This window comes from uncultured Aquabacterium sp., assembly GCF_913773725.1.
Taxonomy (GTDB): Bacteria; Pseudomonadota; Gammaproteobacteria; order Burkholderiales; family Burkholderiaceae_C; genus Aquabacterium.
This window is the reverse complement of the sequence record NZ_CAJYGK010000160.1, coordinates 1-57,288: the sequence shown is the minus strand read 5'-3', so window position 1 is coordinate 57,288 and position 57,288 is coordinate 1. Positions and strand designations below refer to the sequence as shown.

The window sequence follows — 57,288 nt, the reverse complement described above, 5'->3', positions numbered from 1 at the left end:
CGCCGGGACGAAAGCTGTCGAGCATGACATCGGCCGTGGCGAGCAGATCGCGCAGGCCGTCGAGGTCTTCGGCCGAGCGGAAATCGACACGCCGGGACGCCTTGCCCTCGTTCAATGCGGTGAACAAGGGTGGCAGCGCCCGGGCCGGGTCGCCCTCGGGCGGCTCGACCTTGACGACCTCTGCACCCAGGTCCGCCAGCATGCGCGAACCGAACGGCCCGGGCAGGTTGCGGCTCAGGTCGACCACCGTCAGGCCGTCGAGCAGTGTGTCGAGGCCCGCCCCGGCCATCGCGCTCATGCGGCGCCCTCGAACAAGCGGCCCTCATCGGCCATCTGCACCACACAGGCCGCAGGCTCAAAACGTGAGCCATACCGCTGCGCCAGCTCCCGAGCCCGCTCGACAAAGCGCGCCGGACCCACCGCGTTGATGAACTGCAGCGCGCCGCCGTGGTGCGGCGCAAAGCCCCAGCCGAAGATCGAGCCGATGTTGGCATCGGCCACCGAGCGCACCACGCCCTCTTCGAAGCAGCGTGCCGCTTCGTTGGCCTGGGCGTAGAGCAGCCGGTCCACCAGCTCGGCCTGAGCGGGCTGGTCGTCACGCGGCGGGTACAGCGTGGTCAACGCAGGCCACAGGCGCTTGTCCTTGCCGCTGTAGTCGTAGAAGCCCTGGCTGGCCTTCTTGCCGACGCGGCCATGCGTGCCCCCCACATTCACCAGCACCGCATGGGCCGGGTGCACGGGCACCGGCTTGCCTTCGGCTTCCAGGTCCTTGCGGGTCTGCTCGGCAATGTGCAGCGACAGGCTCAGCGAGACCTCGTCCTGCAGCGCCAGCGGCGGCATCGGCATGCCGGCCTTGAGCCCGGCCACCTCGATCGAGCGCGGGTGCACGCCCTCGCCCAGCATCGCAATGCCCTCCATGATGTAGGTGGCGAACACGCGCGAGGTGTAGAAGCCGCGTCGGTCGTTGACCACGATGGGCGTCTTGCCGATCTGGCGCACATAGTCGAAGCCGCGGGCGAGCGTGGCGTCGCTGGTCTTCGCACCCACGATGATCTCGACCAGCGGCATCTTGTCGACCGGCGAGAAGAAGTGCAGGCCGATGAACTGGTCCGGCCGGACACTGGCCTCGGCCAGGCCGGTGATGGGCAGCGTCGAGGTGTTGGACGCATACACCGCCGTGGCCGGAATCACCGCCTCGGCCTGCTCCGTGCAGCGGGCCTTGATGCCCCGGTCTTCGAACACGGCTTCGATGACCAGATCGCAGCCGGCCAGATCTTCATACCGCGTGGTGGGCTGGATGCGGGCCAGCAGCGCGTCGCGCTTGTCGGGCGTGCTTTTGCCGCGTGCGATGGCCTTGTCCAGCAGGCCTTGCGAATAGGCCTTGCCCTTGTCGGCCTGCTCGATCGTGGTGTCCAGCAGCACCACCTCGATGCCGGCCTTGGCCGACACATACGCAATGCCCGCGCCCATCATGCCGGCGCCGAGGATGCCGACCTTCTTCACCGTGGACTCCGGCAGACCGGCCGGGCGCGACTGGCCCTTCTTGATGGCGTTGAGCTGGTGCCACAGCGTGCCGATCAGGTTGCGGCTGGTCTGCGAGACGACGCAGGCGGCGAAGTAGCGCGACTCGATCTGGCAGCCGGCGTCGAAATCGAGCAGGCCGCCTTCGAACAGGCAGCTCATGATGTGGGTGAGCGCCGGATGGTTGCCGTGCGCCTTGGCATTCGCCATCGAGGGCGCAATGGCCAGCACCTGCACCACCGCCGGGCTCTTGCTGTCGCCACCGGGGATGCGGAAGCCCTTGGTGTCCCACGGCTGCGTGGGCTTGGGGTTGGCGCGACACCAGGCCCTGGCCTGGGCGAGCAGATCGTCACGGGTGGCGGCCAGCGCCGTGACGAGGCCCATCTCCAGCGCTTTCCGGGCACCCAGTTCCTTGCCCTGGGTGATGAGGTCCATGGCCTTCTGAATGCCCACCAGCCGCAGCACACGCTGCGTGCCGCCGCCACCCGGCAGCAGGCCCAGCTTCACTTCGGGCAGGCCGAGTTTCAGCTTCAGGTCGTCCAGCGCGATGCGGGCGTGGCAGGCAAGCGCCAGCTCCAGGCCGCCGCCCAGCGCCGTGCCGTTGAGGGCGGCCACCACAGGCTTGCCACAGGTTTCCATGCGGCGCAGCAGGCGCTTGAGGTCTTCGCACAGCGCGAAGGCTTCTTCGGCCGTGCAGATCTGGGCGAGCTGGTCGATGTCGGCGCCCACCACGAAGGTCGGCTTGGCCGAGGTCAGCACCAGGCCCTTGAGCGTGGCGTCGGTTTCCAGCTGGTCCACCAGCCGGGCAAAGGGTTCGAGCAGCACCGGGTTGAGCACGTTCATCGCGCGGTCCGGCATGTCGAGGGTCACGAGGCCGATGCCGTCGGCGTCCACCTCGAGCGTGAAGGCGTTGTTCTGGATCATGTGATGAGCCTTTCCGTTCAGACGCGTTCGATGACGGTGGCGATGCCCATGCCGGCACCGATGCACAGCGTGGCCAGCGCGGTGGCCTTGCCGGTGCGCTCGAGTTCATCCAGCGCGGTGCCGAGGATGATGGCGCCGGTGGCGCCCAGCGGGTGGCCCAGCGCGATGGCGCCACCGTTGACGTTGACGCGGTCCAGCGGCACGCCCAGGTCGCGCGCCGTCTTCATCGGCACGGTGGCAAAGGCCTCGTTGATCTCCCACAGGTCGATGTCGCCCGGCGTCATGCCGAGCTTGTCGAGCGCCTTGCGACAGGCCGGCGTGGGGCCGGTCAGCATGATGGTGGGCTCGGAGCCGATGACGGCACACATGCGCACGCGGGCGCGCGGCTTGAGGCCTGCCTTGTCACCGGCCTGCTTGCTGCCGAGCAGCACCAGCGCCGCGCCATCGACGATGCCCGACGAGTTGCCGGCGTGGTGCACGTGCTGGATCTGTTCGAGGGTGGTGTACTTGTCCAGCGCGGTGGCGTCGAAGCCCATGTGGCCCATCATCTCGAACGACGGGTTGAGCTTGGCCAGCGTCTCGACCGAGGTACCGGGGCGCACGGTCTCGTCGCGGTCGAGCAGCAGCAGGCCGTTCAGATCGTGCACGGGCACGACCGACTTCGCAAAGCGCCCTTCGGCCTGCGCGGCGGCCGCACGGCGGTGGGATTCGGCGGCATAGGCGTCGAGCTCGGTGCGGCTGAAGCCTTCCAGCGTGGCGATCAGGTCGGCGCTGATGCCCTGCGGCACGAAGGCCGTGCCGGTGTTGATGCGCGGGTCCATGACCCAGGCGCCGCCGTCGCTGCCCATGGGCCAGCGGCTCATCGATTCGACGCCGCCGGCCACGACCATGTCTTCCATGCCGGACATGATCTTGGCGGCGGCCAGGTTCACCGCCTCGAGGCCCGAGGCACAGAAGCGCGACAGCGTCACGCCGGCCACCGTCTGGGCCCAGCCGGCATCGAGCACGGCGGTGCGCGCGATGTCGGCGCCCTGCTCGCCCACCGGCGTCACACAGCCCAGCACCAGGTCATCGACCAGACGGGTGTCCAGCTGGTTGCGCTGTTCCAGCGCCTGCAGCAGCGTGCGCAGCAACCACACCGGCGTGGCCTGGTGCAGGCTGCCGTCCTTCTTGCCCTTGCCGCGCGGCGTGCGCACGGCGTCGTAAACATAGGCTTCGGTCATGAGGGTTCCTCGGCTCCAGAATTTCGTGGGTGAACTCGGTCTCTCGGGCGGATGCACCGCCTCACAAGAAGCGGGAAGCCAGTTCCTTCATGATTTCGTTGGTGCCGCCATAGATGCGCTGCACGCGCGCATCGGCCCACACACGGGCGATCGGGTACTCGCGCATGTAGCCATAGCCGCCGAACAGCTGCAGGCATTCGTCGGCCAGCTTGAACTGGTGCTCGGTCACGTAGTACTTCAGCAGCGCCGCACGGTCCACGCCCAGCTTGCCCTGCAGGTGGGCCACCACGGCCGCATCGGTCATGGCCTGGCAGGCCAGCAGCATGGCCTGGCATTCGGCCAGCTTGAAGCGGCTGTTCTGGAAGCTGAACACCGGCTTGCCGAAGGCCTTGCGCTCCTTGGTGTAGGCCAGCGTCTCCTTCATCGCGAACCGCATCGCGGCCACGCCGGCCAGCGCCACGATCAGGCGCTCCTGCGGCAGTTCCTGCATCAGCTGGAAGAAGCCCTGCCCCTCGGTGCCGCCCAGCAGGTTTTCCTTCGGCACCACCATGTCGTCGAAGAACAGCTCCGAGGTGTCCTGCGCCTCCATGCCCAGCTTGTCGAGGTTGCGCCCGCGGCGGAAGCCCCGCACCTCGTCGGTCTCGACCACCATCAGCGACACGCCGTGCGCGCCCTCGTCCTTGTTGGTCTTGGTGACCACGATGACGAGGTTGGCCAGCTGCCCGTTGGTGATGAAGGTCTTGCTGCCGTTGATGCGGTAGGTGTCGCCCTCGCGCAGCGCCAGCGTGCGCACGCCCTGCAGGTCCGATCCGGTACCCGGCTCGGTCATCGCGATGGCGCCCACCAGCTCGCCCGTGGCCAGGCGAGGCAGCCAGCGGCGCTTCTGCTCCTCGGTGCCGTAATGCAGGATGTAGGGCGCGACGATACCCGAATGCAGCGAGCCGCCAAAGCCGCTCTGGCCGGCCGCGCCCTGCGCCAGGATCAGCGCGGCCTCGTGCCCGAAATCGCCACCACCACCGCCGTACTCCTCGGGGATGCCGGCGCACAGAAAGCCCTGCTCGCCCGCCTCGCGCCAGGCGGCGCGGTCCATCATGCCCTGCGCGCGCCAGGCCTCGTCACGCGGCCCCCATTGCTCGGTGAAGAAGCGGGTGGCCGAGTCGAGCAGCATCTGGTGTTCGTCGGTCATCCACGGGGCGGCAAAGCAGTCGATGGTCATGGTGTCTCCTGAAGGTCGGGCCGCGCAAGGCGGCGTTGTGCAGGCCCCCACCGCAGGGCCGTCGCGCAGGATCAGTAATCCTGATTACCGATCTTTCGGCGGCGTACGGGGGGGGGGGCGTCGGGATGCCGCTGCGACACGTGTGTCGCAGGCGATCCCTTTGTAATCGGGTTTCTGTCGGCTTTCGATCTTGGTGACTTGCCACGAGCTGGGCAAGAGGCAGAACCCCTTTTTCTTCATACAGTCGTTCATTTGGTAAGATGAATTTCCGTTGTGGAACGCCGTCTTGCCATGAAGTCCCCCGCCGCTGCTGCCCCCGACACCGGGCGCGCCTCCCCGCCGTCCGACGCGGACGACCGCCGAGCGGCCCTGGCCCGCATGCGCCCCGAAACCCTGGGCCGCATCGAGAAGGCGGTGCTGTCGCTGTTCTCGCAGCGCGACTTCCATGAGGTGAGCCTGCTCGACGTCGCCAAGGCCGCCAACGTGTCGCTGCAGACCATCTACAAGTACTTCGGCAGCAAGGAAGTGTTGGTCTACGCCATGCTCGACGTGATGCTGGGCCGGTTGGCCGAGCGCATGATCGACCACCTGCAGGGCATCGACGACGCGCGCGAGCGGCTGCGCAAGACCTGCTGGGTCACGCTCGACTACATGGACAAGCATCCGGCGGTGATGCTGTTGCTGTTCACCGCTGTGCCGGTCTCGCGCCACCGCCACATCCGCGTCTATGAAAGCCCCGAGCTGATGGGCGCCTTCCTGGGGGTGTTCAAGGACGGGCAGGCGCGCGGGGTGCTGAACAACCAGGTGTCCCACAAGGTGCTGCTCGACGTCTTCATGGGCATCGTGGGGCGCGTGGTGCTGATGCACATCGTGCGGGGCGAGCAGCAGCCGCTGGTGGCCCAGTTCGACGCGCTGTTCGGCATCCTGTGGCGGGCAATGTCCATGCCGGATGAGCGGCCGGGGCACACGGCCTCCCCCACCTGACGCGTGGTGTTCCTAGAATGAGCCGGGGCGCTGCCCCGACGGACCGGGAAACGCACAGGAAAGGACCGCATGCTCCATGACGTCTCGCTGATCTCGACGCTGGCCGCCGGCTTCGCCCTGGCCCTGGCAATGGGCTTTGTCGCCTCGCGCCTGAAAGTGCCGCCCCTGGTCGGTTACCTGCTGGCCGGCGTGGCCATCGGCCCGGCCACACCCGGCTTCGTGGCCGACGTGCACCTGGCCAGCCAGCTGGCCGAGATCGGCGTGATGCTGCTGATGTTCGGTGTCGGCCTGCACTTCTCGGTGGCCGAGCTGCTGGCCGTGCGCAAGGTGGCCGTGCCGGGGGCCATCGTGCAGATCGCCGTCGCGGTGGCGCTGGGCTTTGCGGCGGCCCACGCCTGGGACTGGTCCGTGGGCGCCGGGCTGGTCTTCGGCCTGTGCCTGTCGGTGGCCAGCACCGTGGTGTTGCTCAAGGCGCTGGAAACCCGGGGGCTCGACGAAACCGTCAACGGGCGCATCGCGATCGGCTGGCTCATCGTCGAAGACCTCGTCATGGTGCTGGTGCTCGTGCTGCTGCCAGCGTTCGCACCCATGCTGGCGGCGACGGCCGACAGCGCTTCCGCGGCCGCCCCGCCCGACCTCGGCTCGACCATTGCCCTGACGCTGGCCAAAGTGGTCGGCTTCATCGCGCTCATGCTGGTGGTAGGCCGGCGGGTGTTCCCGCGCATGCTGTGGTGGGTGGCACGCACGGGCTCGCGCGAGCTGTTCACGCTGTGCGTGGTCGCCAGCGCGGTGGGGGTCGCCTACGGTGCAGCGCGTCTGTTCGACGTGTCCTTCGCGCTGGGCGCCTTCTTCGCCGGCATGATGATGCGTGAGTCGGCCTACAGCCACCGCGCCGCCGACGAGTCCCTTCCGTTGCGCGACGCCTTCACCGCGCTCTTCTTCGTCTCGGTCGGCATGCTGTTCGATCCGGCGGTGCTGTGGACCTCACCGGGCAAGCTGGCGCTCACCGTCGGCATCATCGTCGTGGGCAAGACCTTTGCAGCCGTCGCCCTCGTGCTGCTGCTGCGCTACCCGCTCAGCACGGCCCTGACGGTCGGCATGGGGCTGGCACAGATCGGCGAGTTCTCGTTCATCCTGGCGGGCCTGGGCATGTCGCTGCAACTGCTGCCCAAGGAAGGGCAGGACCTGATCCTGGGCGCGGCCTTGCTGTCGATCGCGCTCAACACCGCGCTGTTCGCGGTGCTGGAGCCGCTGCGGGAATGGCTGGGCGAGCGCTCGGCCCTGGCCCGCCGCCTGGGTGCCCGCGACGACCCGCTGGCCGAGTTGCCCACCACCGTCGATGCAGCCCGCCTCACGGGCCACGTCGTGCTGGTCGACCACGGTGAGATCGGCCAGCGGATTGCGGCCCTGCTGCATGCCGATCAGGTCCCCTTCGTCGTCGCGGACGGCAACCGGGCCGTGGTCGATCAACTGCGGCGTGACGGGGTGCCCGCGGTGGCCGGCGACCCGACCGACCCCGCCGTGTTGATCCAGGCGCACATCGCCCGTGCATCGGTGCTGCTCGTGACAGGCGACGACACGCTGCGCGCACGCCGCATGGTCGACATCGCCCGCCAGCTGAACCCGACCATCCAGGTCCTGTTGCATGGCGCCAGCGAAGACGAGGCGGCCCTGCTGCGCGAGGCCACCCAGGGCACCGTGTGCGTCCCGTCGGCCGCGCTGGCCGACGGCATGGCCGCCCAGGTGCGCAGCTGGATGCGGCCCACATCCCCACGCGCCCATGGCGCCCCCATCGGAAGTTGAACCGCCATGAGCCTGTTCGCTCGCCTGCGCACCTGGGCCCGCCGCATGAAGCGCGATGTCGCGGTGGTGTGGTTCGCAGCCCGTGACCCGCGCACCCCCAAGAGCGTGCGGCTGCTGGCCCTGGCCGTCACCGCCTACGCCCTCAGCCCGATCGACCTGATCCCCGATTTCATTCCGGTGCTGGGTTACCTGGACGACGTGATCCTCGTGCCGCTGGGCATCTGGCTGATCGTGCGCCTGTTGCCCGAGACGGTACTGGCCGATGCCCGAGCCCGCGCGGACGCCCTCACCGATCGGCTGCCGCGCGTGGCCGCCATGGCCGCGCTGTTCATCCTGGTGTGGTTGGCAGGCGCAGCGGCGTTCGGCTGGTGGCTTTGGCGCCAGCTGGGCGCCTGAGCCACTACAAGGTCAGCGCCCGTCCCACAAACAGGATGGGGCCGGTCGGCCGCCCCACCGGCGAACCGCCTTCGGGTTCCAGCGTCAGCTCGAACAGCTGGCGCGCTCCCAGCCCGGGCAACTGCGCAGCCGGCCACTCCACCGCCTGCCCGGCGGACACCAGCCCGAGCGAGGTCGGGCGGGCCGCACCTTCCGGCTTGGTCCAGAACTGCAGCGTCTTGCCGGGCGGCAGCGCCGGGGTCCGGCCGACGGGCACCAGCCGCACCCGCCCGCCGGCGACGGCCTCCACCACCCAGCCTGCCTCGCGCTCACCCGGCGCCTGGAGCACGACCAGGTAGCGCGGCCCGGCGGCCTCTTGCTCCTGCACAAGCTGCAGCCCCAACAGGCTGCCCAGCACCAGCGACGCCGCCACGCCGCAGCCCGCGGCCCACCGCCAGAAGCGCAGCGAACGCCAGTTCGGGTCGTTGGCCGCCCGTGCGCCCGCCGCAGCCGGCACCGTCCGCTCCACCCGTTGCAGGATGCGCGGCCACACCTCGCTGCGCACCCCCATCGGCAGCACATGGGCATGCAAGCCCAGCAATCGATCCTGCCAGCCATAGACCTCCGCCTGCAGCGCCCGGTCGGCCGACAGCCGCTGCTCGAAAGCCTCTCGCTCCGGCGCACTCAGGGTGCCCAGCACGTACTCACCGGCATCGGCAATGCGTTCCACCTGCTCGTTCATCGTCCGCCCCTTCATGCCAGACAGGCCCGCAGCGCCACCAGGCTGCGCCGGATCCACGATTTGACCGTGCCGACCGGCCGCCCCACGCGCCGGGCGATCTGCTCGTGCGTGTAGCCTTCGACATAGGCATCCACCACGCACTGACGACGCGTGGCATCCAGCTGAGCCAGACAACGGTCCAGCGCCAGGTCATCCAACGGACCTTCGTCCGACTCCTCCAGCACGGTGTCGGCGAAGTCGGCCGGCTCGGATGACACGGGGGCCGTCCGCAGCCGGCGCACCTCATCGAGCGCGCGATGCCGGACCACGGTGTAGATCCAGCCCCGGCCCGAACCCAGCGTTCGCTGGAAGCTCCCCGCCCGCTGCCAGATCTGCAGGAACGCCTCCTGCAGCACGTCGTGCGCCAGATCGCGGTCCCGCACGATGCGCATGGCCACCGCCAGCAGCCAGCGGCACTCCCGCTCGTAAATGGATTGCAGGGCGAAGCGCTCACCCCGGGCGCAGGCCTCCAGCGCGGCCTCGTAATCGAAGTCATCGGCGCCTGACACGGCAGCACCGAAGGAGGATTCGGACATGAGGACAGGGCGCATGGCGGGCTTTCGGCTCGGTGGGGGCACGGTGTTGTCGCTACGCGGCCCCTGCGCCCCCGGATGCAGCCGGACACCCCCCGATCGCGGGGTGAAGAGGCGTCAGGTAGCATCCCGAACAAGCCATGCCCCTGCTGCTGTTTGCCCTCACCGCCCTGGTGCTCATCGTGCTGATCGGCCGCCCGCTGTGGGTCGCCCGGCAGCGCCGCCACCTGCGTGCTCAACCCATGCCGCCGTTCTGGCTGCGTGTGCTGCAGCGCCGCGTCCCCCTCGTCGCCCGGCTGCCTGCCGCCCTGCAGGCCGACCTGCATGCCCGCATGCGCGTCTTCCTGGCCGACAAGGCCTTCATCGGCTGCCGTGGCCTGGAGGTCACCGAAGAGATGCGCGTCACCGTGGCGGCCCTGGCCTGCCTGCCCATCCTCGGCCGCGACGAGACCGATTACGACCGGGTGCGCCAGATCCTGCTCTACCCCGACGCCTTCCTCGTCCGGGTGCGCCACCAAGACCGCGATGGCGTGGTCTTCGACGGCGAGGAAGCCCGCGCCGGCGAGTCCTGGCACGAAGGCCAGGTCGTGCTGTCCTGGGCCGACATTCTGGACAGCGCGGCCGTGCCGGACGACGGCTACAACGTGGTCATCCACGAGTTCGCCCACCAGCTCGACGACGCCCACGGCCTGAGCACCGACCTGGAACTGGACACGCCGCCACACGCCTGGGCAGCCGTGCTGGGCGCAGCCTACCGGCGCCTCGTCGAGGCGGCCGACCAGGGCGACGACACCGTCACGCTGCTCGATCCGTACGGCGCGACAGACCCGTGCGAGTTCTTCGCCGTTGCCAGCGAGGCCTTCTTCGAACAGCCCGCGCGGCTTGCCGAGGACGACCCGGCGCTGTACGCACAGTTGCAGCGCTTCTACCGCCTTGATCCGGCGCGGTGGGCGCCGGACGCCCCGGCAGGGGCCAGCCCCGCTGACCGCGTGGCTTCCACTTGAGTTCCGGCGCCGCATGGCCGATAAGCCGGACAGACACCGACTGCCTGACTGCCATGCCCACCGTTGCCCTTGACACCGCCCTGAGCCCGGCCGAAGCCGAACGCCTGGAGGCCTTGCACGACCAAGCCATCCTGGACACGCCCCCGTCACCGGACTTCGATGCCCTGGCCCGCCTGGCCGCGCAGGCCTGCGACGCCCCCGTGGCCGGCATCGGCCTGCTCGACCGCGACCGGCTGTGGTTCAAGGCCCGCGTCGGCGCCCTGCCAGCCCAGCTGCCGGCGTCGGTCTGCCTGGCCGAAGAAACCGCGCAAGCCCTGGGCGGTCTGCTGTGCGTGCCCGACCTGAGCGACGACAGCCGTTTTCAGATGCACCCGGTTCGCACGGCCTGCCCCGAGTGGCGCTTCTACGCCGGCGCCGTCATCCATGACGAGGCCGGACATGCGCTGGGCGTGGTCTCCGTGGCCAGCCCGGAGGCCCGCCAGCTGGATGCAGGCCAGCGTCAGGCCCTCGCCGACGTCGCGCGGCTCGCCTGGCACGCCATCGACGCCCACGCGCAGCGCCGCACCCTGGCGCGACAGGCCATCACCGATCCGCTCACGGGACTGGCCAACCGCGCCCACTTCGACCAGGCCCTGAACGTGGAACTGGCCCACGCGATGCGCCGCGGCGAACCCTTCACCGTGCTCGTGATGGACCTGGACGGCTTCAAGGAGATCAACGACGGCTTCGGCCATGCCGCCGGGGTCGACGTGCTGCGGGCCGTGGCCGAACGCATCCAGGCCCAGGTGCGCACCGGCGACGTGGTCGCCCGCTTCGGCATCGACGAGTTCGGCGTGGTGATGCGCCATGGCGGTCGCGACGATGCCCAGGTGCTCGCGCGGCGCATCGTGCGCGCCGTGGCCAGCCCGATCACCCTGAGCTCGGGTGACACGGTGGGCGTGGGCATCTCGGTCGGCATGGCCGCCTACGACGACGACATCGAGAGCGTGCGCACCCTGCTGGCCCAGGCCGACCAGGCCCTGTTCGAGGCCAAGCGCCAGAACGAGAAGCGCTGGAAGATGTTCATGGGCCTGAGGTGAAACCCGCCCCCGCAGGCAGGGCGGTGGCGTCGCGTGATGATCCCTGCCCCCGGGTCACCCATTTTGACAACGTGTCGTTTCAAATATAGAGTCCGGCTCGAAGTCCTCGTCCAACGGGGGCAGCTGTCGAGCCGGCCCGCACCCTCTTTTCGTTCATGCGGTGGCCGCCGTGCAGCGGCCCTCCCCTCACCGACTCCGTGTCGCAGGAGCCCCGCATGTCCGAACACTTTGACGTCCTGATCGTCGGCGCCGGCCTTTCCGGCATCGGTGCAGCCCGACACCTGCAAAACCACTGCCCCGACAAGACCTACGCCATCCTCGAAGGACGCGACACGCTCGGCGGCACCTGGGATCTGTTCCGCTACCCCGGCATCCGCTCCGACTCGGACATGTACACCCTGGGCTACAACTTCAAGCCCTGGACCGAAAAGCAGGTGATTGCCGACGGGCACCGCATCCGCAACTACATCGCCGAGACCGCCCGCGAGAACCAGATCGACCGCCACATCCGCTTCGGCAGCAAGGTGGTCAAGGCCAGCTGGTCCAGCGAAACCGCCACCTGGACGCTGGACGTTCAGAAGACCTCGGGCGAGACCGTGCAGATGCGCTGCCACTGGCTCATGATGTGCTCGGGCTACTACAACTATGAAGAGGGCTTCACGCCCGAGTTCAAGGGCCGCGAGACCTTCAAGGGCCAGATCATCCACCCGCAGTTCTGGCCTGAAAAGCTGGACTACAGCGGCAAGCGCGTCGTCGTCATCGGCTCGGGTGCCACCGCCATCACGCTGATTCCGTCGATGACGGACAAGGCCGGCCACGTGACCATGCTGCAGCGCACGCCCAGCTACGTGATCTCGGTGCCGCAGTTCGACCCGATGGTGCGCTTTCTGCTGAAGTTCCTGCCCGCCATGACGGTCTACAACATCAGCCGGGCCCGCAACAACTTCATCACCCAGAGCATCTTCAAGCTCTCGCGCCGGTACCCGAACTTCATGCGCAAGCTGCTGCTCAAGCAGGTCAAGGCCCAGGTCGGCCCGAACTTCGACATGAAGCACTTCACGCCGCCCTACAACCCGTGGGACCAGCGTCTGTGCGCCGTCCCCAATGGCGACCTGTTCAAGGCGCTGCGCAAGGGCAAGGCCTCGGTGGTGACCGACCACATCGACCGCTTCGTCGAGAACGGCATCCTGCTGAAGTCGGGCCAGGTGCTCGAGGCCGACATCATCGTCACCGCCACCGGCCTGAACCTGCGCCTGTTCGGCGGCATGAACATCAGCGTCGACGGCCGCGACATCGAAATGAACCAGCACATCTCGTACAAGGGCCTGATGTTCAGCGACATCCCCAACTTCTCGAACACGCTGGGCTACACCAACGCCTCGTGGACGCTGAAGGCCGACCTGATCGCCGAGTACGTCTGCCGCCTGCTCAAGCACATGGACAAGACGGGCACCCGCATCGCCGTGCCCGAGCGCAAGGACCCCAACGTCAGGCCGGCCCCGCTGCTGGACATGACCTCGGGCTACGTGGCGCGCGCAGAGGCCCACCTGCCCAAGGGTGCCGACCGCGCCCCATGGAAGCTCTATCAGAACTACGCGCTCGACATGGACCAGCTGCGCAATGGCCAGCTCGAGGACGGCGTGATGGCCTTCCGCAAGCCCAGCGCCGCAGGGCAGCAAGCAGGCCGCTCCAGCCGCCTGGCCGCCTGACGCCGGCGGATCGCCGGTCCCGCGCCCACCGGCGCGGGCTCAGCGGCCGTGCCCGGAAGGACCCGCCAGGTAGGCACAGACCGCCTGCACGGCGGCCTGCTCCAGCGCATCGACCGCGAACGGCAAGGGCGCCCGGCTGGCGCCGACCCAAGCCGCATGGGCCAGCCCATCGGCCATCTGCAAGGCCACCCAGACCGCCAGAGCCGGCTCCGCCACCCCGAACTGGGCCTCATGGCGCTGCAGCCGCTGCCGCCAGAACGCCCACACCGCGCCGGGCGCCATCAGCGCGCTGGCCTCGCACGGCACCCGACACACCACCCCGTCCGGGTGCGATGGCAGCGTGACCACCAGAGGCCCGTCCTGCTCGAGCCGGTCATGCAAGGTCGGCTCCAGTGCGTGTGCTGCGAACAGGCCCCGCACCAGCGCCTGGACGGCGGTGTCCAGCCGCGTCGGGGCCGCATCGGCCCAGGCTGCAAGCAGCGCCTGCCCCATGGCGCGGGCGTGGCGCTCACGCACCGCCGCCAGCAGCGCCGCCTTGTCAGGGAAATACTGGTAGAGGGCCCCGACGCTGACGCCGGCCTGCGCCGCCACGCTGTTGGTGCTCAGCCCCGCATGGCCGCGCCGCACCAGCACCTCGGCGGTCGCGTTCAACACCTGCTCCGTGAGCCGGCGCGCCCTGGACTGGCGAGGCGCGCGGCGTGCGGGCCGGGCGCGAGGCGGCGCCTCGTCACTCGGAGAGTCGGCGGCGGGCACAGTGGGATCGGGGATGTCGAACGCGTTGAAATCGGGCATGAGGCAAACAGGAAGGCCGCCTCTGGCAGCCCGCCGGGCCCGATTGTCGCAGCCACGTCGCCCTGGCGTGGCACGGATCACGCGCACGCCACCCTCCCTCGGGTGAGTCACCTCCCTGAACCGACCGCGTCGCGGCATGATCGGCCATCCCCTCACACCGACCGACATGCCTGCTCCCCGCCGTCTTCTCGTCCTGGCCTGCGCCGCCCTCCTGCTGAGCGGCTGCGCCGCGCCGCGCGGCCCGGACACCAACAGCAAGCGGGCCAAGGACGCCGACGTCACCACCCGCATGGGCCATGCCGCCATGACGCCCCTGGGTGACCTGAACCTGGTCCGCACCGAGATTCCGGCGGCGCTGCAGGAGGCCGTCGCTGGCCCCTACGCCCTGCCGACGGACGTGACCTGCGTCCACCTGAACGACATGGTGCATGCCCTCGACGATGCACTGGGCCCGGACGTCGACGCACCCCGTGACGGCAGCGATCCGGCGCTGCTGGAGCGCGGCGTCGACATGGCCGAAGACGCCTCGGTGTCGGCCGTGCGCCGGACGGTGGAGGGCTTCGTGCCGTTTCGCAGCTGGCTGCGCAAGCTGTCCGGTGCCGAGCGCCACAGCCGCAAGGTGAGCGCCGCCATCACGGCCGGCGCCATGCGGCGCGCCTACCTCAAGGGCCTGCGCCAGGGTCAGGGCTGCCCCGCCCCCGGCCCGGCAGCACCTGCGCCGTCACCGGCCCCATTGGTCGCACCCGCCGCCATCACCGCGGCCGCATCCCAGCCGGCGCCCTGAACGGGGCCGGACGCTGGGCAGGCATCAGGCGTCCATGCCCAGCGTCCAGGCCACCGAGGCCGCGGCCTCCTCGCCGCGCTGCTCGCGCACCATGTCGATGACACGGCGCGCCGCGGCACGCAAGGCCGGCCCTTCCGAGTCCCGCTCGATCTGCAACACCAGGCGATAGCCCTGGACCAGCCCGAACTGGCTCTTGATCACCCCCTGAAGGCGCTCGTACAGCGCCGCGTCATCGAGGTGGGTCGTGCCGGCCGGCGGGGCCACCGAGACCGGGGCGTCCGCCTCGGCGGCCAGGGCGGCACCGGCACGCGCGGCGGGCTCGGGGCGTTCCGGGCGCTCGGCGCGCAGCGCACGATCCGGCCGCCCTCCCGGGCGCTCCAGTGAGGCCTGATCGGGCGCCGGCTCGATCAGGCCGGCAGCCAGCAAGGCCTCGAGCGCGCCCGCCTCCACCCCATTGACGAGCTGGAGCCAGGCGGCCCCCTCGCGGCTGGGGTCGATGATGAGCAACAGGTTGCGGGTGGGGCGATCCAGCGCGAGCTTGCGCGCCGTGATCTCTGCACGGCCTAGCGCCGTCTTCGTAAAACGTGCCACCGAAGTGGTTCTCCTGAGGGATGCGTACTTCTTGAGCGGCAAAGCATCCCACAAGGCCGGGCGCGGCCGGCTCAGGAAGAACCCGCGACACGACCGCAGCGGGCCTCGCGCTGCGCACCCTGCCACGCCCTCATGAAAAAACCGGGCACAGGGCCCGGTTCCGGCGTCGGCACGGGGCACCGGCAGGCGCCCCCGTACCCAGGGTCACTCCACGGCCTTGACCATGTCCTCGACCACCTTCTTGGCGTCGCCGAACACCATCATGGTCTTGTCCATGTAGAACAGCTCGTTGTCCAGTCCGGCGTAGCCGGAGGCCATCGAACGCTTGTTGACGATGATAGTCTTGGCCTTGTAGGCCTCCAGAATGGGCATGCCGTAGATCGGGCTGCCCTTGACGTGCGCCGCCGGGTTCACCACGTCGTTGGCGCCCAGGATGATGGCCACGTCGGCCTGACCGAACTCGCCGTTGATGTCTTCCATCTCGAAGACCTGGTCGTACGGCACTTCGGCCTCGGCCAGCAGCACGTTCATGTGACCGGGCATCCGGCCCGCCACCGGGTGGATGGCGTACTTCACGCTGATGCCCTTTTCCGTCAGCTTGGCGGCCAGTTCCTTCACGGCGTGCTGCGCGCGGGCCACGGCCAGGCCGTAACCCGGCACGATCACCACGGTCTCGGCATTGCCCAGCACGAAGGCGGCGTCGTCGGCCGAGCCGCTCTTGACGCTGCGCTGCTGCTGCGCGCCCCCCGCGGCGGCCGCGCCGGCGTCGCCACCAAAGCCGCCCAGGATCACGTTGAAGAACGAGCGGTTCATGGCCTTGCACATGATGTAGCTCAGGATCGCGCCCGACGAGCCCACCAGCGAACCGGCAATGATCAGCATCGGGTTGTTCAGCGAGAAGCCGATGCCGGCGGCCGCCCAGCCCGAGTAGCTGTTGAGCATGGACACCACCACCGGCATGTCGGCGCCGCCGATCGGGATGATGATGAGCACGCCCAGGATGAAGCTCAGCACGATCAGCGCAACGAACAGGTCCATGCGCTGCGTGGCCATGAAGCCGCCGATCAGCGCCAGCGCCACCAGGCCCAGCACCAGGTTCAGCATGTGCTGGCCCTTGAAGATGACCGGCGCACCCTGGAACAGGCGGAACTTGTACTTGCCGCTCAGCTTGCCGAACGCGATCACCGAGCCCGAGAAGGTGATGGCGCCGATGGCGGCACCCAGCGCCAGCTCCAGACGGTTGCCCACCGGAATCTCGGCCAGCGCATCGCCAATGGGCTTGGCAGCGATCTGGAAGGCGTAGGGCTCGGCCACCACGGCCACGGCAATGAACACGGCGGCCAGGCCGATCATGCTGTGCATGAACGCGACCAGCTCGGGCATCTTGGTCATCTCGACGCGCTTGGCCATGATGGCGCCGGCGCCGCCGCCGATCACCAGGCCGGCCAGCACGTAGCCGATGCCTTCACCGAAGTTCAGGCTCAGTGCCTGAGCCTGACCGTGGATCAGGCCGATCGTGGTCAGCACGGCGATCGTCATGCCGGTCATGCCGAACACGTTGCCGCGGATCGAGGTGGTGGGATGGCTCAGGCCTTTGAGCGCCTGGATGAAGAACACCGAGGCGACCAGGTACAGCAGGGCGATCAGGTTCATGCCCATTTACTTGCCTCCTGCCTTCTTGTCTTTCTTCTTGAACATCTCGAGCATGCGGCGGGTGACGAGGAAGCCCCCGAACACGTTGACCGCCGCCAGCGCGACGGCCAGCACACCCATGACCTTGCCCAGCGTGGTCACCGTCAGCGCAGCGGCCAGCATGGCGCCCACGATGACGATGGCCGACACGGCGTTGGTCACGGCCATCAGCGGCGTGTGCAGGGCGGGGGTCACGTTCCAGACCACGTGATAGCCCACATAGATGGCCAACACGAAAATGGTCAGGTTGATGACGACGTGGGAAATGGCTTCCATCGCGTTGTCTCCTGGGCAGGGGGAAGTTGAAGAAATCGGGGCGCGCCGATCAGTCGAACTTGCGGATTTCCTTGATCTTGTTGCCGGCGTCCAGCAGCACGACCTTGGGCTTGTAGCTCGCCACCTCGCCCTCGTTCATCGGGGCGTAGGTGCAGATGATGAGCAGGTCGCCCACGGTGGCCTTGCGGGCCGCCGCGCCATTCAGCGAGATCGTGCCCGAGCCACGCGGCGCCTTGATGATGTAAGTGGAAAAGCGCTCGCCGTTGTTGACGTTGTAGAGCTCGATGTACTCGAACTCCTTCATGTCGGCGGCGTCCATCAGGTCTTCATCGATGCCGCACGACCCTTCGTAATCCAGGATGGCTTCGGTGACGGTGGCTCGGTGCAGCTTGGCACGCAGCATGACGCGTTGCATGGTCTTCAATCTCTCGGGAAATGCGCTTGTCGGGAACTGCTCAAGCGCGCAGCAGCTGACCGTCGCGGCACATCAGGCATGCCTTGACGATGTCGTCTTCGAGGTCGACGTGGAACTGGCCTTCCTTGTTGAAGACGAGCTTGAGGAAATCGAGCACGTTGCGCGCGTACAGCGACGACGAGTCGGCGGCCACCAGCGCGGGCAGGTTGGTCTCGCCCACCAGCGTGACGCCGTGCTTGACCACCGTCTTGCCCGCTTCGGTCAGCGGGCAGTTGCCGCCGGCCGGTGCGGCCAGGTCGACGATGACCGAACCCGGCTTCATGGACTTGACCATCTCTTCGGTCACCAGCACGGGGGCGGCGCGGCCGGGGATCAGGGCGGTGGTGATGACGACGTCGGCCTGGGCCACGCGCTTGGCCACTTCGGCCTTCTGGCGGTCCAGCCACGATTGCGGCATCGGGCGGGCGTAACCGCCGACACCTTCGGCGGCTTCCTTCTCTTCGGCCGTTTCGTACGGCACGTCGATGAACTTGGCACCCAGCGACTCGACCTGCTCCTTCACCGAGGGGCGCACGTCCGAGGCTTCGATGACCGCGCCCAGGCGCTTGGCCGTGGCGATGGCCTGCAGACCAGCCACGCCCACGCCCAGGATGACGACGCGGGCGGCCTTGATGGTGCCGGCGGCGGTCATCAGCATCGGGAACAGGCGCTGGTACTTGTCGGCGGCGATCATCACGGCCTTGTAGCCGGCGATGTTGGCCTGCGAGGACAGCACGTCCATGCTCTGCGCACGGGTGGTGCGCGGCGCGGCTTCCAGCGCAAAGGCGGTCAGCTTCGCGTCGGTCAGGGCCTGCAGGCCGTCCTTGTCGAACGGGTTGAGCATGCCGACCAGCACGGCGCCCGGCTTCATCAGCGCGCGCTCTTCGGCCGAGGGGCTGCGCACCTTGAGCACCATGTCGGCACCCAGCGCGCCGGCGGCGTCGGTGATCTCGGCTCCGGCGGCCACATAGGCCTCGTCGGTCACGCTGGCGGCCACGCCGGCGCCCGATTGCACCTTCAGGGTGTGACCCTGGGCCTTCAGTTTCTTGACGGTCTCGGGGGTCACCGCCACGCGGGTCTCACCCGCGAGCGTTTCCAGGGGCACGCCAATCAGCATTCGAGTCTCCTACTGGTCAGACCGCCCGCGGGCACGGACGGCTTCACTGGTCTTTACCAAACGTGTCAGCATACACAAGGTTTGTGGCGCCCAGACGTCCCTGGGCGCCCCGGCGCCGCACGGTCGTTCGATTTTGGGCCGGGAACACCCTCATTCTGGGGACGACTGTTGTCAGTTACAGGGTGTGATGCGCGTCAAACCTCCCGCTCATTCGGTGGGACATCAGGCGGTTTGCCACACGTTTGACACGGGCTTGACGGATAATTCTGCCTCCATGAACACCGCAGACATCCTGGCGGCGGCGCCGCTGTCCGAGCCGGTCCACGCGCCGAAGGTGCGGTGGAAGCCCAACGTCACCGTGGCGGCCGTGATCGAGCACGAGGGTCGCTTCCTGCTGGTCGAGGAAGACACCTCCGACGGGCTGCTGCTGAACAACCCGGCAGGTCACCTCGACCCGGGCGAATCCCCGATTGATGCCTGCGTGCGCGAGGCCCTGGAAGAAACCGGCCGCCGCTTCACGCCAGAGGGCTTCCTGGGCATGTACATGTCCCGCTTCCGGCGCACCCGCACCGGCGAGGACATCACCTACCTGCGCCTGGCCTTCTTCGGTTCGGTCTCGGAAGCCGATCCGCTGCTGGAACTGGACGACGGCATCGTGCGCACCGTGTGGATGACGGCCGACGAGATCCGGGCCTGCCCCGAACGCCACCGCAGCCCGCTGGTGCTCGAGTGCATCGAAGCGTACCTGGCCGGTCAGCGGTATCCTCTCGAGATCCTGACGGTGCACGACAGCGTGTTCCGCGCGCCGGCCCACCACCGCGAGGTCTGACGCCGGGCCCGGCTGGCCTCGCCGTTCTTTTCCTGAATCAGCCGCCCGCGAGGCGGCTGTTGCCATTGGTCATTGCATGAGTTCCAAGCAACGCGTGGTCGTCGGCCTCAGCGGCGGGGTCGATTCCGCTGTCACCGCCTGGCTGTTGAAGCAGCAGGGCCACGAGGTCATCGGCATCTTCATGAAGAACTGGGAAGACGACGACGACAGCGAATACTGCTCGTCGCGCCAGGACTTCCTGGATGCCGCCTCGGTGGCCGACGTGATCGGCATCGAGATCGAGCACGTGAACTTCGCGGCCGACTACAAGGACCGCGTGTTCGCCGAGTTCCTGCGCGAGTACCAGGCCGGGCGCACGCCCAACCCGGATGTGCTGTGCAACGCCGAGATCAAGTTCAAGGCCTTTCTGGACCACGCGATGCGGCTGGGCGCCGAGAAGATCGCCACCGGCCACTACGCGCGGGTGCGGGCCGTGCCGGATGCCGCGTTCGCGCACCAGCAGGGCCTGCGCTATGAACTGCTCAAGGGGCTGGACCCGCTGAAGGACCAGAGTTACTTCCTGCACCGGCTGAACCAGGCGCAGCTGAGCAAGACGATGTTCCCCGTGGGCGAGCTGCCCAAGACCGAGGTGCGCCGCATCGCGGCCGAGATCGGGCTGCCCAACGCCAAGAAGAAGGACTCGACCGGCATCTGCTTCATCGGTGAGCGGCCGTTCCGCGAGTTCCTCAACCGCTATCTGAGCAACACGCCCGGGCCCATCCAGGACGACCGCGGCCGCAAGCTGGGCGAGCACGTGGGCCTGAGCTTCTACACGCTGGGGCAGCGCAAGGGCATCGGCATCGGGGGCGTGAAGGACAAGGGCGCCCCGCGGGGCGGCGGCGAGCACGAGCCCTGGTTCGTGGCGCGCAAGGACCTTGAAAAGAACACGCTGTACGTGGTGCAAGGCCATGACCACCCGTGGCTGCAGCAGCACACGCTGGTGGCCGACGACCTGAGCTGGGTCGACGGCCGCGGGCCGCAAGTCGGCGAGGCCGGCGTGGGCGCCAAGACGCGCTACCGCCAGGCCGACGCACCGTGCGAGGTCACGGACGCCAGCACCAGCCGGATCGCGCTGCGTTTCCCCGAGGCGCAATGGGCGGTCACGCCGGGGCAATCGGCCGTGCTGTACCAGGGCGATGTGTGCCTGGGCGGCGGCGTCATCGCGAGCGCGGCATGAACCGCAGCGCAAGCGCCCGCCCGGGCCTCAGCCGGATCACACGATGAACGGCGCCCCGATCGCCATCCTCGACACCAACGCCCTGCTCGACTGGCGGGTGTTCAAGGACCCGGCCGCCCTGCCCGTGGCCGCGGCGCTGGCCGCCGGCACGCTGCGCTGGCTCGCCACCCCCGCGATGGAAACCGAGTGGCATCACGTGTGGCCGCGCAGCGCCTTTGCCCGCTGGCAGCCCGACCCGGCCTGGACCACCACGGTGTTCGCACACGCCGAGATGGTGGCCGAGCCGCCGCGCGGCCCGCTGCGCTGCAAGGACCCGGATGACCAGGTCTTCATCGACCTGGCCCTGCATGTGGGCGCCACCTGGCTGTTCACCAAGGACGCAGCGCTGCTGAAGCTGGCCTCGCGCGCGCGCAAGCGCACCGGCCTGGAGGTGCTGAGCCTGCAGGACTGGGTCGGCCGGCACGGCGCCTGCCTGCGCCCCGGCATGGCCCCTGTCGTCACCTCGTCCACCGTCTGACCGCCCATGCACCACGCCCCCACCCCGCCCCGTCGTCACCTGCTGCGCCTGGCCACCGTGCTGCCCGCCACCCTGGCGCTGGGGGCCTGCGCCCGCCTGTTCGGGCCGCGTACGGTCGTCATCACACGAGAAGAGCTGCTGAGCAAGCTGGGCAAGCGCTTCCCGACCACACGGCGCCTGCTCAACCTGCTGGACGTGCAGGCCGGCCTGCCCGAGCTGACACTGCAACCCCAGGACAACCGCGTGCTGGCCGCGGTGCCGCTGCAGGCGCGTGACCTGCTGATGGGCCAGGCCTACACGGGCAAGGTGGCCATGAGCTTCGGGCTGCGCTACGAGCCGCAGGACCTGAGCGTGCGGCTGAGCCAGGTGCGCGTGGAAGACATCCAGCTGTCCGGCCTGCCCGCCGCGGCCCGCCACCAGCTGACCCGGCTGGGCGCCTGGTTGGCGGAGGACCGCCTGGAGGATCAGGTGATCCACCAGTTCAAGCCCGAGGACCTGCGCACCGCCGACCGCATGGGCTACGAGGTGAGCGGGCTGCGCGTGACGGACACGGGGCTGGCGATCGACCTGCAGCCGCGGCGCTGACCGGATACGCCAGCCGGGCACACACGGCGCTTACCGGGTCGGAAAGCCGGATTACCTTTTACAAGCCGGCGCGAGAAGTGGGCATGCAGGCTGTGGACAATCTCGGCCCATGGACATCTTTTCGAACAATGGTCGCCTGCAATGGGTGGAGGCGTTCATCAAGGGCATCCCCTATGCCCGGGCCTCCGGCATGTACGTCACCGAAGTCGGCGAAGGCCGGGCCGGCCTCGGTCTGCCGGCACGCGACACCTGGACCGGCGACACCGAACGCGGCCTGATTCACCCGGGTGTGCTCAGCGTGCTGGCAGACACCGCGTGCGGCGTGGCCGTCGGCACCGCGCTGACCGAGATCGAGCCCTTTGCCACGCTGGACCTGCGCATGGACTACCTGCGCCCCGCGCTGGCCAACCAGGAGATCGTCTGCCGCGCCGAGTGCCACCGTGTGTCGCGCAGCGTGGCCTTCGTCCGCGGCGAGCTGTTCCAGCCGGGCCGGGCCGAACCGGTGGCCATGGTGAACGCGACCTTCATGCGCGCCACGGCCAACACCCGGCGCCAGGAACGAGCCGGCTCGGCACCCACCGCCGCGGCGCCCATGAGCCCCGACCAGGCCGCGGCCTCGCTCAGCGCACCGGTGAGCATCGAACCCAGCCAGGTCTTCCAGAGCACCCCGGCCGATCTGCCGGAGACCCTGGCCATCCCGCCGGGCCGCTCGCCCTATGTGGACTTCCTGAACGTGCACCAGCAGCCACAGGTGGACGCAGGCCCGGTGTTCCGACTGCCCTTCAAGCCCGATCTGATCGGCAACCCCATCCTGCCGGCACTGCACGGCGGCGTGCTGGCCGGCTTCGGTGAAACGGGGATGATCCTGCACCTGGTGGCCACCAACCCGGGCCTGCAGGGCGTGCCGCGCGGGGTCGACTTCGCCATCGCCTACCTGCGCTCGGCCAAGCCGGTCGACACCTTCGTGCAGGGCACAACCGTGCGGCAGGGCAACCGCGTGGCCCTGGTCCAGGTCAACATCTGGCAGGATGACCCGCAGCGACCCGTGGCCCAGGCCCGCGGCCACTGCCTGATGCCCCGCGGCGAAGACTGACCCCATGCCGGCACGCCGCGGCTCAGCCCGCCGTGCCGGTCGCGCCGTGCAGCCAGACCATGTCGGCCTGCCCGGTGCCGCAATGCTGGCGCGCGAACCAGTCTGCCAGGGCCTCGCGCTGCGCGGGCGTGGCATGCAGGCCCAGCTTGCTGCGCCACCACAGCACGTCCTCGGCCGTCATCGCCCATTCCTGGCGGCGCAGGTGGTAGAGCTCGGCCTCGAACAGATCGGGCAGCACCTCGGCGCCCAGGTCGCCTCGGCCCCGCACCCCGTCCAGCAGGCGCAGCACCCGGCTGCCATAGGCCCGCGTCCAGCGGCGCAGCAAGGGCAGGTCCAGCCAGGGATGGCGCTGGCGCAGGCGTGACTGGAACGCCAGCATGTCCAGTTCGGGCGACACCCGCTTGTCCAGCAGCTCGCCCAGCAGTCCCCCGGGCAGCGCGGCCTCGGCCGTCCAGGCCAGTCGCCGCTCACCCAGCAGGTCGCCGACCTGGTCAGCCGCCTGCTCCGCCAGCAACCGGAACGACGACAGCGTGCCCCCCCAGACCGTGAGCACGGGTGCAGGGCGCACCTGAGCCTGCAGCAGATGACGGCCCAGGGCACCCTCTTCGCCACGGCGTGAACGCTGCGGCGATCCGCGCAGGCCCGCATAAGCCCACACCACGTCCTCGGGGCGGGGCGGGCGGATCAGGTAACGCCCCACCTCCTCGCAGAGCAAGCCGATGTCCTGCGCAGACGCCGCCACATCCAGGGCGCCTTGGTGAGCGTGCTCGACGGCTCCGATGAGGGTGAAATGCCGCTCATAGGGCAGCGCGAAGACGAAGCGCCCCGACCGCGTATGGAAGACGCAGCCATGGTCCGGGTCGCTGCAACGGGGCACGACCATGTGGGTGCTCCGCTGCCAGCTCCAGCCCGCAGGCTCGCCGTTCTGCAGCGCGCCGGCGGCAGGCGCAAGGCCCAGCACGTCGCCGAGCACACCCGGCGCCCAGGCTCCCGCCGCGTTCACGACGACCCGCGCCTGCACCTGCAGACGCCGCACCACCTGCCCCGCGGCAGGATCGCGTCGGGCCAGCGTGGCCCGCCAGCCCCCTTCTCGCGGCACAGCCTGCTCGCAGCGGGTGCGGGTCAGCACCAGCGCCCCCTGTTCGGCAGCATCGCGGGCGCACAGCACGGCCAGCCGCGTGTCGTCGGCCATCACCTCGGTGTAGACGAACGCGCGGGACCACCCAGGCTGCAGCAGCGCGCCCAGCCGGGATCGGCGCAGCCCCACGGCCTCGCTGGGCGCCAGGCCGCTGTCGGCGGCAAGCTGGTCGTGCCACCACAGGCCCAGGCGGATCAGGGACGCCGTGCGCATGCCGTCGTCGTGCGGCATCACCAGCCGGACTGGCGACAGCAGATGCGGGGCGGCATGCAACAGCCGGTGGCGCTCCAGCAGCGCCCGCTTCACCCCGCCCAGGTCCAGCCGCGCCAGTTCACGCAGGCCCCCATGCACCAGCTTGCCGGTGGCCCCCGACGCGTGGGCAGCCAGGTCGTCCTGTTCACACAGCAGCACCCGCCAGCCGCGCCCCGCCAGGTCGCGTGCAATGGCACAGCCGTGCAGCCCGCCGCCCACCACGAGCACGTCGGCATGGTGGTCCACGGTTTCATCGGGCAGCACGGCGGGCGAAGACAGCATCGACATGATGGGCGGACAGGCAGCGGCGACCCTGCCATTGAACGACAGCCTCAAGCCCCTGGAACGCGCGTTTGTCTTCTTTTGTGTTCGGATCTTTTCGGATACCCTCGGAAAGATGAACGCGGAAAACACAACACATCACACGGAGGAACCGACCACCCGCCCGCAGACACCATGGAGCCCCAATCCCCGGCAGCTTTCTCTGCTGGAAGAGGTGCGGGCGCGCGGTGCGGTGTCGGTGGAGCGTCTGGCACAGCGGCTGGACGTGACGATGCAAACGGTGCGCCGCGATGTGCAGCGGCTCGCGGATGCGGGCCTGCTGCAGCGTTTTCATGGCGGCGTGAGCCTGCCACGGGAACCCGCGCGCATCGGGGCCTGGAAAGAACGCCAGGCCATGCAGGCCGATGCCAAGGCCCGCATCGCGCGCTCCGTCGCGGGGGCCATCCCGGACGGCGCCACCCTGATGCTCGGCGTGGGCACCACGGTCGAGGCCGTGGCCCGCGAGCTGCTCCACAAGCCGGGGCTGACGGTGGTCACCCACAACCTGCACGTGGCCCAGTTGCTCAATGAGCACAGCGACTGCAAGGTGCACGTGGCCGGCGGCACACTGCGCCACCGCGACAGCGCGCTCGAAGGCGACAGCACCGTCGACTTCCTCAAGCAGTTCAAGGTGGACATCGCCATCCAGACCACGCTGGGCATCGACCCGGATGGCAGCCTGCGCGACCGCGACCAGCGCGAACTGCCCGTCAGCCAAGTGATGCTCGCGCAATCGCGCGCGGCCTGGCTGGTGGCCGACGTCAGCAAGTTCAGCCAGACGGCGCTGGCACGCGTGGGCCACCTGCGGCACATGCGGCGTGTGTTCACCGAGGCCCTGCCGCCTCCGCCCTTCGCGCAATTGCTCCAGGACTGGGACGTGGCCCTGACCATCGCGTCCTGACGCCCGCTGGAGACGACCCATGCAGGGCATCAAACGCAAAGTGGTGCACGCCACCCTGTACGAAGCCGTGGCCATCGCCATGCTGGCCGTGATCATGCAACCGATCGCCGGCAAAGGCCTGGGTGACACCGGCCCGTTCGCCATCGCGTGCTCGGTGATCGCCGTGAGCTGGAACCTGGTCTACAACACCCTGTTCGAAGCCTGGGAGCGCCGGCAGGTCGACCGGCGCCGGACCCCGAGGCGGCGCGCGCTGCACGCCATCGGCTTCGAGGGCGGGCTGGTGCTGATGACGCTGCCGCTGATCGCCTGGGCGCTGGACATGGGCTGGTGGGCCGCCCTCCTGGCCGACCTGGGCCTGGTGGCGCTCTTCCTCGTCTACACCTTCTGCTTCAACTGGGTGTTCGACCACGTGTTCGGCCTGCCGGCGTCGGCCCAGCAGGCCGGCCCCTGAGCGGAAGACGCCAGACGTCGTCCAAGCACCCCGGACGTCGTCCGCACGACCTCACACCGGCAAGGAGCCTTTCTAAGATGAAGCTCCCTCTGCTGCGTCCCTGCAGCCCCCGCCCTGCGAGGTCACGTCCATGTCCGCCACCCTCATCCCCCGCGCCCGCCTGGTCGACGGTCCCGACGGCCCGCTGGCCGTGCAGCAATGGGGTTCACCCGGTCGCAGCACCATCGTCTTCATCCACGGCTACCCGGACCACAGCGGCATCTGGGCCCGGATCGCGCCGCTGCTGGCCGATCAGTGGCAGGTCGTGGCCTACGACGTGCGCGGTGCCGGCGCCTCGTTCGTGCCGGCGCGCACGGCCGACTACCAGCTGCCCCGGCTGGTGGCCGATCTGCGCGCGGTGATCGACGCCCTCAGTCCCGACCGGCCGGTCCACCTCGTGGCCCACGACTGGGGCTCGATCCAGGGCTGGGAGGCCGTGACCGATCCCACCCTGCGCGGCCGCATCGCCTCGTACACCAGCTGTTCCGGCCCTTGTCTCGATCATGCCGGCCACTGGATGCGCGACCGGCTCCGCCGCCCCACCCCACACAACCTGGGCCAGTACCTGATGCAGGGACTGCGCTCGTGGTACATCGGCTTCTTCCACCTGCCCCTGCTGCCCACGGTGATGTGGCACACCGTGCTGGGGCCGCACTGGGCGCGCTGGCTGAAGTGGCTGGAACGCACGCCGGCCGAGCCGCGCCCCGGGCAGACCGCCGACGGCGTGCGCGGCATGCGGCTGTACCGCGCCAACATGCTGCCCCGGCTGCTGGGGCCGGGCGACCGCCACGCGCACGCCCCGGTGCAGGTCATCGTGCCGCTGCGCGACCGCTTTGTCGGCCCGGCCTTGAGCGACCCGGCCCACCTGGCACGCTGGGTGCCGCAGTTGCACCGGGTCGAGGTGGACGCCGGCCACTGGCTGCCGCTGCAGCAGCCCGCGCTGTTTGCCCGGCTGGTGCGGGGCTATGTGCGCCGCATCGAGCGGCAACAGCGGCAGGCGGCGCCCTACCGCGCAAAGGCCTGACGTACCCACGGGGATAGCGCGCCCGGCACACAATCCCGGCTGCTTTCTTCCCCTGAGGGGCCGTCCTTGAAACTGTACTTCTCCCCCGGCGTCTGTTCGCTGTCGCCCCACATCGTGCTGGAAGAGTCCGGCCCGGCATACAACACCGAGCAGGTCGACCTGCGCACCAAGATCACGGCCACCGGCGCCGATTACAGCGCGGTCAACCCCAAGGGCTACGTGCCGGCCCTGGAGCTGGACAACGGCGTGCTGCTGACCGAAGGGCCGGCCATCATCCAGTTCCTGGCCGACCAGGTGCCCGACCGGCAGCTGGCCCCCGCCAACGGCACCCTGGCGCGCTACCAGCTGCAGCGCTGGCTGACCTTCATCGGCACCGAGCTCCACAAGAGCTTCACGCCCTTCTTCAAGCCCGACTCGACGCCCGACATGAAGGCCGCCGCCCAGGCCAACCTGAAACAACGCCTGGGTTACGTCAACACCGAGCTGGCCGGCCGCGAATACCTGCTGCCCGAAGGCTACAGCGTGGCCGACATCTACCTGTTCGTGGTGCTGAGCTGGGCCCGGGTCATCAAGCTCGACCTCACGCCCTGGCCCCAGCTGCAGGCCTTCCAGGCCCGTGTGGGCGCACGCCCGGCGGTGCAGCGCACCTTGAAGGCCGAAGGGCTGGCCTGACCCGCAGCCGCCGCCCGTCGCTCCGGGCGGTCGTCAGGGCGTAGGGCCAGATGGCGGCTCAACCCACCGTCTGGCTGCGCCCGAGGTGCTGTCCCGACGTCACCCCCATCGACACGTAGATGCTGGTGACCGCCTCCATGCCGACGTCCGCCGGCACGACGCAAGCCTGCGGCACATAGAGCAGGCCGCCCCCCACCGGCACCGGGGCCGTGGGCACGATCACCGCCACATAGGGCAGACCGTCGAGCGTCACCGGCTCGGGCGTGGACAGCAAGCCCAGCACCTTGACGCCACCCGGCCCGCCGAAGGTGACCCAGACGGCACTCATGGACTTGAGCCCATCCTCGTCGCGCTGCCCGAGGATGTCGACGAACCGGTGGACGAGATCGTAGACGTTGCGCACCAGCGGAATGCGCCCGAGCACCAGGTTGACCACACGGGCCAGGCCGGCCTGCAGCTGTGCCTCGACCAGCAGACCCAGGGCATAGATGGCCCCCGCGATGATGAGCACGCCCAGGGCGTATCCCACCCACCGGGATTCGGAGAGGCCCAGGCCCAACTGGACAAACACCCCGCCGATCAGGCTCTGCGGCCCCAGCCACCCGTAGAGCCACTGCGCCAGCCAGGTGAAGATCAGCACCGTGGCCAGCATGGGCAGGGCCGCCAGCATGCCGGACAGAAAGGTGCGCGTGAAATGGCGAACGGGGGCGGCTTGGGTCATGGTGAAACGGACATCCAACGGGTGACACCGGGCCGCGGCATTATGGCGGTCCGGCACCGCGCCGGAAACCACCACAAACCGGCCCGCCCGGACCAAACCGCCTTCCTATAATCCAGGGTTCGCTTCCGTTCGGGCTGGCCCCGCTGCCGTGCCCGGCCCGCTCCCGCTTCGCGGTGGCCCACCGCCCCAGATTCCCGTCGTTCCGCCCCCCATGAGCACCAACGAAACCCAGACCTACGACCCGCGTGCCATCGAAGCGCGTGCCCAACAGCACTGGGCTCAGCCGCTGTGGAACGGTCACGACGCCTACCGGGTGACCGAAGACACGTCGAAGAAGGCCTTCTACGCCTGCTCGATGCTGCCCTACCCCTCGGGCAAGCTGCACATGGGCCACGTGCGCAACTACACGATCAACGACATGCTCACGCGCTACCTGCGCATGAACGGTCACAACGTGCTGATGCCCATGGGCTGGGACGCCTTCGGTCTGCCGGCCGAGAACGCCGCGCTCAAGAACAAGGTGCCGCCCGCCGCCTGGACGTACGACAACATCGCCTACATGAAGAAGCAGATGAAGGCGATGGGGCTGGCGATCGACTGGTCGCGCGAGATCGCCACCTGCCAGCCCGAGTACTACAAGTGGAACCAGTGGCTGTTCATCAAGATGCTGGAAGCCGGCATCTGCGAACGCCGCACCCAGACCGTCAACTGGGACCCGGTCGACCAGACCGTGCTGGCCAACGAGCAGGTGATCGACGGCCGCGGCTGGCGTTCGGGCGCGCTGGTGGAAAAGCGCGAGATCCCCGGCTATTACCTGAACATCACGAAGTACGCCGACGAGCTCCTGAGCGCGGTGGCCAACCCCGAGGAAAAGAACTACCTCGCCGGCTGGCCCGAGCGCGTGCGCCTGATGCAGGAAAACTGGATCGGCAAGAGCGAAGGCGTGCGCTTTGCGTTTGCGCATGACATCAAAGGCACTGACGGCGCCCTGATCAACAACGGTCAGCTGTGGGTCTTCACCACGCGCGCCGACACCATCATGGGCGTGACCTTCTGCGCCGTGGCAGCCGAGCACCCGCTGGCCCTGCACGCCGCCGCAAGCAAGCCCGAAGTGCAGGCATTCATCGACGAGTGCAAGACCGGTGGCACCACCGAGGCCGAGCTGGCCACGCAAGAGAAGAAGGGCGTGCCCACCGGCCTGTTCGTCACCCACCCGATCACCGGCCAGCAGGTCGAGGTCTGGGTCGGCAACTACGTGCTGATGTCCTATGGCGACGGCGCCGTGATGGGCGTGCCCGCGCACGACGAGCGCGACTTCGCCTTTGCCAAGAAGTACGGCATTGCGATCCAGCAGGTCATCGCCGTGGACGGCGAGACCTTCTCGACCGAAGCCTGGCAAGAGTGGTACGGCGACAAGCTCAAGGGCGTGTGCGTCAACTCGGGTGAGCTGAATGGCCTGACCCACAAAGAGGCCGTCAACAAGGTCGCCGAGATCCTGATCGCGAAGGGCGTGGGCGAGAAGAAGACCACCTGGCGCCTGCGCGACTGGGGCATCAGCCGCCAGCGCTACTGGGGCACCCCAATCCCCATCATCCACTGCGCCGACTGCGGCCCGGTGCCGGTGCCCGAAAAGGACCTGCCCGTGCGCCTGCCCGAAGACGTGGTGCCCGATGGCAGCGGCAACCCGCTGAAGTCGCGCCCCGACTTCCTGAACGTGGGCTGCCCGAAGTGCGGCAAGCCCGCCCAGCGCGAAACCGACACGATGGACACCTTCGTGGACTCGAGCTGGTACTTCCTGCGCTACACCTGTGCCGACAACCACGGCGCCATGGTCGATGCCCGCACCGACTACTGGATGGCCGATGGCGGCATGGACCAGTACATCGGCGGCATCGAGCACGCCATCCTGCACCTGCTGTACGCGCGCTTCTGGACCAAGGTCATGCGCGACCTCGGCCTGATCAAGGTGGACGAGCCCTTCAAGAAGCTGCTCACGCAGGGCATGGTGCTCAACCACATCTACTCGCGCCGCACCGCCAAGGGCGGCAAGGAGTACTTCTGGCCCCATGACGTCGAGCACGTGTTCGACGACGCCGGCAAGGTGGTGGGTGCCAAGCTCATCAACGAAGTCGACAGCGCCGACGGCAAGCTGCCGGTCGGCACCGCCATCGACTACGAAGGCGTGGGCACGATGTCGAAGTCGAAGAACAACGGCATCGACCCGCAGCAGCTGATCGAGAAGTACGGCGCCGACACCGCCCGCCTGTACACCATGTTCACCGCGCCGCCCGAGCTGACGCTGGAGTGGAACGACGCCGCCGTGGAAGGCAGCTACCGCTTCCTGCGCCGCGTGTGGAACTTCGGCGTGAAGCTGCGCAACCTCGACTTCGCCAGCGCCCTGCCCGTGGCCGACGGCGCCAACCGGATGGCCGACGTGGCCTTCGGCAAGGACGCCAAGGCCCTGCGCCTGGAGATCCACACCGTGCTCAAGCAGGTGGACTACGACTACCAGCGCATGCAGTACAACACCGTGGTCTCCGGTGCGATGAAGATGCTCAACGCGCTGGAAGGCTTCAAGGGCGGCGACACCGCCGACGGCCAGATCGCGCTGATCGAGGGCCTCGGCATCCTGGTGCGCGTGCTGTACCCGGCCACACCGCACCTGGCGCACGCGCTCTGGAGCGAGCTGGGCTACGCCGCACAACTGGGCGACCTGCTGGACACGCCCTGGCCCAAGGTCGACGCCGCCGCCCTGGTGCAGGACGAGATCGAGCTGATGCTGCAGGTCAACGGCAAGCTGCGCGGCTCCATCAAGGTCAGCCCGCAGGCCGACAAGGCCACCATCGAGGCGGCCGCCCTGGCCAGCGAAGACTTCGCCAAGTTTGCCGAAGGCAAGCCGGCGAAGAAGGTCATCGTGGTGCCGGGCCGCCTGGTCAACGTGGTGGTCTGATGAAACGCGATACGGCTGCGGCGCCAGCCGCCCCCTTCGACCGCCCAGCCCGACAGGCGCTGCCGCACGCAGACCGTCGCCGCTGGCTGGCTCACACCCTGAGCCTGAGCCTGGCTGGTCTCGCCCTCTCGGGTTGCGGCTTCCGCATGCGCGGCCAGTACGGCATGGCCTTCCAGACCATCCAGCTCACCGGCTTCGCGCCGACCTCGCAGCTGGCGACCGAACTGGCCCGCGCACTCGAGAACACCGGCGTGCGGGTGGTGGGCAGCTCGCTCGAAGCGACCCGGCAGGCGTCCAGCACCAGCGTGCCGACCAGCCACCTCGTGTTCGAGGCCCTGAGCGACACGCGCGACATGGTGGTCAGCTCGACCACCCGCTATGGCCAGGTGCGCGGCATGACCGCGCGCATCAAGCTGCGCTTTCAGGTGCGACGGGGTGACGGCACCGTGCTCGTGCCCCCCAGCGACATCTCGATGTCCAACGACCTGACCTACAACGAGAAGGACGCGCTGGCCAAGCAGGACGAGTCGGCGGCGCTGCAGCGCGCCATGCAGACCGACATCGTCAACCAGGTGCTGCGGCGCCTGTCGGCCATCACGCCGGCCGACCTGCCCTCGCCGCCCCAGCCGGATGCGGCACCGGCCGTGATCGACCTGGAAGCCGAGCCGGATCGCCGCGTGCCGACGCCCCGGGCCCCAGCCCGCGACAGCGCGCGCTGAGCCGCCGGCTGCCCCGCTGCGCCATGCAACTGCGCCACGACCAGCTCGCCAGCCACCTGCAGAAATGCGGTGGCACGCTCAAGCCCGTCTACACCCTGTACGGCGACGAGCCCCTGCTGGTGCAGGAAGCCGGGGACGCCATCCGCGCCGCGGCCCGGGCCGCTGGCCACACCGAGCGCCAGGTCCACACGGTGGCGGGCGCACACTTCGACTGGTCGGGGCTGCTGGGTGCGGCCAGCGAGATGTCGCTGTTCGGCGACCGCCAGTTCATCGAGGTGCGCATTCCCTCGGGCAAGCCCGGCAAGGACGGCTCGCAGGCGCTGCAGCAGTACTGCGACACCGCGGCTGGCAACGACGCCGTCGTCACCCTGGTGACGCTGCCCCGGCTGGACAAGACCCAGCAGAGCAGCGCCTGGTTCTCGGCGCTCGATGGCATCGGGGTCACGCTGCGGTGCGACCCGATCGAGCGGGCCCAGCTGCCCGTGTGGATCGCGCAGCGACTGGCCGCCCAGGGCCAGCAGGTCGAACCCGGTGAGGCCGGGCAGCGCACGCTGGCCTTTTTCGCCGACCGCGTCGAGGGCAACCTGCTGGCTGCCCACCAGGAGATCGTCAAGCTCGGCCTGCTGCACCCGCCCGGCGTGCTGACCATCGAACAGATCGAAGAGGCCGTGGTCGACGTGGCCCGCTTCAACGTGTTCAAACTCAGCGAGGCCGTGCTGTCCGGCCAGCTGCAGCGCACGCTGCGCATGATCGACGGCCTGCAGGCCGAGGGCGAAGCCGCCGTGCTGGTGCACTGGGCCCTGGCCGAAGACATCCTCGCGCTGTACCGCGCCCGCCAGGCGCTCGACGGGGGCAAGCCACTGCCCATGGTGCTGCGCGAGCAGCGCGTGTGGGGCCCGCGCGAGCGCCTGTTCGAACGCATCCTGCCCAAAGCCCGTCTGGGCACGCTGGCCCGCCTGGTGGCCAACGCCAGCATCGTCGACGGCATCGTCAAAGGCCTGCGGCACCCGCAGTGGCCGGAAGACCCGTGGGACGCCCTGCGCCGTCTGGCTCAGCAGCTGAGCAAGGTGGTGGCCACGCCCGCGCGGGTCTGAGCCACACGCCCCGACGCCCCCCTCAAGCCCGGGGTGTCGGACAAGGAAACCCCTCAGAGGCCCGGGGGAACCGGCTGGCTACAGTGGATCGCACCGCGTCAAACGCGGAACCGACAGACCGCGATCCAGGATGTACCGCCGTGAGCCATGCCGACGACCTTCAGGCCTTGAACCGCTCCGAACACCTTTACTGGGCGTGCGAGGGCTACCTGGGCTCCATCCACCAGCCCTATGTGCTGCGCTTCCAGGGCCCGCTGGAGGCCGCCACGGTGCGCCAGGCGCTGCGGGAGCTGACCAGCGCCTGCCCCCGTCTGCGCGGCGTGGTCGAGCCCACGCGGTTCAGCCACGCGCTGCGCATCCTGCCTGACGACGCCCACATCGACGCCCTGCTCGACGATGCCTTCCAGGTGCAGGGCGATGTGGACCCGACCTCGCGCACGGCCCTCCAGGCCTGGCACACCCGGCTGCTGAACGACCCGATGCCCATGGAGCGCGGGCTGCCCTGGCGCGCCCGGCTGCTGCCCCACCCCACGCAGCCGGTACTGGCGTTTTCGGCACACCACATCATCGGAGACGGCCGCTCGATGGTGCAGTTCATCGCGGCCTTGGTCGCCCGGCTCAACGGCCAGCCCATTGCCGCCATGCCGCTGCAGAGCGCGTCGATGGCGCCGGCCGTGCGGCCCAAGGCCTGGTGGCACTGGCCCGGCAGCATCGCGCGGTTCCTCAAACAGGCCCGCGCCGACGCCCGCGAGCGTGCCGGCACACGCGTGCTGACGCTGGCGCGCCGGTCCTCGCCACGCTTCACCACGAGCACCGTGCACCACCACGCCCTGAGCGTGCCGGCCGATGCCCTCAAGGCGCTGGCCAAGGCCCAGGGCACCACCGTCAACACGCTGCTGCTGGCCCTGGTGGCCGAGGTCTTTCTGGAAGACGCCGCGGGCGACCCCAAGGCCCGGGCCGCCATCCGCCTGTCGGTCGACCTGCGTCGCCACTTCCCGGCCGGGCAGTCCCCCGAGATCGGCAACCATGTCCATTCCTTCGTCGTGCATGGGCGGCCTCAACCCGACCTGACCGCACAGATCGCCGACCTCGACACCCAGGTCAGACAGCAGCTGGCCCGCTACGAGCGCCGCGACCACGCCCTGCCGCTGACCGTGTACGAGTGGCTGCCGCTGATGGGTCGACGCCTCTACAGCCACCTCATCGTGCAGGCCAAGCGGCGCCAGCGCTTTGCCCCGGTCAGCTGCCACCTGACCAACCTCGGGCCAGCGGAATTCATCAATCCGAAGGACGCGACCCTGCGCGTCACCGAGTTCTGGCCCGCCACCGTCAGCACCGCCCTGCTCATCGGGGCGCTGAGCCTGCAAGGCCGTCAGCTGCTCACGGTGATCCACCAGAACGACGAGGTCGATCCGGCCGACGTGCGCCGCTTCCTGGGGCGGCTCGACGAGAAGCTGCAGCAGACGATTCCGGAGCGCGCTGCGGCGTGAGCTTTGGCACGAACAGGGCCGGTTTGCACGCCTTGTTACGGGTCTTGCCGATGTCAAGGATGGACGACGATGACCGATAACACGAGAGCGACTCAACGCAAACCCGCCCCGCCGCATCATGGTCACCCGCAATCCCAGTCCACCTCTGCCGCCCGGTACCGCCCAAAGCCGTGCCCCGCATGGTGCGGACGTCCCGGTGCCGGCCCCCACCGACCACGCCGGCCACTGGCTGGACCAGGCCATGGCCATCTGGGTTCGCCACGACACACAGCGCCCCATGCCTCCGCCCGGCCGACGCGGAGGTGGCCGCACGTCCTGAACGTCGTCGGTCTCGCCCCTCATGCGCACCTTTCTTGCCCACAGCCTGCAGGCGCGCATCGTCGTGGTCTTTCTCGGTCTCCTCCTGGTCATCCAGGGAGGAACCTGGTGGTTCATCCGCTACCACATTGAAGGCATCGCGCGCAGCCAGATCCTCGCCGACCTGCAGACGGGCGAGCGGGTGCTGCAACGCCTGCTCGAACAGAACAACGTCAACCTCAGCCAGGCCACCCGGGTCCTCGCCTCGGATTTCGGGTTCCGCGCGGCCATTGCCAGCGGAGATGCGGCCACGGTCCAGTCCGCGCTGGACAACAGCGCCGGACGGGTGGACGCTGCCATGGCCGCCTACACCGACGCCGACTTTCGGCTCGTCGCCGCCACCGATCCGCGGGGCGCCCGGTTCGTACAGGCCATGGCGCACTATGCACGCCGGGGACACGAAGGCCGCACACAGGCTCACCTGTTCGAGGTCATCGACGGCCTGCCCTATCAGATCGTGGCCGTGCCGGTGAAGGCCACCGGCGTCATCGGCTGGGTGGGAATGGCCTTCGCGGTAGGCGAGAGTCTGCTGCAGGACCTGCGCAGCCTGTCCGGGCTGGATGCGGCACTCATGCAGGCCCAGCCGGGCACCCAGTGGCACACCATGCTGTCCACCCGTCCGCAGAACGAGTGGGCTCAGCTGGGCGCGTCATGGCGGCCCGATCGCCAGGACTTCGACCCGCAACGCGGCGAACGCCATCACGCGGTCTTCCTGAGCGGCACCGAGCTCGACACCCGCGCCGTGGCCCTTCCCGGCAGCGAGGGCCATCCCCCCGTCACGGCCTTGTTGCTGCGCTCCGTCGACGAGGCCCTCGCCCCGCATCGGGCCCTGCAGCGCATCCTGCTGGTCCTGTCGCTGCTGGGCGTGGTGGTGTTTGCCGTGGGCAGCGCCATCACGGCCCGCTACATCACGACCCCGCTGCGCCTGCTGTCACGCTCGGCGCGCCGACTGGAGGAGGGCGACTACGACACCACCGTGGCCCTGCCCAGCCACGACGAGATCGGTGAACTCGCGCAGTCGTTCGAAACGATGCGCGTGGCCCTGCAGACACGCGCCCGCGAAGTCCGGCGCCTGGCCTACGAAGACCCGCTGACCGACCTGCCGAACCGGGCGCAATTCCGCCTGGATCTGCGCGCGGCCCTGCTGGCACGGGCGGGCGGCACGGCGCCCTGTGCCGTGCTGATGCTCGACCTCGATCGCTTCAAGCACGTCAACGACGTGCTGGGCCACCGCGTGGGTGACCGTCTGCTGCGGGCGGTGGCCGATCGGCTGCGCCATGCCATGCCAGCCACGCCCGGCGCCGTGCTCGCCCGGCTGGGCGGCGACGAGTTCGCCATCCTGCTGCCCGAGACCGGCGCCGCCGAGGCCCATTCAGTGGCGCAGGCCCTGCTCGGCACGCTCGAAATGCCGGTGGCCCTGGACGATCACCGGATCGACCTGGGTGCCGGCATCGGCCTGGTGGTCGCGCCGGATCACGGCGAGGACGCCGACGTGCTGCTGGCCCGGGCCGAGGTCGCGATGTACGCTGCCAAGCAGAAGCAGGCGGGGGTGATCGCCTACCACGCCGGGCTGGACTCCGGCAGCGAGGCCTCGCTGACCCTGCTGGGCGAGCTGCGTCATGCCGTCGACCACCATCAGCTGCGACTGTTCCTGCAGCCGAAGATCGACCTGCGCACCGGCCAGGTCGTGGGCGCCGAAGCCCTGATGCGCTGGGAGCACCCCGAGCGCGGCATGGTGCCGCCGATGCGCTTCATCCCCTTTGCCGAACAGACCGGCTTCATCCGAGTGCTCAGCATGTGGGTGCTGGCTGAGGTGGCGCGCTTCAGCCAGACCCTGGCCGAGCACGGGCTGGCCCTGAAGCTGGCCGTCAACCTCTCCACCCGCGACCTGATGGACCAGGACCTGCCGGCCAAGGTCGAGACCCTGTTGCAGCGCCACGCCACCGACCCGTCGCGGCTGGTGCTCGAGATCACCGAAAGCGCGATCATGGACGATCCGCAGCGCGCCCTGGGCACGCTCGAGCGCCTGCACCAGATGGGCCTGAAGCTGTCGATCGACGACTTCGGCACGGGTTACTCGTCGCTGGCCTACCTCAAGCGCCTGCCAGTCGATGAGCTCAAGATCGACAAGTCCTTCGTCATGAACATGGAAAACGACGTGCAGGACGCCAAGATCGTGCGCTCGACCATCGACCTGGCCCACAACCTGGGCCTGCGGGTGGTGGCCGAAGGCCTGGAGAGCGCCCAGTCCTGGAAGATCCTGGAGGGCCTGGCCTGCGACGAGGCCCAGGGCTACTTCATCGCCAAACCCATGCCAGCCGGCGACTTTCTGTCCTGGCTAGGGCACTGGACGCCGCCGGACATCCGGCATGAACCGCTGCACACCGAGTTCGCCGCCATGTTGTGAGCGGCCCCCGGCACCCCTCCGCGCCCGTCAACGCAGCTGGTGCGCCAGGGACACATAGGCCCGGGCCTGGTCCTCGGGCACACCGAGCGCCGGCTGCGCCGGGGTCTCCCCACGCGCCTGCCATGCCGCCACCCGCTCGGACTGCACCGCCAGCAGGCGCTGCACGTCCCCCAGGCGCGGCAGCACGGGGCCCGCAAACAGCACGCGGCCCTGCCAGGCCACCATCAGGGTCGGGAAGGTTTCCACATCGACGTCGCCAACCAGGTCGGCCTCGTCCTCGATGTCGATCCAGCGATAGCGGTGCCCGGGTGCCCCCTGTTTCAGCTCGGCAAACACGGCCTCGTACTCGCGGCAGGTGCCACACCACGCAGCGCACAGGCAGACGACATCCAGAACAGGCAAGGCAGACATGACCCGATTTTGAGCGCAAAAACGCGGGACGGTCGTTCACGCTTGCTTACCGATCGACCTGTTGCATCCCCGGAGGGCAGCGGTATGCTTTGGCGACAACAACTCAAGGATGTACCCATGAACCGCAAGATGAAACTCGTCGCCTGGGTGGTGGCCGCCGCCCTGAGCCACACCGCCGGCCTCCAGGCCGCGCACGCGGGCATGATCGCCACCGAGGCGGTGGCCGGCCAGGTCACGCAGGCCGAAGCCAGCCAGCGCCGCGCCGAGGTGCTGGCCACGCTGGAGCGTGCCGATGTGGCCGAAGCCCTGGCCGCCAAGGGCGTGAACCTGGACGACGCCCGCGCCCGTGTCGCATCGCTGACCGACGCCGAAGTCGCCCACCTGGCCGACACGCTGGAACACGCCCCTGCCGGCGCCGGCGACGTGCTGGGCACCGTCGTGTTCATCTTCCTCGTGCTGCTGGTGACCGACATCCTCGGCTTCACCAAGGTGTTCCCCTTCACCCGCTCGATCCGCTGAACCCGCTTCGACGCACCGTGCTGACCGCCGGGCTGGTAGGGGGCTTGCCCCTGCTGCCCGGCTGCGCCGCGCTCGTCGGCTCCGGCGCCCCGCAGTCGCAGGCCCTGCGCGCACAGCCGCCGGCCGACCTGCCGGCGCGGGTGAACCTCACCGACACGCCCTTTCACCCGCAGACCGCCCTGCAATGCGGCCCGGCCGTGCTCGCCACGCTGCTGGGTGCTGCGGGCCGCCCGGTCGCGCCCGAGGCACTCAGCCAAGCCGTCTTTGTGCCGGAACGCGGCGGCAGCCTGCAGCTCGAGATGCTGGCCGCCGGCCGCAGGCACGACGTCGTGCCCACCGTGCTACCGCCACGGCTGGTGGCCGTGCTGCGCGAGGTGGCGGCCGGCCACCCCGTGGGCGTGCTGCTGAACCTGAGCCTGCCCATCATGCCGATGTGGCACTACGCCGTGGTGGTGGGCTACGACCTGCCGGGCGGCGAGGTGCTGCTGCGCTCGGGCGAGACCCGCGAGGCGCGCATGACCCTGACCACCTTCGAGCACACCTGGGCCCGCTCACGCCACTGGGCCTTCGTGGCCCTGCCACCCGACACCCTGCCGGCCACCACAGAGGTGGCCGCCACGCGCGATGCGCTGCTGGGTTTCAGCCGGTTGGCGCCCCCCGCGCGGGCCACTCTGGCCTGGCAGACGGCGTCCGCCCGCTGGCCGGACGACACGGTGATCGGCATGGGCCTGGGCAACAGCCTGGTGGCCCAGGGCGACCTGGCCGCCGCCGAAGCGGCCTTCGCGCAGCTGGCCGCGCGCACCGACAGCGCAGCCGCCTGGAACAACCTGGCCGGCGTGCGCCTGCAACGCGGCAACCCGACGGGCGCGCGCGAGGCCGCCCGCCAGGCCGTGCGGCGCGCCACCGAGGCCGAGCCCGTCTGGCTCGACGCAGCCCGCGCCACCGCGGCGCAGGCCGAGGCCGCGCGCTGACTCAGGCCCGCTGACTCAAGCCCACTGACTCAGGCCCCGTCCAGCCGGATCCAGGTCGTCTTCAACTCGGTGTACTTTTCCAGCGCGTGCAGCGACTTGTCGCGGCCATTGCCGGATTGCTTCACCCCCCCGAACGGCACCGTGATGTCGTCGTCGTCGTACTGGTTGACGTGCACCGTGCCCGCACGCAGCGCGCGTGCGACGCGGTGGGCGCGGTCCAGGCTGCGGCTCCACACGCTGGCCTGCAGGCCGTAGCTGGACGCATTCGCCAGGCTCACCGCCTGAGCCTCGTCCTCGAAACGGACCACGCTGAGCACCGGCCCGAAAATCTCTTCCTGCGCGATCGTCATGTCGTTGCGCACGCCATCGAACACCGTGGGCTCGACGTAGAACCCGCCCGTGTCGGCACGCGCCTGGCGGCCGCCGGCCAGCAACCGCGCGCCCTGCGCGTTCCCTTGCTCGATGTAGCGCAGCACCGTGTTCAGCTGCCCCTCGTCGACCAGTGCCCCCATGACGGTGCCCGTCGACAGCGGATCGGCCGGCTGGAACTTCGGCGTGAGCGCGACGATGCGCTCGACCACCGCATCGGCAATGGACGCGTGCACCAGCAGGCGCGACGGCGCGTTGCACGACTCGCCCTGGTTGAAGAACAGGCTGCCCGCCACCGTCGCGGCGGCCCGGTCCAGGTCATCGAAGTCGTCGAACAGCAGCACGGCCGACTTGCCGCCCAGTTCGTTGAACACGCGCTTGAGGTTGCTGCGGCCCGCGTACTCGAGCATCTTGCGGCCCACGCGGGTCGACCCCGTGAAGCCGAGGGCATCGACATCCATGTGCAGCGCCAGCGCCTCGCCGGCCTCGTGCCCATAGCCCGGCACGACGTTGAACACGCCCTCGGGCACACCGGCCTTCAGCGCCAGCTCGGCCAGGCGCAGCGCCGTCAGCGGCGACTTCTCGGACGGCTTGAGCACCACGCTGTTGCCACATGCCAGCGCCGGCCCCAGCTTCCACGCAGCCATGATCATCGGGTAGTTCCAGGGCACGATGGCGCCCACCACGCCCACGGGCTCGCGCTGAATCAGCGCCAGCGCGTTCGCCGGCGTCGGCGCGATCTCGTCGTACACCTTGTCGATGGCCTCGGCGTACCAGGCGATGCAGCGGGCCGCGGCCGGCACGTCCACGCTCAGGCTGTACTGGATGGGCTTGCCCATGTCCAGCGTCTCGAGCAGCGCCAGCTCGTCCTTGTGCTGCGTGATCAGCTCGGCAAAGCGCAGCAGGATGCGCTTGCGCACGGCTGGCGCCTTGCGCGACCAGCGGCCGTCCTCGAAAGCCTGGCGCGCGGCACGCACCGCCGCATCCACATCGGCCTGCTGGCCCCGCGTCACATCCAGGAGCTTGCGCCCGTCGATCGGAGAGTGGCAGGCAAAGGTCTGGCCGTCCACGGCGGCGACGCGCTGCCCGCCGATGAAGGCCCGGCCGTCCAGCCGACCTTCGGCCAGGAGGGCATCGGCCCGGTCTCGCCACAGGCCGGCGGTGGCGCTCGCGGCGGGGTGGGAAGCGGGGGGCAAGGTGGGTTCGGTCATCGGGCATCCTCCTGTCCCCCTACTCTAGCCAATCCCCGCCCGGCCCGGCGAGACCGTCACGACAAGGCCACGCCGCCTGCGCCACAATGGTCCGGTTGATGCAGGAGGAACGTCATGCCGGTGATCGTGGTCGCCAATCCCAAAGGGGGCGTGGGCAAATCCACGCTGTCGAGCAACATCGCGGGCTGGTTCGCGCGCCAGGGGCACGCGGTCATGCTGGGCGATGTCGACCGCCAGCAGTCCTCGCGGCTGTGGCTCAGGCTGCGCCCGGCGCACCTGCCGCGTGTCGTCACCTGGGACATCAGCGAAGACCACATCGCGCGCCCGCCCAAGGGCACGACCCACGTGGTGCTCGACACCCCGGCCGGCCTGCACGGCAAGGGGCTGGATGCCGTGATGAAGCTGGCCGACAAGGTCATCGTGCCGCTGCAGGCCAGCGTGTTCGACATCTACGCCACCCAGGACTTCCTGACGGCCCTGGCCAAGAAAGGCCGCGCGGAGGGCAAGCAGGTGGGCGTGGTGGGCAACCGCATCAAGGACCACACCAAGGCCACAGAGCACCTGTGCGAGTTCCTGGCCACGATCGACGTGCCGCTGGTCACGCTGCTGCGCGACACGCAGAACTACGCCCACCTGGCCGCACACGGCCTCAGCCTGTGGGATGTGCCGGCCAACCGGGTCGAGAAAGACCTGGGCCAGTGGGCCCCGCTGCAGGACTGGCTGACGGCCCCCTGAGCAGGCGGCATCGGGCGCGTGCGGAGCGAGGCCATCCGCGGCCAGGCCGAGCGCTTCGACGCCTTCGCCAGCCTGCCGCACCTGCCCTTCCCGGGCGGGCGGCTGTTCCGGGTGCCGTTCACGGCGCTGGGCGCGCTGTACTACGACCTGCGCGACCGCCTGGGCGTCTGAGCGCCCTGGCGCGTCGGCTTCAGAACGTTTCCCAGTCGTCCGCGACCGTGGCGGGCCGGGCAGGCGCCTGGGCAGGGGTGTGGGCCGGGGCGTGCACCTCCGTGGCAGGCTTCGGCGCAGCCGGTGCGGCGGAGGTCGTCACCCGTGCCGGCGCGCGGCTCGCGGCGGGCGCGGCCGTCTGTGTCGACGCCGCCATCGCAGGACGGGCCATCGGCTTCATCGCCGCCTCGCGCGGGGCCGCCGGCGCCATCGGAGCGGGCGTGGCGCGCAGCGCAGGCGTGGCCGCCACCGGGGCCCCCGCCGCCATGCCATCCAGCCGGAACACGGCCACGGCCTCGACCAGCTGCCGGGCCTGCTGCTTCAGGCTCTCGGCCGCGGCCGCGCTTTCCTCGACCAGCGCGGCGTTCTGCTGCGTGGCCTGGTCCATCTGGTTGACGGCCTGACCCACCTGGCTCACGCCCGAGCTCTGCTCGGTGCTGGCGGCGCTGATCTCGGCCACGATGTCGCTGACGCGCCGGATCGCGTCGACGATCTCCGTCATGGTCTGGCCAGCCTGATCCACCAGGGTCGTGCCCTGCTCGACCTGGCTGATGCTGTCGGTGATCAGGGTCTTGATTTCGCGGGCGGCGCTGGCACTGCGCTGCGCCAGCGCGCGCACCTCGCCGGCCACCACGGCAAAGCCGCGTCCCTGCACGCCGGCCCGCGCGGCTTCCACCGCGGCATTCAGGGCCAGGATGTTGGTCTGGAAGGCGATGCCGTCGATCACCGAGATGATGTCGCCGATCTTGCCCGAGCTCTGCTGGATGCCGCGCATGGTGTCCACCACCTGGCCGACCACCTCGCCGCCACGCTGGGCCACGCTCGACGCACCCGACGCCAGCTGGTTGGCCTGGCTGGCGTTGTCGGCGTTGTGCCGCACGGTGCTGCTGAGCTGGTCCATGGTGGCTGCGGTCTGCTGCAGCGCGGCGGCCTGGGTTTCGGTGCGCTGGCTCAGGTCCAGGTTGCCGTGAGCGATCTCGGAGCTGGCCGTGGCCACGCTTTCGGCGTTCCCCCGCACGCGGCCCACCACCTCCACCAGCCGCGCCTGCATGTCGTGCAAGGCGCGCAGCAGCACACCGGTCTCATCGGTGCGGGTGGTGTCCAGCCGTCCGGTCAGGTCGCCGGCGGCCACACGCTGGGCGGCCTTCACGGCCTCGTGCAGCGGCGCGGTGATGCTGCGGGTGATCAGCCAGGACACGGCCCCGCCCAACAGCAGCGTCAGCACGCCCAGGGCCCACAGCAGCCGCGCGCTGGCGGCATTCAGCGTGGCGATGTCCTTGGCGCGGCGGTCGATTTCCTCGCGCTGCAGCGACTGCAGGGCCTGCATGCCACCCAGGTAGGCCTTGGCGGCCGGCATGAAGTGCTGGTTCAGGTCCGTGCCCGCCTCCTCGACGCGGCCGGCCTTCTTGTGCTCGGCAATGCGGTCGCGCACGGTGATGAACTGCTTGCGATGGGCCGCCACCTCGTCGAAGACCTGGCGCTCACGCGGGTTGGACAGCAGGGCCTCGATCGACTTCTGGTAGTGGCTGGACGCCTTGCTCGCTTCGGCCACGTCCTCGGCAAAGAACGCCACCAGCGACGGATCGCTGCTGCGGGCGATCGCGGCCGTACGGCGCACGCCGGCGTTCACGTTGGCATACCAGTCGCTGACGAGACGCTCCTTGGCCAGCGGGGTCTCCATCATGCCGGCCGTCTCACGGGCCGTCTCATGCAGACGCCACAGGCCGATTCCCGTGGTCAGGACGCAAAGAAACAGGACAAGGGCGAAACCCAGGGCCAGACGCTGGCCGATGGACAGTCGTGACATACACACTCCGGAAGGTGCAGCCACACGCCCCGGCCAGCGCACACGCGCCACCGGTCAGGCTGCCGCCTAGACATCGGTCAAGGTGCGCCAGACTTGAACCCGCCGGCCCCGTCCTGTGCCGGAGTGCTCAGAAACTGACGACCACCGACGTGCCGAACAGCTGGTTGGACTTCTTGTAGTCGTTGGACCGGGTGTCGAGGAACACCGGGCCGCTGGCCCAGTCGTACCGGTACTCGAACTTGAACAGCGTGTTGAGGTTGAAGGCGTAGTTCAGGCCGAGGCTGAGGGCGCCACGGTCGACGCCCTTGTTCGGATCGCCGCCTTGCGCCGGACCGATGCCGTTGTACGGGTCGGCGACCGCATAGGTCAGCAACCCGCCGCCGTTCTTGCCGTTCCAGATGTAGTCGGCACGGGCGGCAATCTCCAGCCAAGGCTCGAGCTTGTACGCCGCCAGCGCGGACAAGCCGGTCCAGTAGGCATCACGCAGCGTGCCATCCTCTGCGGGTGTGACGGACGCCTTCAGCTGGCGGCCCGCCGACAGTTGCCCCTGCAGCGTCCAGTCACCACGGATGAAGTAGGCATCGAACTCGAAGGTGTCCACGCGGGAGTCGCGCTGGCGAATCACTTGACCGTCGGCATCCAGCCCGCCGCCTTCAGAGAAGTTCGCCGCCCGCCCATGAATCCCCGCGAAGCCAAAGCCCTGGAACTCGCCCTTCGCGTAGTCCACCCGGTAGGCAAACACGGGCGTCTTCTCGTTCGGCTGCCGGCGGCTGGCCGCCATGTTGGCCACCACGGCCTTGGTCAGCCACTTGCCGCGCAGGATCTCGAAGCCCGCCCCGGTGTAGGACGCCGGCAGCGTGGTGTCGAACAGCAGGTTGTGCGTCACGAACTTGTTGAGCGTGGGCTGCAGCATCTCGTAGCCCGACCAGTCGGGCAGATGCCCCGCGATGAAGCGCGTCTGCAGGTCGGTGATGGGCACCGACACCGAGGCCTCCTGCACCGGCGAGCTCGTGCCTTCCGACACCGCCTGCGTACTGCGCTGGGGCACCAGCGTCAGGCGCCAGCGCGCACCGCTGTCGGTCTCCTTGACGATGTCGAGCGCCACCGTGCCGATGTAGGACGTGTCGTAGTAGTAGCCCCCCTCGTCCACCGGGTTGAGGAACTGGAAGCCCGCGCGGTGCTGCCGCTGGTTGAAGATCCAGGTCGGGTCCATGTAGCCGCCGATCTTCAGGCTCTTGAAGCCCAGCATGTCGCGCGAGTCCTCCAGCGCCTCGGCCTTCACGGCGATGCGGTTGAAGTCCTGCAGCTGCTCGGGCGTCATGCCCGGGGCCGGCGCGGCCGCAGCCGCCTCAGCCTGCTTCGTCTCCTGCGCCTCGAGCTTCTTTTCCAGCTCGGCCATGCGCGCCTTCAAGGCCTTGAGCTCCTGCAGCAACTCGGCGTTCGACTGCGCGGCCGCCGGCAGCGGAAAGGCCGCCGCCAGGGCCACCGCCAGCGCGGTGGCAGCCGGCCAGGCGCGGGCGGGACGGGCCGCAGGGGATGAGGACACGGTGTTCATGGGGCTGGGCTCCTGATGTCGTTGCGGGTGTCGTTGCAATCGGTTGTGCTTGTCTTGCCGGAAAGGGATGCGCGGCGGCCCGCCTCAGCCGTGGGCCGCCTTCGCCATGTCCTGCTGCCGTCGCCGCTCGGCACGGGCCAGCGCATAGCTGCCGCCCACCACCGCCAGCGCCACCACGGCAATCACCACCGTGGCCACCGCGTTCACGCTCGGGTCGACCCCCAGCCGCGCACGCGAGAAGATCACCAGCGGCATCGTGGTCGAGCCCGGGCCCGACAGGAAGGCCGCCAGCACCACGTCGTCGAGCGACAGCGTGAAGGTCAGCAGGAACGCCGAGGCCAGCGACTGCGCGATCATCGGCAGCGTGACCAGAAAGAACACCTGCGCCGGCCGCGCACCCAGGTTGAGTGCGGCCTCTTCCAGTTGCGGGTTCAGCGTCTGCAGCCGCGCCTGGATCACCACCGTGGCATAGGCCAGCCCCACCAGCAGGTGGCCCAGCCAGATCGTCACCATGCCGCGCTCGGGAAAGCCCAGCCAGCGCTGCAGCGACACCAGCATCAGCAGCAGCGACAGCCCGACGATGACCTCGGGCATCACCAGCGGCGCGTTGATCATGCCCACCATCAGCGTGCGCCCGCCAAAGCGCTTGAAACGCACCAGCGCCAGTGCGGCCAGCGTGCCCAGCACCACCGCCGCGCAGGCCGTGAAGAAAGCGATGCGCAGCGACAGCCACAGCCCCTGCAGGATCTCGGTATCGTCGGCCAGCTTGCTGAACCAGCTCAGCGTGAAGCCACCCCACACCGAGGGCAGCGGCGACGCGTTGAACGCAAACACCACCAGCATCACGATGGGCAGGTACAGAAACGCGAAGCCCAGCGCAAGCCAGGTGCGCGACACCCAGCGGCCCCGGCGCAGGTAAGACGGCAGCCCCTCGCTCATCGCCCGCCCTCCTGCGCTTCGGCCTGCACCTTGTTGAACCACGCCAGCGGCACGATGATCAGCAGGATCATCACCACCGCCACGCTCGAGGCCATGGGCCAGTCGTTGTTCGCAAAGAACTCGTCCCACAGCACGCGGCCAATCATCAGCGTCTGCGGCCCGCCCAACAGCTCGGGGATCACGAACTCGCCCACGCACGGGATGAACACCAGCATCGAGCCCGCCACGATGCCCGCGCGCGACAGCGGCACCGTCACCTTCCAGAACGCGACCCACGGCGTGGCGCCCAGGTCGTAGGCCGCCTCCAGCAGCCGCAGGTCCATCTTCGACAGGTTGGCGTACAGCGGCAGGATCATGAACGGCAGGTAGGTGTAGACCATGCCCAGCACCAGCGAGAACGCCGTGTTCAGATACTGCCCGGGCCCGGGGATCAGGCCCAGCGCCATCAGCAGCTGGTCGGCGTGCACCGCATTGAGCGCCATCGCGGCCCAGCCGCCCTCGCCCAGCAGGCCTTTCCACGCATACACGCGCAGCAGAAAGCTGGTCCAGAACGGCAGCATCACGGCCATCACCAGCGCCGGCTGCACGCTGCGGTCCGCCCGCGCCATGAAGTAGGCAAAGGGGTAGCCGATGGCCAGACACAGCACGGTCGTGATCGCGGCGTACTTCAGGCTGTTCAGGTAGGTCAGGAAGTACAGCTCGTCCTGCGTGATGAACAGGTAATTGCCCAGCTTCAGGCTCAGCTGCAGCACGCCGTCCTTCCAGGTGATCAGGTCCTTGAAGCTCACCACCTCCATCTCGGAGACGCTGATCTTCATCACGATCAGAAAGGGCAGCAGGAAGAACACCAGCAGCCACGCATACGGCACGCCGATCAGCGTGCGGTCCCGCCAGTTCAGCTTGGGGTGATGGGCCATCGCCTTCGCCTTACTGCGTCAGCACCACCTGGGCCGACGGGGCCCAGCTGGCATGGGCTTCGTCGCCCCAGGTCAGCGCGTCGTCGACGTGGCGCTGCGTGTTGCCCTGGCTCACCTTCAGCACGGCCCCGCTGGGCAGGGCCAGGTGGTACACCGTGCTGTCGCCGAAGTACACAATGTCCTTCACCGTGCCCTTGACCATGTTCAACGGCCCCGCGGGCTCGCCGGCCTGGGGCTCGGGTGGCCGCTTGCCGATGCGGATCTTCTCGGGGCGCAGCGCCACCGTCACCGCCATGCCCTCGTGGCCCGTGATGCCGTGGCCCACGAAGTGCCGCACGTCGGCGCAGGCCACCTCGCAGTGGTCGGCCTCGTCCACCACCAGCGTGCCGTCCATCAGGTTGACGTTGCCGATGAAGTCGGCCACGAAGCGCGTCGACGGCGTCTCATACACCTCGTGCGGCGAGCCCACCTGCAGGATGTGGCCCTCGCTCATGATGCCGATGCGGCTGGCCATGGTCATGGCCTCTTCCTGGTCGTGCGTCACCATCACGCAGGTCACGCCCACCGACTCGATGATGTTGACCAGCTCGATCTGCGTCTCTTCGCGCAGCTTCTTGTCGAGCGCGCCCAGCGGCTCGTCCAGCAACAGCAGCTTGGGCTGCTTGGCCAGGCTGCGCGCCAGCGCCACCCGCTGCTGCTGCCCGCCGGACAGCTGGTGCGGCTTGCGCTGCGCGAACTTCGTCAGCTGCACCAGCTTCAACATGGCCTCCACCCGCTCGGCCATCTGGGCGCGCGGCATGCCTTCGCGCTTCAAGCCGAACGCGATGTTGTCCCACACGCTGAGGTGCGGAAACAGCGCATAGCTCTGGAACATCATGTTGATCGGCCGCTCGTACGGCGCAAGCCCGGCCAGATCCTGACCGCCCAGCATCAAGCGCCCCGATGTGGGCGCATCGAAGCCCGCCAGCATCCGCAGCAGCGTCGTCTTGCCGCAGCCGCTCGAGCCCAGCAAGGCAAAGATCTCACCCTGCCGGATCGACAGCGACACGTTGTCCACCGCCCGGAAGCTGCCGCCGTCCGGGCTCACGAAGTCCTTCACCACCCGGTCGATGACCAGGTAGCCCTCCCCTGTCCTGCTGTTCATCGTGTTCTTTACAGGCCGGTCTTGAAGGACGTGTAGATGCGCGTCATCTGGCGGCGGATGTCGTTGTTCAGCGCCTCGGGCTGCGCCATCTTCTTCATCTCGGCCTCGGGCGGGAACACCGCCGGGTCATTGGCCACTTCGGGCTTGATGAACTTGCGCGACGCGAGGTTGGGGTTGGCGTAGAACACCTTGTTGCTCAGGCCCGCATGCACCTCGGGACGCAGGATGTAGTTGATCCACTTGTGGGCGTTGTCGGGGTGCGGCGCATCGGCCGGGATCACCATCGAATCCATGAAGATCACGCCGCCGGTCTTGGGCGTCAGCGTCTGGATGTTCTGGCCCGTCTTGCCTTCGATCGCGCGGTTCTTGGCGATGTTGATGTCGCCCGAGTAGCCGAACACCGCGCACAGCTGCCCGTTGGCCAGGTCATTGATGTAACCGCTCGAGCTGAACAGCGTCACGTACGGGCGGATGGTCTTCAGCAGCGGCGGCACGGCCTGGTAGTCGGCGATGTTCTTCGAGTACGCCGGCTTGCCCAGGTAGTGCAGCGCCGCCGGGATCACCTCGGTGGGCGAATCCAGGAAGGACACGCCACAGCTCTTGAGCTTGCTGATGTACTCCGGCTTGAAGATCAGGTCCCAGGCGTTGTCGGGCATGGGCGTGCTGCCCAGTGCGGCCTTGACCTTGTCCACGTTGATGCCGACCGTGGTGTAGCCCCACATCCAGTTGACCATGTACTGGTTGCCCGGGTCGAGCCGCCCCAGCTGCGCGAGGATGGCCGGATCGAGGTTCTTCCAGTTCGGGATCTTGCTCTTGTCGATTTTCTGCAGCAGCCCGCCATCGGCCTGCAGCTTGGCCCAGTACGACGAGGGCACGACGATGTCATAGCCCGTCTTGCCGGCCACCAGCTTGGCGTGCACGATCTCGTTGTTGTCGAACACGTCGTAGCGGACCTTGATGCCGGTCTCCTTCTCGAAGTTGGCAATCGTGTCCGGCGCGATGTAGTTCGACCAGTTGTAGATGTTGAGCACCTTCTCTTCCTCGGCGTGGGCCCCGAAAGCCACCGCCAGGCTCAGCCCCAGACAGCTCATCAGCTTGCCCCAGGAAGGCATCGCACTCGTCTTCAAACGCATGGTCGTCATCTCCAGCCCAACGGGGGCGAACAATGTCGTGTGTGCCCCGACTCGGGGCGGGTCCTCAAACTGAAATTGTGACGTGCCGCTGTGGCGCCCATGCCGCACCGACCGTCGCCGCCGCACCCCGGCAGCCACGCCACGGGTCCTGCAAGAAGCAGGCCGGCGCAGCAGCCGGCGTCGGTCGGCTCACACGTGCAGCAGCAGGTGTTCACGCTCCCAGGGCGAGATCACCTTCATGAATTCCGCGTACTCGACTTCCTTGATCTCGGTGTAGACCGTGACGAACTCGTGTCCCAGCACCTCGGCCAGGTCGGCTTCGTCGCGCAGCAGGGCCAGCGCCTCACCCAGACTGCGGGGCAGGCCATAGTCCCCGAGATAGGCGTCACCCCGGCATTCCGGCGACGGCTCGATCTGCTTGACCATGCCGAGGTAGCCACAGGCCAGCGTGGCCGCCAGCGCCACATACGGGTTGGCATCGGCCCCGATGACGCGGTTCTCGATGCGCCGCGAAGCGGGGGTGGCCACGGGCGAACGGAAGCCCACGGTGCGGTTGTCCGCGCCCCACTGGATGTTGATGGGCGCGGCCGTGGCGCGCACCAGGCGCCGGTAGCTGTTCACGTAGGGCGCCATCAGCGCCATGGCCGCGGGCACATAGCGCTGCAGCCCCCCGATGAACCAGTAGAACGCCTTCGACGGGCTGCCGTCCGGGTTGCTGAAGATGTTCTGCCCGGTGGCCGTGTCGACCACGCTCTGGTGCACATGCATGGCGCTGCCCGGCTCGTTGGCCATGGGCTTGGCCATGAAGGTGGCGTACATCTCGTGGCGCAGCGCCGCCTCGCGGATCGTGCGCTTGAAGAAGAACACCTCGTCGGCCAGGCCCAGCGGGTGGTCGTGGAAGAAGTTGATCTCCATCTGACCCGCGCCCACCTCGTGGATCAGCGTGTCCACGTTCAACTCCATCTTCTCGCAGTAGTCGTAGATGTCCTCGAACAGCGGATCGAACTCGTTGACCGCGTCGATGGAGTAGGCCTGCCGCGAGGTTTCGGCCCGACCGCTGCGCCCCCGGGGCGGCCTCAGCGGCATGTTGGGATCGGTTGACCGCTCGATCAGGTAGAACTCCAGCTCGGGCGCCACCACGGGCGACCAGCCCCGGTCCGCATACAGCTGACACACCCGCCGCAGCACCGAACGCGGCGCATACGGAATGAGGTTGCCCTCGCGGTCGAAGCAATCGTGGATGACCTGCGCGGTCGGATCGGACGCCCACGGCACGATGCGCACCGTCGCCGGATCCGGCTGCAGGTGCATGTCGCGGTCGGTCGGGGTGATGACGTCGTAGTACGGCCCGCTGGCCGGAAACTCACCCGTCACGCCGATGGCCACGATGCCCTCCGGCAGCCGCATTCCGCGGTCTTCGGTGAACTTCTGACGCGGCAGGATCTTGCCGCGGGCCACCCCCGTCAGGTCGGGGACGAGGCATTCGATCTCGGTCACGCGCCGCTCGTTGAGCCAGTGCTCCAGTTCGCTGAAACTGCCCGGTAACTTGCCTTGCATGGGTCCTCGGTGTGTACGGCGCTGAAACCAGTTTGCCAAAGCGGCCAGGGGTGTCAAGCACGCGCCATTCCAGACCTCGTCACACCGGACACAAACGCTTGCACTTTTCCGGTGCAGCGGGCGCCCCCAGACGGGGGTCGTGCCGCGTGACGGCCGGGCTTTTGCGATACCGTCGCCCCCATACAGCGCGCCCGTGCATCCGCACACGGGCGCCCGACACATCAGGGACGACCATGACCGACCATTCCGGCATCCAGCATGCCCTGGGTGACGCTGCGCGCCGCGCGCTCGGCGGCCTGCTGGCCGAGCTGAGCGCCTTCGGCCCCAACCAGCACACCCGGCTGCTGCGTCTGCACACCCCGCTGGGCCCCGAGACGCTTCTGGCCGAACGCGTGCGCATCCACGAAGGCATCGGCCCGGGGGCCGCCTTGCTGCCCGACACGCTCGACCACGCGCCCACCTCGCACCGCGCCGGCACCTCCGGCATCGGCCATCAGGCTGAGGTGCCCCCCCAGACCGGACAGTGCATCGACCTGCTGGCGCTCAGCACGCAGGCTGACCTGGCGCCCGTCGATCTGCTGGGCCAGCCCGTGCTGCTGGAAATGCTGACGGCCGACACGCTGCGCCCCTTCCACGGCCACGTCACCGCCTTCGAACTGCTGGGCGCCGATGGCGGCTACGCCCGCTACCGCCTGCGCATCGAACCCTGGCTGGCCTTCCTGGGGCACCGCACCGACGCCTGGGTGTTCCAGGACATGAGCGTGCTCGACATCACCGAAGCGGTGCTGGCCGACTACGCTGCACAGGGCACGCTGATGCCTGCGTGGCGCTTCGACCTGGCAGACCGCAGCGTCTACGCCCGCCGCTCGCTGTGTGTGCAGTTCAACGAAACCGACCTCGCCTTCCTGCAACGCCTGTGGGCTGAGGAAGGCCTGTTCACCTGGTTCGAGCACGAAGGGCGCCCCACAGACCTGCCTCACCTGGGCCGCCACACCCTGGTGATCGCCGACCACAACGAGGCCTTCCGCCCCAACGCCCAGCCGCGCGTGCGCTTCACCCAGGCCAGCGCCGTGCTCAAGGAAGACAGCCTCACACGCTGGCACGGGGTGCGCCGCGTCGGCCCGGCCGCGCTGCACACCGCCAGCTTCGACTACCGGGCCGTGGCCAACCACCGCGCCAGTGCCAGCAGCGAGGCCGGCCACGACCAACCTTTCGACCTGGCCCACGCCGACCAGCCGGGCGCCTACGCCTATGAAACGCCCGCGCAGGCCGAACGGCGCGCGCAGGTGCAGATGCAATCGCTGGATGCTGCCCGCAAGCGCTTCGTGGGCGAAGGCACGGTGCGCACGCTGGCGCCGGCCACCACCTTCACGCTGCAGGAGCACGCCGAGCACGATGCCGGCTTTCTGAGCACCGGCAGCACCGAGAACCAGTTCGTGGTGCTGGGCGTGGTGCACGAGGCCCGCAACAACCTCGGGGCCGACGCCCAGGCCGGATTGAAGCGCCTGCTGGGCGATGCCGTGCTGGGCGCCCTGGCTGCCGCAGGGGGCGGCGAAGGGCAGGCAAACGCCTCCGATGCGCCGCTGTACCGCGCCCGGCTGACGGCCCAGCGCCACAGCGTGCCCGTGCGTGCCCCCCTGCGTGGTGTCGATGGCCGCCTGCTGCACCCACGGCCCGTGGTGCACGGGGCCCAGACGGCCGTGGTGGTGGGTTTGGGCGAGCCGGTGCACACCGACCGTGACGGCCGCATCAAGGTGCAGTTCCACTGGCAGCGCGGTGCCCAGAGCAGCCACCGCCTCAGTGCCCCCGCCGACGACAACGCGCCCGCCTCCGACGCCTCCGGCACCTGGGTGCGCGTGGCGCAGGACTGGTCCGGTCAGAACTGGGGCAGCGTCTTCATTCCCCGCCTGGGCCAGGAGGTCATCGTCGGCTTCGTTGAAGGCGACATCGACCGCCCGGTGGTGGTGGGCGCAGCCTACAACGGCCAGGGCACCGACGATGCGCAGGGCAACCAGATGGCTGCAGGCAGCGCCACGGCCACCGGCAACGCACCGGCGTGGTTCCCTGGCAGCCAGCAGGCCGGCGAACTGGAGGGCCACGCCCACACCGCGACGCTGAGCGGCTTCAAGAGCCAGGCGCTGGACGCCTCGCAGGCCGGCGGCGGCGGTCACAACCAGCTCGTGCTGGACGACACGCCCGGGCAGGGGCGGTTGCTGGCGCACACCACCCAGAACCAGACCTGGCTGCAGATCGGCCACCTGCTGCAACAGCATGACAACCAGCGCCTGGCCCACCGCGGGCACGGGCTGGAGTTGCACACCCTGGCGCAGGGCGCCTTGCGCGCCGCCTCGGGGCTGCACCTGTCGAGCTTTGCGCGCGCTGGCGGCACCAGTGCGCAGGCCCGCCCGATGGACACACGCGAGGCACAGGCTCAACTCACGAGCCACGCTCAGTTGGTGCGATCGCTGGCCGCGAACGCGCGCACCCACCTGGCCAACCTGCCCAACGAGGCCGACGCCGACAAACTGCCGGCGCACCAGGCCCTGCAGGCCACGGTGCAAAGCTTGAAAGGCACGGAAGGCAACGGCCAGGGCAGCGAAGCCGATGGCGCGTCGGGCGAGGTGGTGCCCATTGGCGGCGGGCACGGCAGCATCCCCGTCACCGAGCGACCGGATCTGGTGGCCAGCGCCGCCGGAGACATCGCCGGCATGACGCCGGCCCATACGGTGCTGAGCGCCGGCCAGCACACCACACTGAGCGCCGCGCAAGACACCAACCTGCTCGCCCAGCGCCATCAGGCCTGGGCCGTGAAAGCCGGCATCAGCCTGTTCACCCGCGGCGAAGCAAAGAACGAACAGCGCGCCGTGAAGGACGTCGGCATGAAGCTGCATGCAGCCAGCGGCAACGTGAGCGTGCAGGCGCAGAGCGGCGCGTTTTCGCTGACAGCGCTGAAGGCGGTCGACGTGCAGAGCACCTCGGCAGATGTGGTGATCTCGGCGCCCTCGCGCATCGTGCTCAATGGTGGCGGGGGCTACGTGAAGATCGACGGCGGCAACATCGAGATCGGCACGAGCGGGATGGCGCAGTTCAAGGCGGCGATGAAGGAGTTGACGTCGGGGGGGAGTGCCAGCGCCAGTCTGCGTTTGGCCAAGCCAGGGGTGCTGACACTGCCTATGACGCATACACCGGCCTTCAGTGCTGCGCTGGACGTGCATGACGTGTTCTTCAACAAGCCGACCGACAACCTGGAGTTCACGGCCAAGTTCGCGGATGGAAGCGTCAGCTACGGCAAAGTGGAATCGTCTTCAGGCAAGACCCCAAGAATGGCTCGCGAAGCTGCAGAGGTATTTGAAGTACTGGTGGGATCTGACGGCGCGTGGGCAGTGATCGGCGACGATGGCGATTACCGAAGCAACACCGGAGAGTTGCACCACGCCGAAGAAGACGACGTGGACACTGATATTGCCTGAACGTAGGTATCCAGAAGCCTTTACGGGCGCCTGAGAACTCGCAACTGCCGCTTGAAAATCATGGAAACGAACAAGAGCAAAGTCAGGTTACTGCTGGTGGACATACTGGATCAGCCTATCAAGGGGCTGCAGGTAGAAATCCGATCAGCGGACAGAGTATGGCACAGAGCTTCGACCAACGCATCTGGTGTTCTGGAGTTCACCTCTGCTCAAGGCCGAGATCTTGTGGTTCACGTCGAGCACTGGGTCACCAAACAGATGAAACCGGTCGCTAAGTTCTTCGCAGGGCTGGACGACATGGCGATCAAGTTGGTGAGCCCCAAAATCAAGACAAAGGTTGCGGCAGAACCCGCCGGAGCGCCGGGTCTCTACTTGCGGGGCACGTATGTGGTCAAAAAGGGAGACACACTTTCCCGGATAGCAAAGGCGTACGACATCGGCGTCGACTATCTTGCAAAGATCAATGAAATTCAGAACAAGGACGCTCTTTCCATTGGGCAAATCCTGAAAGTCCCACCTGTCAAGAACCGTAGCACGCAACCTCAGCCGCATGCAAAGCCGGTCGGCACCCCTCCGCATTCGGCGATAGATGCCAAGAAGGCACCGACAACCACGACGGGCCAAAGTACGACCCCGAGGAATCAAACCAATGTGGAGGGCAAGCCGGTAATGACTTTGCCGTCCGAGCAATCCGCAGTGATATTCCCGTTCAGCGTCAAGCCGCTCAATGAACCGGGCGGCAGTTTCTCCTGGAATGACTGGCGTAAAATCCACTCCCCCAATGCAGCCTGCTTCGGCGCCACCCGAAAAAGGCAAGGTGGAGGAATACGGCGTCATGCTGGACGGGACTTGTATGCAGTCGACCTAACCGAGGTCTACTCCATCGCAGCCGGCATCGTGCTTAGAGTTTCCCCTTTTTACTGCGCAACCGATCAGGTGAGCATCAGACACACCACCACTGATGGACGAGAGTTCATTGTGCGATATGGCGAACTTGATCCAAAATCCATCAGACTGAAAAAGGGGGACCGCGTTGCTCAAGGCGAGGTCATCGGAAAGACAGGAATCCTCCGAGACGGCAGCGGCAAAAAAATCGTGGTGACACGGAACAAAAATGTGTCGATGCTTCACTTTGAGCTGTTCAGCGGGAAAGCAGGATTGGACAATGCAGACAATTTATCCGCAGGTGGCGAATACTCGAGAAGGTCCGACTTAGTCGACCCGTTGGCAATTCTTCAAGAGGGCTATCTAAACACCTTCAAAGAGGGAGCCCCGAGCCTCGCTAAAGCGGACGCGGGGGAGCGGAAGCCGGCAACCAGCCTTCGCCTTTCCGAGGCTGGGGAAGCCTTCATCAAGGATTATGAGAAGCTGCGACTCGCATACTATGAAGACCACCTCGGATACTGCACCGTGGGTTGGGGGCACCTCACCGGCGGGAAAACGTCGTGTGCCAGTCAGAATATAAAAATTGGCACAAGCATCACAAAAGAGGCTGCGCAAGAACTCTTTGAAGAAGACAGACGAAAACATGAGAACATCGTCAAGCGAGCGATTACAGCCCCTCTTCTTCAGCATGAGTTCGATGCGCTGTGTTCGCTCGCCTTCAACATCGGAGACCTCATCCGTAAAGCACCAAATTTGTGCAGGAAGGTCAACGCTCTTCAGTACAGTGAAGCAGCCGTCGAGTTCCTCGACATCACAAACAACGGAAACAAGGGCTTAACCATCCGACGGCAGCAGGAAAACGCAATGTTTTTACGGGCCAACTACGACTCCACGCACTGAGAACAGCAAATGAATTGCTTTTACAAGCCGCTTGCGGTTGCTTTCTTTTACCTTATGACGGGCTGCCAATCGCAAGCTGAGCAGACATATTGGCTTACTCATATCGCAGCCCCCATCAAGCCTCCGGCAACCATTCACCCCTATCTCGAAAATCCGGCGAATCGCACAGCCGACGTGGCAGCCATTACTGTCAGCAGCGAGAAAATTGTCTTCAACGGCGAATGGTGCGATTACCAGATTGAAAAGATCAAACCTTTCAAGATGGACCGTTTGCTCGCTGACTTGATAGACGACATGGGCGGACGAAAAAGTCTCGACGCATTTCTTTCAAACAAATTGAAGACAGCCATAGTTGACTGGAAAGACGAGCTCACGATCAAGCAGTCCACCAAGCAGATCGACGAATCGCCATGCAAGCTCTTACAAGGCTCTTCAATCTATCGCGGCAAGAACGAGCTGATTCTCTGGGATACAACTTACTTCTATCGCTTCAAGCTGGGAGCCGATTTTAAGTATTGACATCTTTGACAGATCAGCTCAGGGGCCGGGCCCAACAGAGCTCCTCCGGGCAGGAGCGAGACAACAAAGCAATAGGACTTGAAGAAAGGACTGTCTGCGCGGCCGCAAGCACCCCGGCCCAGTCCGCAGGCTGCCTTAGTACCGGCAGCTTGGCGAACTCATCGGGCTTGATGTAGAAGTGCTTAGCATGGGATCGTCTTGTACCTTGCCTGCAATGACAGCGACTCGCCCTTATTGGGGTCACACTGGCCCCGATCGCTTTGGGACAATGCTCTTGACCTGCCCCCCACCAGCCGTACCAGTCTTAAGTTAGTGAAGTCCGTCAACCACCAGGAGAATGACGGACATGAAGAAGAGCAGATTCAGCGAGGAACAGATCATTGGGTTCCTGCGGCAGGCCGA

Annotated in this window: 50 protein-coding genes and 1 pseudogene (1 of these 51 only partly in view); 28 read left to right on the top strand and 23 right to left on the bottom strand. The window is 68.3% G+C overall.

Annotated features, from left to right (window positions below):
- The 4 genes from QZ709_RS19925 to QZ709_RS19910 form a co-directional block, all read right to left on the bottom strand.
- On the bottom strand, nt 1–298 hold the start of the coding sequence (locus QZ709_RS19925) for a CaiB/BaiF CoA-transferase family protein (protein WP_294639285.1). Its footprint begins 743 nt before the window's first position; the window shows 298 of its 1,041 coding nt (coding positions 1–298); its start codon is at nt 296–298; its stop codon lies beyond the left edge, outside the window.
- On the bottom strand, nt 295–2,445 hold the full coding sequence (locus QZ709_RS19920; protein WP_294639284.1) for a 3-hydroxyacyl-CoA dehydrogenase NAD-binding domain-containing protein: 2,151 nt from the start codon (nt 2,443–2,445) through the stop codon (nt 295–297). Before QZ709_RS19920 ends, QZ709_RS19925 begins: the two co-directional genes overlap by 4 nt.
- 17 nt (nt 2,446–2,462) lie before the next feature.
- Complete coding sequence (locus QZ709_RS19915) at nt 2,463–3,668, bottom strand: acetyl-CoA C-acetyltransferase (protein WP_294639283.1); 1,206 nt, start codon at nt 3,666–3,668, stop codon at nt 2,463–2,465.
- Nucleotides 3,669–3,729: 61 nt separating this feature from the next.
- Entirely contained in the window at nt 3,730–4,884 is a 1,155-nt protein-coding gene (locus QZ709_RS19910) for an acyl-CoA dehydrogenase family protein (RefSeq protein ID WP_294639282.1), read from the bottom strand.
- A gap of 291 nt (nt 4,885–5,175) precedes the next feature.
- Between QZ709_RS19910 and QZ709_RS19905 the strand changes: the two genes are divergently transcribed.
- The 3 genes from QZ709_RS19905 (at nt 5,176) to QZ709_RS19895 (ending at nt 8,067) form a co-directional block, all read left to right on the top strand.
- On the top strand, nt 5,176–5,868 hold the full coding sequence (locus QZ709_RS19905; protein ID WP_294639281.1) for a TetR/AcrR family transcriptional regulator: 693 nt from the start codon (nt 5,176–5,178) through the stop codon (nt 5,866–5,868).
- 69 nt (nt 5,869–5,937) lie between these two features.
- Nucleotides 5,938–7,671: a cation:proton antiporter gene (locus QZ709_RS19900; RefSeq protein WP_294639280.1), complete on the top strand. Its 1,734-nt coding sequence runs from the start codon at nt 5,938–5,940 to the stop codon at nt 7,669–7,671.
- Between the two features lie 6 nt (nt 7,672–7,677).
- A complete protein-coding gene (locus QZ709_RS19895) occupies nt 7,678–8,067 on the top strand; it encodes a YkvA family protein (RefSeq protein ID WP_294639279.1) in 390 nt (129 codons plus the stop codon).
- Between the two features lie 4 nt (nt 8,068–8,071).
- On the opposite strand, the gene QZ709_RS19890 is transcribed toward QZ709_RS19895, so the two are convergent.
- Entirely contained in the window at nt 8,072–8,788 is a 717-nt protein-coding gene (locus QZ709_RS19890; protein WP_294639278.1) for an anti-sigma factor, read from the bottom strand.
- 11 nt (nt 8,789–8,799) lie between these two features.
- Nucleotides 8,800–9,363: a sigma-70 family RNA polymerase sigma factor gene (locus tag QZ709_RS19885; protein ID WP_294639277.1), complete on the bottom strand. Its 564-nt coding sequence runs from the start codon at nt 9,361–9,363 to the stop codon at nt 8,800–8,802.
- 137 nt (nt 9,364–9,500) lie between these two features.
- Between QZ709_RS19885 and QZ709_RS19880 the strand changes: the two genes are divergently transcribed.
- From QZ709_RS19880 to QZ709_RS19870, 3 genes are all read left to right on the top strand, one after another.
- A complete protein-coding gene (locus QZ709_RS19880; protein WP_294639276.1) occupies nt 9,501–10,364 on the top strand; it encodes a M90 family metallopeptidase in 864 nt (287 codons plus the stop codon).
- 53 nt (nt 10,365–10,417) lie between these two features.
- A complete protein-coding gene (locus tag QZ709_RS19875; protein ID WP_294639275.1) occupies nt 10,418–11,443 on the top strand; it encodes a diguanylate cyclase in 1,026 nt (341 codons plus the stop codon).
- A 215-nt stretch (nt 11,444–11,658) separates the two neighbouring features.
- Nucleotides 11,659–13,152 (top strand): NAD(P)/FAD-dependent oxidoreductase, encoded by a 1,494-nt coding sequence (locus QZ709_RS19870; RefSeq protein ID WP_294639274.1) that lies wholly within the window; start codon nt 11,659–11,661, stop codon nt 13,150–13,152.
- Between the two features lie 39 nt (nt 13,153–13,191).
- Here QZ709_RS19870 and QZ709_RS19865 read toward each other — a convergent pair whose 3' ends face one another.
- Entirely contained in the window at nt 13,192–13,944 is a 753-nt protein-coding gene (locus tag QZ709_RS19865; protein ID WP_294639273.1) for a TetR/AcrR family transcriptional regulator, read from the bottom strand.
- 136 nt (nt 13,945–14,080) lie between these two features.
- Between QZ709_RS19865 and QZ709_RS19860 the strand changes: the two genes are divergently transcribed.
- Nucleotides 14,081–14,728, top strand: coding sequence for a hypothetical protein (locus QZ709_RS19860; protein WP_294639272.1), 648 nt, complete (start codon nt 14,081–14,083; stop codon nt 14,726–14,728).
- A 24-nt stretch (nt 14,729–14,752) separates the two neighbouring features.
- On the opposite strand, the gene QZ709_RS19855 is transcribed toward QZ709_RS19860, so the two are convergent.
- From QZ709_RS19855 to QZ709_RS19835, 5 genes are all read right to left on the bottom strand, one after another.
- Nucleotides 14,753–15,319 (bottom strand): hypothetical protein, encoded by a 567-nt coding sequence (locus QZ709_RS19855; RefSeq protein ID WP_294639271.1) that lies wholly within the window; start codon nt 15,317–15,319, stop codon nt 14,753–14,755.
- Nucleotides 15,320–15,523: 204 nt separating this feature from the next.
- Nucleotides 15,524–16,978 carry an NAD(P)(+) transhydrogenase (Re/Si-specific) subunit beta gene (locus tag QZ709_RS19850; protein WP_294639270.1) on the bottom strand — a complete coding sequence of 485 codons (1,455 nt, stop codon included), beginning with the start codon at nt 16,976–16,978 and terminating at the stop codon, nt 15,524–15,526.
- Nucleotides 16,979–17,287 carry an NAD(P) transhydrogenase subunit alpha gene (locus QZ709_RS19845; protein WP_109037992.1) on the bottom strand — a complete coding sequence of 103 codons (309 nt, stop codon included), beginning with the start codon at nt 17,285–17,287 and terminating at the stop codon, nt 16,979–16,981.
- Between the two features lie 49 nt (nt 17,288–17,336).
- Nucleotides 17,337–17,702, bottom strand: a complete 366-nt coding sequence (gene panD, locus QZ709_RS19840; protein ID WP_294639269.1) for an aspartate 1-decarboxylase — start codon at nt 17,700–17,702, stop codon at nt 17,337–17,339.
- A 40-nt stretch (nt 17,703–17,742) separates the two neighbouring features.
- On the bottom strand, nt 17,743–18,858 hold the full coding sequence (locus QZ709_RS19835; RefSeq protein ID WP_294639268.1) for a Re/Si-specific NAD(P)(+) transhydrogenase subunit alpha: 1,116 nt from the start codon (nt 18,856–18,858) through the stop codon (nt 17,743–17,745).
- Between the two features lie 274 nt (nt 18,859–19,132).
- On the opposite strand from QZ709_RS19835, the gene QZ709_RS19830 reads away from it, so the two are divergent.
- The 5 genes from QZ709_RS19830 to QZ709_RS19810 all read left to right on the top strand — a co-directional run bounded on the left by QZ709_RS19830 (nt 19,133) and on the right by QZ709_RS19810 (nt 23,098).
- The gene (locus QZ709_RS19830; protein WP_294639267.1) at nt 19,133–19,687 is read left to right on the top strand and encodes an NUDIX hydrolase; all 555 of its coding nucleotides are present in this window, start codon (nt 19,133–19,135) and stop codon (nt 19,685–19,687) included.
- A 64-nt stretch (nt 19,688–19,751) separates the two neighbouring features.
- A complete protein-coding gene (gene mnmA, locus QZ709_RS19825) occupies nt 19,752–20,903 on the top strand; it encodes a tRNA 2-thiouridine(34) synthase MnmA (RefSeq protein ID WP_294639411.1) in 1,152 nt (383 codons plus the stop codon).
- Between the two features lie 43 nt (nt 20,904–20,946).
- The gene (locus QZ709_RS19820; RefSeq protein WP_294639266.1) at nt 20,947–21,420 is read left to right on the top strand and encodes a putative toxin-antitoxin system toxin component, PIN family; all 474 of its coding nucleotides are present in this window, start codon (nt 20,947–20,949) and stop codon (nt 21,418–21,420) included.
- Nucleotides 21,421–21,426: 6 nt separating this feature from the next.
- On the top strand, nt 21,427–22,005 hold the full coding sequence (locus QZ709_RS19815) for a hypothetical protein (protein WP_294639265.1): 579 nt from the start codon (nt 21,427–21,429) through the stop codon (nt 22,003–22,005).
- 109 nt (nt 22,006–22,114) lie between these two features.
- Nucleotides 22,115–23,098, top strand: a complete 984-nt coding sequence (locus QZ709_RS19810; RefSeq protein ID WP_294639264.1) for a PaaI family thioesterase — start codon at nt 22,115–22,117, stop codon at nt 23,096–23,098.
- 22 nt (nt 23,099–23,120) lie between these two features.
- On the opposite strand, the gene glpD is transcribed toward QZ709_RS19810, so the two are convergent.
- A complete protein-coding gene (gene glpD / locus QZ709_RS19805) occupies nt 23,121–24,776 on the bottom strand; it encodes a glycerol-3-phosphate dehydrogenase (protein ID WP_294639263.1) in 1,656 nt (551 codons plus the stop codon).
- Nucleotides 24,777–24,885: 109 nt separating this feature from the next.
- Here glpD and QZ709_RS19800 point away from each other — a divergent pair, with 109 nt between their 5' ends.
- From QZ709_RS19800 to gstA, 4 genes and pseudogenes are all read left to right on the top strand, one after another.
- Nucleotides 24,886–25,710: a DeoR/GlpR family DNA-binding transcription regulator gene (locus QZ709_RS19800; protein ID WP_294639262.1), complete on the top strand. Its 825-nt coding sequence runs from the start codon at nt 24,886–24,888 to the stop codon at nt 25,708–25,710.
- A gap of 19 nt (nt 25,711–25,729) precedes the next feature.
- Nucleotides 25,730–26,161, top strand: a complete 432-nt coding sequence (locus tag QZ709_RS19795; RefSeq protein ID WP_294639261.1) for a PACE efflux transporter — start codon at nt 25,730–25,732, stop codon at nt 26,159–26,161.
- 184 nt (nt 26,162–26,345) lie between these two features.
- A pseudogene (locus QZ709_RS19790) lies at nt 26,346–27,155 on the top strand (alpha/beta fold hydrolase); the annotation flags it as partial.
- A 135-nt stretch (nt 27,156–27,290) separates the two neighbouring features.
- Nucleotides 27,291–27,896, top strand: coding sequence for a glutathione transferase GstA (gene gstA / locus QZ709_RS19785; protein WP_294639259.1), 606 nt, complete (start codon nt 27,291–27,293; stop codon nt 27,894–27,896).
- A 58-nt stretch (nt 27,897–27,954) separates the two neighbouring features.
- On the opposite strand, the gene QZ709_RS19780 is transcribed toward gstA, so the two are convergent.
- Nucleotides 27,955–28,617 (bottom strand): DUF502 domain-containing protein, encoded by a 663-nt coding sequence (locus QZ709_RS19780; RefSeq protein ID WP_294639258.1) that lies wholly within the window; start codon nt 28,615–28,617, stop codon nt 27,955–27,957.
- 211 nt (nt 28,618–28,828) lie between these two features.
- Between QZ709_RS19780 and leuS the strand changes: the two genes are divergently transcribed.
- The 5 genes from leuS (at nt 28,829) to QZ709_RS19755 (ending at nt 37,634) form a co-directional block, all read left to right on the top strand.
- A complete protein-coding gene (leuS, locus tag QZ709_RS19775) occupies nt 28,829–31,567 on the top strand; it encodes a leucine--tRNA ligase (RefSeq protein ID WP_294639257.1) in 2,739 nt (912 codons plus the stop codon).
- The gene (gene lptE / locus QZ709_RS19770) at nt 31,567–32,286 is read left to right on the top strand and encodes an LPS assembly lipoprotein LptE (RefSeq protein WP_294639256.1); all 720 of its coding nucleotides are present in this window, start codon (nt 31,567–31,569) and stop codon (nt 32,284–32,286) included. The genes leuS and lptE overlap by 1 nt, the downstream gene beginning before the upstream one ends.
- 23 nt (nt 32,287–32,309) lie before the next feature.
- On the top strand, nt 32,310–33,380 hold the full coding sequence (gene holA, locus QZ709_RS19765) for a DNA polymerase III subunit delta (RefSeq protein WP_294639255.1): 1,071 nt from the start codon (nt 32,310–32,312) through the stop codon (nt 33,378–33,380).
- Nucleotides 33,381–33,520: 140 nt separating this feature from the next.
- A complete protein-coding gene (locus QZ709_RS19760; RefSeq protein ID WP_294639254.1) occupies nt 33,521–34,870 on the top strand; it encodes a condensation domain-containing protein in 1,350 nt (449 codons plus the stop codon).
- Nucleotides 34,871–35,210: 340 nt separating this feature from the next.
- Nucleotides 35,211–37,634: an EAL domain-containing protein gene (locus tag QZ709_RS19755; RefSeq protein ID WP_294639253.1), complete on the top strand. Its 2,424-nt coding sequence runs from the start codon at nt 35,211–35,213 to the stop codon at nt 37,632–37,634.
- A gap of 27 nt (nt 37,635–37,661) precedes the next feature.
- Here QZ709_RS19755 and QZ709_RS19750 read toward each other — a convergent pair whose 3' ends face one another.
- The gene (locus QZ709_RS19750; RefSeq protein WP_294639252.1) at nt 37,662–38,045 is read right to left on the bottom strand and encodes a thioredoxin family protein; all 384 of its coding nucleotides are present in this window, start codon (nt 38,043–38,045) and stop codon (nt 37,662–37,664) included.
- Between the two features lie 117 nt (nt 38,046–38,162).
- On the opposite strand from QZ709_RS19750, the gene QZ709_RS19745 reads away from it, so the two are divergent.
- Nucleotides 38,163–38,564, top strand: coding sequence for a PA2779 family protein (locus QZ709_RS19745; protein ID WP_294639251.1), 402 nt, complete (start codon nt 38,163–38,165; stop codon nt 38,562–38,564).
- Nucleotides 38,565–38,608: 44 nt separating this feature from the next.
- Entirely contained in the window at nt 38,609–39,535 is a 927-nt protein-coding gene (locus QZ709_RS19740; RefSeq protein WP_294639250.1) for a PA2778 family cysteine peptidase, read from the top strand.
- Nucleotides 39,536–39,564: 29 nt separating this feature from the next.
- Here QZ709_RS19740 and QZ709_RS19735 read toward each other — a convergent pair whose 3' ends face one another.
- Complete coding sequence (locus QZ709_RS19735) at nt 39,565–41,115, bottom strand: aldehyde dehydrogenase (RefSeq protein ID WP_294639249.1); 1,551 nt, start codon at nt 41,113–41,115, stop codon at nt 39,565–39,567.
- Nucleotides 41,116–41,229: 114 nt separating this feature from the next.
- Between QZ709_RS19735 and QZ709_RS19730 the strand changes: the two genes are divergently transcribed.
- Both QZ709_RS19730 and QZ709_RS19725 read left to right on the top strand, forming a co-directional pair.
- A complete protein-coding gene (locus QZ709_RS19730; RefSeq protein ID WP_294639248.1) occupies nt 41,230–41,850 on the top strand; it encodes a ParA family protein in 621 nt (206 codons plus the stop codon).
- Nucleotides 41,851–41,868: 18 nt separating this feature from the next.
- Entirely contained in the window at nt 41,869–42,021 is a 153-nt protein-coding gene (locus tag QZ709_RS19725; RefSeq protein ID WP_294639247.1) for a hypothetical protein, read from the top strand.
- A 19-nt stretch (nt 42,022–42,040) separates the two neighbouring features.
- Here QZ709_RS19725 and QZ709_RS19720 read toward each other — a convergent pair whose 3' ends face one another.
- From QZ709_RS19720 to QZ709_RS19690, 7 genes are all read right to left on the bottom strand, one after another.
- Nucleotides 42,041–43,867 (bottom strand): methyl-accepting chemotaxis protein, encoded by a 1,827-nt coding sequence (locus tag QZ709_RS19720; protein ID WP_294639246.1) that lies wholly within the window; start codon nt 43,865–43,867, stop codon nt 42,041–42,043.
- Nucleotides 43,868–43,994: 127 nt separating this feature from the next.
- A complete protein-coding gene (locus QZ709_RS19715; protein ID WP_294639245.1) occupies nt 43,995–45,422 on the bottom strand; it encodes a DUF3138 family protein in 1,428 nt (475 codons plus the stop codon).
- Between the two features lie 84 nt (nt 45,423–45,506).
- On the bottom strand, nt 45,507–46,361 hold the full coding sequence (locus QZ709_RS19710; RefSeq protein ID WP_294639244.1) for an ABC transporter permease: 855 nt from the start codon (nt 46,359–46,361) through the stop codon (nt 45,507–45,509).
- Nucleotides 46,358–47,278, bottom strand: a complete 921-nt coding sequence (locus QZ709_RS19705) for an ABC transporter permease (RefSeq protein WP_294639243.1) — start codon at nt 47,276–47,278, stop codon at nt 46,358–46,360. The genes QZ709_RS19710 and QZ709_RS19705 overlap by 4 nt, the downstream gene beginning before the upstream one ends.
- Nucleotides 47,279–47,288: 10 nt before the next feature.
- Nucleotides 47,289–48,422 carry an ABC transporter ATP-binding protein gene (locus QZ709_RS19700; protein ID WP_294639242.1) on the bottom strand — a complete coding sequence of 378 codons (1,134 nt, stop codon included), beginning with the start codon at nt 48,420–48,422 and terminating at the stop codon, nt 47,289–47,291.
- Between the two features lie 8 nt (nt 48,423–48,430).
- Entirely contained in the window at nt 48,431–49,513 is a 1,083-nt protein-coding gene (locus QZ709_RS19695) for a polyamine ABC transporter substrate-binding protein (RefSeq protein WP_294639410.1), read from the bottom strand.
- 231 nt (nt 49,514–49,744) lie between these two features.
- A complete protein-coding gene (locus QZ709_RS19690) occupies nt 49,745–51,112 on the bottom strand; it encodes a glutamine synthetase family protein (RefSeq protein ID WP_294639241.1) in 1,368 nt (455 codons plus the stop codon).
- Nucleotides 51,113–51,345: 233 nt separating this feature from the next.
- Here QZ709_RS19690 and tssI point away from each other — a divergent pair, with 233 nt between their 5' ends.
- The 3 genes from tssI to QZ709_RS19675 are packed head-to-tail and all read left to right on the top strand — an operon-like array spanning nt 51,346 to nt 56,886.
- The gene (gene tssI / locus QZ709_RS19685; RefSeq protein ID WP_294639240.1) at nt 51,346–54,582 is read left to right on the top strand and encodes a type VI secretion system Vgr family protein; all 3,237 of its coding nucleotides are present in this window, start codon (nt 51,346–51,348) and stop codon (nt 54,580–54,582) included.
- A 60-nt stretch (nt 54,583–54,642) separates the two neighbouring features.
- Complete coding sequence (locus QZ709_RS19680) at nt 54,643–56,367, top strand: LysM peptidoglycan-binding domain-containing protein (protein ID WP_294639239.1); 1,725 nt, start codon at nt 54,643–54,645, stop codon at nt 56,365–56,367.
- Between the two features lie 9 nt (nt 56,368–56,376).
- Entirely contained in the window at nt 56,377–56,886 is a 510-nt protein-coding gene (locus QZ709_RS19675; RefSeq protein WP_294639238.1) for a hypothetical protein, read from the top strand.
- The last annotated feature ends 402 nt before the right edge of the window (nt 56,887–57,288 follow it).

Coding starts and splice junctions, on each gene's coding strand:
- QZ709_RS19810 (WP_294639264.1), top strand. CDS start 22,115: ATGGACATCTTTTCGAACAATGGTCGCCTGCAATGGGTGGAGGCGTTC.
- QZ709_RS19720 (WP_294639246.1), bottom strand. CDS start 43,867: ATGTCACGACTGTCCATCGGCCAGCGTCTGGCCCTGGGTTTCGCCCTT.
- QZ709_RS19835 (WP_294639268.1), bottom strand. CDS start 18,858: ATGCTGATTGGCGTGCCCCTGGAAACGCTCGCGGGTGAGACCCGCGTG.
- QZ709_RS19820 (WP_294639266.1), top strand. CDS start 20,947: ATGAACGGCGCCCCGATCGCCATCCTCGACACCAACGCCCTGCTCGAC.
- QZ709_RS19800 (WP_294639262.1), top strand. CDS start 24,886: ATGAACGCGGAAAACACAACACATCACACGGAGGAACCGACCACCCGC.
- QZ709_RS19870 (WP_294639274.1), top strand. CDS start 11,659: ATGTCCGAACACTTTGACGTCCTGATCGTCGGCGCCGGCCTTTCCGGC.
- QZ709_RS19920 (WP_294639284.1), bottom strand. CDS start 2,445: ATGATCCAGAACAACGCCTTCACGCTCGAGGTGGACGCCGACGGCATC.
- QZ709_RS19695 (WP_294639410.1), bottom strand. CDS start 49,513: ATGAGCTGTCTGGGGCTGAGCCTGGCGGTGGCTTTCGGGGCCCACGCC.
- QZ709_RS19710 (WP_294639244.1), bottom strand. CDS start 46,361: ATGAGCGAGGGGCTGCCGTCTTACCTGCGCCGGGGCCGCTGGGTGTCG.
- lptE (WP_294639256.1), top strand. CDS start 31,567: ATGAAACGCGATACGGCTGCGGCGCCAGCCGCCCCCTTCGACCGCCCA.
- QZ709_RS19865 (WP_294639273.1), bottom strand. CDS start 13,944: ATGCCCGATTTCAACGCGTTCGACATCCCCGATCCCACTGTGCCCGCC.
- QZ709_RS19875 (WP_294639275.1), top strand. CDS start 10,418: ATGCCCACCGTTGCCCTTGACACCGCCCTGAGCCCGGCCGAAGCCGAA.
- QZ709_RS19715 (WP_294639245.1), bottom strand. CDS start 45,422: ATGAACACCGTGTCCTCATCCCCTGCGGCCCGTCCCGCCCGCGCCTGG.
- panD (WP_294639269.1), bottom strand. CDS start 17,702: ATGCAACGCGTCATGCTGCGTGCCAAGCTGCACCGAGCCACCGTCACC.
- QZ709_RS19680 (WP_294639239.1), top strand. CDS start 54,643: ATGGAAACGAACAAGAGCAAAGTCAGGTTACTGCTGGTGGACATACTG.
- QZ709_RS19885 (WP_294639277.1), bottom strand. CDS start 9,363: ATGTCCGAATCCTCCTTCGGTGCTGCCGTGTCAGGCGCCGATGACTTC.
- QZ709_RS19905 (WP_294639281.1), top strand. CDS start 5,176: ATGAAGTCCCCCGCCGCTGCTGCCCCCGACACCGGGCGCGCCTCCCCG.
- QZ709_RS19730 (WP_294639248.1), top strand. CDS start 41,230: ATGCCGGTGATCGTGGTCGCCAATCCCAAAGGGGGCGTGGGCAAATCC.
- QZ709_RS19675 (WP_294639238.1), top strand. CDS start 56,377: ATGAATTGCTTTTACAAGCCGCTTGCGGTTGCTTTCTTTTACCTTATG.
- QZ709_RS19890 (WP_294639278.1), bottom strand. CDS start 8,788: ATGAACGAGCAGGTGGAACGCATTGCCGATGCCGGTGAGTACGTGCTG.
- QZ709_RS19880 (WP_294639276.1), top strand. CDS start 9,501: ATGCCCCTGCTGCTGTTTGCCCTCACCGCCCTGGTGCTCATCGTGCTG.
- tssI (WP_294639240.1), top strand. CDS start 51,346: ATGACCGACCATTCCGGCATCCAGCATGCCCTGGGTGACGCTGCGCGC.
- glpD (WP_294639263.1), bottom strand. CDS start 24,776: ATGTCGATGCTGTCTTCGCCCGCCGTGCTGCCCGATGAAACCGTGGAC.
- QZ709_RS19830 (WP_294639267.1), top strand. CDS start 19,133: ATGAACACCGCAGACATCCTGGCGGCGGCGCCGCTGTCCGAGCCGGTC.
- QZ709_RS19900 (WP_294639280.1), top strand. CDS start 5,938: ATGCTCCATGACGTCTCGCTGATCTCGACGCTGGCCGCCGGCTTCGCC.
- QZ709_RS19780 (WP_294639258.1), bottom strand. CDS start 28,617: ATGACCCAAGCCGCCCCCGTTCGCCATTTCACGCGCACCTTTCTGTCC.
- QZ709_RS19915 (WP_294639283.1), bottom strand. CDS start 3,668: ATGACCGAAGCCTATGTTTACGACGCCGTGCGCACGCCGCGCGGCAAG.
- QZ709_RS19700 (WP_294639242.1), bottom strand. CDS start 48,422: ATGAACAGCAGGACAGGGGAGGGCTACCTGGTCATCGACCGGGTGGTG.
- QZ709_RS19750 (WP_294639252.1), bottom strand. CDS start 38,045: ATGTCTGCCTTGCCTGTTCTGGATGTCGTCTGCCTGTGCGCTGCGTGG.
- QZ709_RS19845 (WP_109037992.1), bottom strand. CDS start 17,287: ATGGAAGCCATTTCCCACGTCGTCATCAACCTGACCATTTTCGTGTTG.
- QZ709_RS19815 (WP_294639265.1), top strand. CDS start 21,427: ATGCACCACGCCCCCACCCCGCCCCGTCGTCACCTGCTGCGCCTGGCC.
- QZ709_RS19735 (WP_294639249.1), bottom strand. CDS start 41,115: ATGACCGAACCCACCTTGCCCCCCGCTTCCCACCCCGCCGCGAGCGCC.
- QZ709_RS19910 (WP_294639282.1), bottom strand. CDS start 4,884: ATGACCATCGACTGCTTTGCCGCCCCGTGGATGACCGACGAACACCAG.
- QZ709_RS19795 (WP_294639261.1), top strand. CDS start 25,730: ATGCAGGGCATCAAACGCAAAGTGGTGCACGCCACCCTGTACGAAGCC.
- QZ709_RS19690 (WP_294639241.1), bottom strand. CDS start 51,112: ATGCAAGGCAAGTTACCGGGCAGTTTCAGCGAACTGGAGCACTGGCTC.
- QZ709_RS19850 (WP_294639270.1), bottom strand. CDS start 16,978: ATGGGCATGAACCTGATCGCCCTGCTGTACCTGGTCGCCTCGGTGTTC.
- QZ709_RS19745 (WP_294639251.1), top strand. CDS start 38,163: ATGAACCGCAAGATGAAACTCGTCGCCTGGGTGGTGGCCGCCGCCCTG.
- QZ709_RS19755 (WP_294639253.1), top strand. CDS start 35,211: ATGCGCACCTTTCTTGCCCACAGCCTGCAGGCGCGCATCGTCGTGGTC.
- QZ709_RS19860 (WP_294639272.1), top strand. CDS start 14,081: ATGATCGGCCATCCCCTCACACCGACCGACATGCCTGCTCCCCGCCGT.
- leuS (WP_294639257.1), top strand. CDS start 28,829: ATGAGCACCAACGAAACCCAGACCTACGACCCGCGTGCCATCGAAGCG.
- QZ709_RS19895 (WP_294639279.1), top strand. CDS start 7,678: ATGAGCCTGTTCGCTCGCCTGCGCACCTGGGCCCGCCGCATGAAGCGC.
- holA (WP_294639255.1), top strand. CDS start 32,310: ATGCAACTGCGCCACGACCAGCTCGCCAGCCACCTGCAGAAATGCGGT.
- QZ709_RS19705 (WP_294639243.1), bottom strand. CDS start 47,278: ATGGCCCATCACCCCAAGCTGAACTGGCGGGACCGCACGCTGATCGGC.